Source organism: Lentzea sp. NPDC058450 (assembly GCF_042721395.1).
Classification (GTDB): Bacteria; Actinomycetota; Actinomycetes; order Mycobacteriales; family Pseudonocardiaceae; genus Lentzea.
Genome location: NZ_JBHXLO010000021.1, coordinates 115,343 through 162,790, shown reverse-complemented (window position 1 = coordinate 162,790; position 47,448 = coordinate 115,343). Strand labels below are relative to the sequence as shown.

The following is a 47,448-nucleotide window of genomic DNA, read 5'->3' as shown; positions in this document are numbered from 1 at the left end:
CCCCACGCCCTCGTACTGGTTGTACGGGGGCGTGGGGGCGGTGCCGCGAGGCACCCTGCTGAGCGTGGATTACCTCGCCAACGTTCCGAGACGCGCCACTAGAGCTGCCTGATCGGTTCACCCGCGAGGAACGCGTGGATGTTCTCCACGGCCTCGGTGAAGTAGGTGCGGTAGTTGGCCGCTGTTACGTAGCCGACGTGCGGGGTGGCGAGGACGTTGGGCAACGCGCGCAGGGCGTCGGTCAGCGGGAGCGGCTCCACCTCGAAGACGTCCAGGCCCGCGCCGGCGATGCGGCCCGCCCGCAACACCTCCACGAGCGCGGCCGGGTCGACGATCGCCGCGCGGGAGGTGTTGACCAGGAACGACGTGGGCTTCAGGCAGGCCAGCGCGGCCGCGTCGACCAGGCCTCGGGTGCGGTCGCTCAGCACGACGTGGATGGACGCGAAGTCGCTCTGCGCCAGCAGGTCGTGCAGGCCGGAGGCGAGCCGGACGCCCTCGGGTTCGACCCGGTCGGCGGTCAGGTTCTGGCTCCACGCCACCACGTCCATGCCGAACGCCTTGCCGACGCGGGCGACGGCGCGGCCGATGTGGCCGAAGCCGAGCAGGCCCAGGGTGCGGCCGGCCAGGTCGGCGCCGACTGTGCTCTGCCACGGGCCGCCGGCGTGGAAGGCCGCGTTCTCGACGGCGACGTGGCGGGCGAGGCCGAGGAGCAACGCCCAGGTCAGCTCGGCCGGCGGGGTCTTGGCGCTGCCGGTGCCGCAGACCGTGACGCCGTGCGCGCGAGCGGCGTCGAGGTCGATCGCGGCGTTGCGCATGCCGCTCGTGATCAGCAGCCGGAGCTCGGGCAGCCGGGCGAACAGGGCCGCGTCGAAGGGGGTGCGTTCGCGCATGATCACGACACACTCGGCGTCGGCCAGCACCGGAGCCGGATCGGCCAGGTGCTCGCGTTGCACCGTCACGTCGAGCCCTGCCCAGTCGGCGTTGGCGAGCGCCACGCCCTGGTAGTCGTCGAGCACCACACACCGCATGGCCTGATCATGTCAGAGTAGGCGCATGGGAGCCTTCCACCTGGCACAGGCCAACATCTCGACCGGGCGGTGGGCGTTCGACCACTGGAGGATGCGCGGGTTCGCGAGCCGGGTCGACGCGATCAACGACCTGGCGGTCGAGGCTCCCGGGTTCGTGTGGCGGCCCACGTCGGAGCGGATGATGAACGACCTGCTGCGGCTTGGGCGCGACCCGATGCGGGAGGCCTACAACCTGAGCGTGTGGGAGTCCGTGGAGTCGTTGTGGGCGTTCGCGTTCGGCGGCATCCACCTGGAAGCGGTCAAGCGCACCAAGCAGTGGTTCGAGCCGGGAAGCGCGTTCGACGTGCTGTGGTGGATCCCCGCCGGGCACCGGCCGACGACCGAGGAGGGCCTGGCGAAGCTGGCCCTGGTCAAGGCGGAGGGCCCGACGCCGGAGGGGTTCACCTTCCGGCGCCGGTTCCCCTGTCCTAGCAGTTAGGTCGCGTCGCTCGGCCGGCGAAGCGGTCGCCGAGCCAGTTCATCGCGTTCGTGCCCCACGCGCTGACGGCGGTGACGTGCCCGAGCAACGGCAGCGGCGTCCACTGCACGTCGGCGCCGAGCGCACACCACTGCGAGCGCAGCTTCTGCCCGACGGCGTAAGGAATCAGCTCGTCGAGCGTGCCGTGGTAGAGGTAGACGGGTGCGGCGGGCTTGACCGAGCCGAGCGTGTTCTCCTTCAAACGCTGCTGCCACAACGGGTTCTGGATGACGTCCGGCGTGGTCGTGAGCGAGTTGAGCCGCGTGAACGGTGCCACCAGGGCGATCTCGGCGACGCAGGCCGCACGGATCTGGTCGATCACCTGCTTGCCGCGTGCGTTCAGCACGGTCGAGAGCGGCAGTTCCGGGTAGGCGGCGGCATAACCGGCGGCGGCCGCGAACACCAGACCCGAGCCCGCGTTGCCGTCGTTGAACTTCGCGACCGCGTTCAGGTCTGCCGGCACTCCCCCGGCCGCCACGCCGACGACGTTCAGCGAAGGTGCGTAAGCCTTCCACCGCTCCGCCGCGGCCGACGCCGCCTGACCTCCTTGCGAGTAGCCGAAAACGCCGACCGGCGCGTCCGCGGACAGACCGGGGATGCCGGCCGCTGCCCGTGCCACGTCGAGCAGCGCGCGTCCCTCCGAACGGGACACCGCGTAGGTGTGATCCCCAGGCGTGCCAAGGCCTTCGTAGTCGGTCACGGCGACCGCCCAGCCCTTGAGCATCGCCTGTGCGAGGAACGCGATCTCGACCTCGGTGCCGCCCTGCAGCTGCCGCGACGGCGCGCACTGGTCGCCCATGCCCTGCGTGCCCATCGCGTACGCCACGATCGGGCGCGGCCCGTTGGTCCACGGCAGCGGCGACACGAGCACCATGCCCGACACGACGGTGCTGCCGCCCGTCGCGGTCGTCGAGCGGTACCGGATGTCGTACGCCTTCACCGGCGCCGGGAGCAGTCTGAGCGGCTCCGGGTGCCACGCCACCTCCCTGCTGCTGACCAGCTCCCCCGGCGCGGCGGCGGAAGCGGGCGTGACCAGGGTGAATAACAGCAGGACGGCGGCGAGCACGGCTCGGAGCTGCATCGTTGGACCCCTTTGTGGTAACCGGCGTTACCGAAATGTAGGGCTGAACGCAGCAGCGAAGCAATAGGCTGTTCGGCTTGATGGATTCACGACCGGGTGGCGCGCGAAATTCGCGTGCCACCCGGAGAACCGCCCCGTTAGCGTTCTGCGGCATGGCAGATCGACCTCGGGTGTCCCTCGACCGCTCCGGCGGCTTGCACCTCGACGACGTGTCCGTGCGCGACGTGTCCCTCGTCCACGCGGAGATGCTGACCAAGCGGCGGCTCTGGATGAGCTGCTACCTGGAAGGCACTGGCGTCGAGGGCGACCGTGTCACGTTCATGATCACCGCGAGCGGCAACCGCCTCGTCTTCGAGGTCGACGAACGCCCTGAGGGCACCGTCTCGGTCGAAGGATGACTCAGGCAATTCCCTGGGCGAACGCGAACACCCGGTCCGGGTCGTACTTCCGCGCCACCTCGCGCAGTCTGGTCAGCGACGAGCCGTAGTAGGCCTGCGCCCAGTCCGGCATCTGCGGGTCGATGTAGTTCACGTAGCCGTTGGCGCCGAACATCTTCCCGAGCTCGTCGCGCGCCACGCCCATGGCTCGCCGCGCGTTCGCCTCGCCTGCGGCCAGCGTGCACTCCACCTGGATGCTCGCCAGCGCCGTGCGGTGCGGGAACGCCGTGGCAGGCCCGCGGGCGACCGCGCCGCCCAGGGCGTCGATCATGTTGTACGAGTTGGGCGTGTTCTTGAAGATGTCGGCGAGCTTCTGCGGGTCGGTGATCGGCCTGGTCAGCATCCGCGACGTCGCCACGTAGCTGCCGCGTGACTGCGAGCCGCCGCCTCCGTTCCACGACGGCTTGCACGAGCCGTCGTTCACCCGGCACCACGCGAACCGCTCCATTGCGGAGAGGAACGACTGCTCGGTCTCGCGCCGCGACGTCGGCTGCGACCCGACACGGCGCACCAGGTCGTCGAGCAGCGGTTTGAGCTGGGTGGGCGTGCCGACGAAACAGCCGCCAACCTCGACGTACGGGTTCGCGCCGCTGCCGACGCCGACGGTCGAGGTGAGCGGATCCGGTGCCTTGCCCTGCCAGTCCGGCCACGCGCTGAGCAACGACGCCAGCGCCGCCGAGGGGAACTGGAGCGTGAACGTCGTGAGGTTGCGCGCGGGTTCGGTGCGGAACACGAACGACGTCACGATCCCGAAGTTGCCACCCCCACCGCCGCGCAACGCCCAGAACAGGTCCGCGTTCTCACTCGCCGACACCGTGCGCAGAACCCCGTCCGGCGTCACGACCCGCGCGCTGACCAGCCGGTCGCAGGTGAGCCCGAACGCCCGCGCGGTCACCCCGATGCCGCCGCCCAGCGTGAGGCCCGAGATGCCGACGGTCGCGCACGTGCCGGCCGGCATCATCCGGCCGGCGTTGGCCAACGCGATGTAGAGGTCCATCAGCAGCACGCCCGCGCCGACCTCGGCCGTGCCGTCGGCGCGCACGTCGATCCTGTTGAGCCCGCGCACGTCCACGACCAGGGCACCGTCCGCCGTGGAGTAGCCCGGGTAGCTGTGCCCACCGCACCGGGCGGTGATGCGGGTCCGGTCGGCGCGCGCGATCTCGATGCACCGCTGGACGTCCGCCGGCGACACGACGCGGGCGATCGCACTCGGACGTTGGGCGTCGTAGTGCGTGAAGTACCCGAGCTTGGCGTCTCTGTAGGCGGCGTCGCCGGGCCTGATCAGCTGGACGTCCATTGTGGACTTGCCGGCCAACGCCGACACGGCTCCGAGCGCGGCTGTTTGCAGAAGTGCCCTGCGACGCAACATCCCACGAACGTAGGAGTCGGACAAACCAGGGCACAACGGAAGAACAGACCGGGACGAATCCCGGCTACGGATTCACAGCCAGGAACAGGAACGCCGCGAGCAGAACCAGGTGAACGCCACCCTGCAGACGCGTCGCACGGCCCGGCACGACCGTCAGCACGCTGACCAGAACGGTGAGCAGCAGCAGGATCATCTGCGTCGACCCGAGGCCCAGCATCAGCGGCCCGTCCAGCCAGATCGTGGCCAGCGCGATCGTCGGGATGGTCAGGCCGATGGAGGCGATCGCCGACCCGTAGCCGAGGTTGATGCTGGTCTGGATGCGGTCGCGCAACGCGGCCCGCGCGGCGGCGATGGTCTCCGGCAGCAGCACCAGCAGGGCGATGACGACGCCGACGAACGACTGGGGGAACCCGGCCGCACGCACGCCCGCCTCGATCGCGGGCGACTCGATCTTGGCCAGGCCGACCACCGCGATCAGCGCGACGAGCAGGAACCCGAGCGAGATCAGCGCGGCCCTGCCGGTCGGGGCGTCGGCGTGTTCGTCGGCCTCGATCACGCCGTCCTCGTCCACGGGCAGGAAGAAGTCGCGGTGCCGGACGGTCTGGGTGAAGACGAACATCGCGTACAGGCCCAGCGAAGCGAGCGCCGCGAAGGCGAGCTGGGCTCCGGAGAACTCCGGGCCGGGCGTCGAGGTGGTGAACGTCGGCAGCACCAGGGTGAGGGTGGCGAGCGTGATCACGGTGGCGAGTGCGCCGCCGCTGCCTTCCGCGTTGAACAGGATCGTGTGGTGCTTCAACGCGCCGAGCAGCAGCGAGATGCCGATGATGCCGTTCGTGGTGATCATGACCGCGGCGAACACGGTGTCGCGCGCGAGAGAAGAAGCCTCTGGGCCGCCGGACACCATCAACGTCACGATCAGGGCGACCTCGATGATCGTCACCGCTACCGCGAGGACGAGGGAGCCGAACGGCTCGCCGACCCGCAGCGCGACCACCTCCGCGTGGTGCACGGCGGCGAGCACCGTCGCGGCGAGGACCACGGCGACGAGCGCGACGAGCACGCCCCCGAGGTCACGGCCCCAGAAGATGGCGAGCAGGACCATGCCGAGCACGGGGGTGATGGTCGTCCAGTGGAGCAGCGGGAAGCGCGGGGCGGCGGCCATGATCACACCTTCGCATACCGGACTGGCCTTCCGCCATTCGGCGCAGCAGTGGTTTCGGGCGCAAGAAAATGTGGTGCGGAGCGCCCCTGCCGCGCCCCGCACCACATTTCTATTTGGTGCCTCGTCCGATCCGTCAGAAATCGAAGATGGCACCCGAGTGCGCCAGCATGACGCACGAGTTCGGGTAGGTGTGCACCTCGTTCACGGGCTGCCCGCGCCAGAAGCCGAACATCGCGACCTCGACGGGGGCGTAGTGGAACGTGCACGCCCGGTCGTCCGCCTGCATGGTCGCCAGCTGCGTGCCGGCGGAGGCGAGCGTCGCGCAGGCGAGGGCCCTGCGCGGGTGCTGGTCACCTCGTCCGCAGGTCAGGACGGCGGCCTTGAAGGCGTTGTCGTCGAACTCGGAGTACTGGGCGGTGAGCACGAGCGCAGTGGTCCCCGATGCGGCGGGGGCGGCCTGCGCGGTGCCGGCGAAGGCGAAAAGCGACACGAACAGAGCAACGAACGCACAAATGCGGCCGGACATGAAAGCGGTCCTCCTGAGACCTCACAAAAACGGGCCGGTTCTCGGCCGCCGCAGATGTTGCCACCCGGAATCGCCACCGCGAAAGGGGCCAGGAAACGTTCACCGATCACATTTGCGCACCCCTCCGAAAGTATGATTGGGCCAAACGGATGTGTCGCTCGACACGTTCACCGAGACACAGCCGCCGACGGACTGTTACGGGTTGCTGACAGAGCACCGCGTCAAACGACGTATTATCCGATTCATGTCCAAGACCTCCAGACGCGTCGTGTTCGGCGTGCTGCTGATCGTCACACTCGTGGTTTCCACCGGCGGCGCGCTGGGTTACCTGGGCAGATTGACGCTCGTGTTCGACCGCCATCCGGGAAAGCCGCTCGTGATCTACGAAGAAGTGCCCGGACCGAAGGACGGGCCGAACTGCGCCATCGACGCGCGCTACTTCGACGAGAAGCCGGAGGGCCTGCGCCCCGAGGTGCTCCAGGCGTGGCTGAAGCTCCGCCAGAAGGCCTCTGAGCAGGGCGTTACCCTCTGCCTGAACGACGGCAAGCGCAGCCGCGCGCAGCAGCAGGCGGAGTTCGACGAGGCGGTCAAGAAGTTCGGGACCGAAGAATTGGCGTCGAAGTACGTGCTGAACCCGCCGGACCGGTCGATGCACGTGATCGGAGTCGCCGTCGACATTCAGCCGATCGAATCCGCGCAATGGGTCGAGAAAAACGGCAACACCCTCGGCTGGTGCCGCCGTTACGAAAACGAGCAGTGGCATTTCGAGTACAACGTCGACTACCCCAGGACGGGTTGTCCCGCCCTCATCCCCAGTGCGACGGGCAGCTGAGCCCTCGCGCAAAGGTCTAGACGCCTGACGTGCGGGCGAGGTTGCCCGGACGTAATCTGACAAGCCCAGTTACCAGATCGGAGCGCCCCCGGTGGCCCGTGCCTACGGCGGAATCTCACCCGAGCAGCGCAGGGCGGAACGCCGGGCGAAGCTGCTGCAGGCGGGCCTCCAGCTGTTCACGAGCGCCGGGTTCACCACCACCAAGATCTCCGAGCTGTGCACCGAGGCGGGCGTGTCCACGCGCAACTTCTACGAGGAGTTCGCCTCCAAGGAAGAGCTGCTGCGCGAGTTGCACGACCTGATCAACGCGACGGCGTTCACCGAGGTCCGCACGGCGATGGCCGAGCTGGCGGCCGCCGACGTCGGCACCCGGATCACGACGCTGCTGGAGGTCTTCGTCCGCAGCGTCACCGCCGACCCCCGCGCGCCCCGCCTCAACTACGTCGAGGCGGTGGGCGTGAACGCGGAGATCGAGCGGCAGCACGTGCGCTGGGTGAACACCTGGGCGGAGTTCATCGAGTCGGAGGCGCTGCGAGCGGCGTCCGCGGGTGTGGCTCCCCCGCGCTCGTACCGGCTGACGGCGATCGCACTCGTCGGCGCGATCACGGGCCTGCTGCGCGAGTGGCAGGCCCACGAACCGCCGCTGGCCATCGACGAGATCGCCGCCGAGATCCGCGAGCTCATGCTCGCGGCGATCACGCGGAGCTAGCGTCCGAGCGACGCCAGCAGCTCGCGCAGGATTCCCAGCTCGCCGGGCGTGAGGTCCGCACTGGTCCGCGCCAGCAGCACCAGCAGGTGGTTCGCCGCCTCCGCCAGTTCCGACGACGCCCCGGACGTCACCAGGATCGACGCCAGCACGGCCTCGCGGGTCCGCGCGGACAGCCCCTCCATGCCGGGCTCGGACGGGTTCGCGATCAGCAGGATCGTGGTGCCGACGGTGGCCGCGTGCACGGTCTGCACGGCGTCGTCGACCGGCATCCGCAGCAGCCCGGCCTCGCCGATGCGCGCCACGATCCGGCGCAGGATCTCCTGCCCGAGCGCCATGGACGGGTGCGGGTCGCGTCGGCCGCCGTACATCAGGCCGTAGATCGCGGGGTTGCGCGTGCCGAACTCGACGTGGCCGTCCCAGCCCCGGCGCAGGTCCTCGACGGGGTCGGCGGACGGCTCGCGGTCCTGCTTCTCGGCGAGGTAGCGGGCGAACCCGGCGGCGGCGACGGCGTCGAGCAGGCCGAACTTGTCGCCGAAGTAGTGGTAGACGGTCGGCGGCGTGACCCCGGCCGCCGCGCACACGTCACGGATCGATGCGTCCACACCCAGCTCGGTCGCCGCGGCGAGGATGCGGTCCCGGACCTGGGAGTGCTCGCTCATCAGGCCGAACTATCGCATTGTAACCCCGTTATACCGATGGTTGTCAGCGTTACAGAGCGCGTGTTAGCGTCGATTCGGACATCACGCTATCAACGATAACCACCGGGAGATAAGCCATGAGGCGCGTCCTCGCCGCCACGGTCGCCGCAGCGCTCGCGTTCCCCGCCGCCGCCCACGCCCACCCGGACCACCCCGTGGCCCCGCCCACGCCGGTCGTGAACCCCGTCTACGGCGCGGGCTGGCAGTTACGGGCCCCGATCGCCGGCGGCCCGCGCCAGGAGCACAGCGTCGCGGCGCTCGGCCGGCACGTGTACGTCATCGGCGGCATCCGCCCGGAGGGCGCCGGCGTCACCACGGTCGCGGACGTCGAGGTCTACGACACGCGCGCCGACAAGTGGCACAGGGCCGCCCCGCTGCCGGTGCCGATGAACCACCCCAACGCCGTCGCGGTCGGCGGCCGGATCTACGTCCTCGGTGGACTGTCCGGCGGCGCGTCCTGGCAGGCGCTGCCGGACAGCTTCGTCTACAACCCCGTCACGGACCGCTGGACGAAGCTCCCGGACATGCCGAAGGGCTTCGAACGGGGCAGCGCGGCGATGGGCGTCCTCGGCACGCGGGTCTACCTCGCGGGCGGCATGCGCACCCTCACGCCCGGCCCCGGCGGCCTCCAGGACACGGTCGCCGACGTGCACACCTACGACGTCGTGACGCGCCGCTGGGCCACCCTGCCGTCGCTGCCGGAGGCCAGGGACCACGTCGGCGGCGCGGTCGTCGGCGGCACCTTCTACGTCGTGGGCGGCCGCGACCGGGGCCAGGTCAACGTCCGCGACACCGTCTACGCGTTCAGCCGGGGCAGGTGGACCGAAAGGGCACCGATGCCGACCCCGAGGGGCGGGATCGCGTCCGCCGTCGTCGGCTCGAAGATCTACACCTTCGGCGGCGAGGGCAAGGTCGTCGACGGCGTGAACACGGTGTTCTCCGAGACCGAGGCCTACGACACCCGCGCGAACCGCTGGGAGGTGCTCGCGCCCATGCCGATCCCCCGCCACGGCACGGCGGCGATCGGCGTCGCGGACACGATCTACATCCCCGGCGGCGGCAACCGCGGTGGCGGCGCCCCCATGGACGTCAACGACGCCTACAAGCCGCGATGAACCACTGACGCACCGCTGTCCGTAATCCCCCGTGTGAGCCGTTTCGCCGTTCTCGTGCTGCTCGTGTGCCTGGGTGCCTGCTCCGCACCGCCGGAGGAGGAGACCGCCTCACCGGCCGAACTGGAGGCCGCTGCCGGTCCGGTCGTGGGGCCCACCCAGGTGTTGCCGGGAGACATCGCGAAACTGCAGGTCGAGGAGTCGCCCGCGGTCGGTGCCGTCGTCGCCGACCGCGAGCGCTACACGCTCTACTTCACCGTCCAGGACGGACCGTCCAAGCCGACCTGTCTCGAACCGGACTGCACCCTCGTGTGGCCGCCGTTGCTCGCGGCAGGCGGCAAGATCGAGGCGCCGGGACTCGACCAGGCGTTGCTCGGCACGACGAAGCGCCCGGACGGACTGGAGCAGGTGACCATCGCGGGCAAGCCGGTGTACCGCTACGTGGACGACGAGCAGGCGGGCGACACGACGGGCCACGGCGTGGACGAGAAGTGGTTCGCGATCTCACCGACTGGGACAAAAGCGACGAAGTAGCAGGCCGAATTTTCGGCGTCCCGCGCAACAGCGCGCAGTGACGCCGAGGCCACACACTGGAACCGGCAGCCCCGAAGGGTTGCCGGTTTGTCGCGTTCGGGTTACTCAACCGATTCGTTTGTACCGGAAATCCTGAAACCGGTTCCGCGCGGAACCGGTTTCAGGTATCTACTGTGAGAGCGCTCCCATAGACGCTGCCGCCGCACGAGCCCTCTCGGAGACCACATGGATCGCGACAAGGTGCCCTACCTCGACGCCACGCTGCCCACCGCAGAGCGGGTCGCCGACCTCCTCGGCCGCATGACGCTGGCCGAGAAGGTAGGCCAGATGATGCAGCTGGACTCGAGGGAGGACCTGGACGACCACGTGCTGCGCAAGCACGTCGGGTCGATCCTGCACACCTCGCCGGAACGAGTGCTGCGCGCGCAAGACCTCACCACGCAGACACGCCTGCGCGTGCCGTTGCTGATCGCCGAGGACTGCATCCACGGCCACTCGTTCTACGAGGGCTCGACGATCTTCCCGACCCAGCTCGGCATGGCCGCGTCCTGGGACCCGCGGCTGGTCGAGCAGGTCGCCCGCGTCACCGCCGTCGAGGCCGCCGCGACCGGCGTGCACTGGACGTTCTCGCCGGTCCTGTGCATCTCCCGGGACCTGCGCTGGGGTCGCGTGGACGAGACGTTCGGCGAGGACCCGGTGCTGATCGGGGAGCTCGCGGCCGCGATGGTGCGCGGCTACCAGGGCGACGGCCTGGCCGACGAGACGGCGATCCTCGCGACCGCGAAGCACTTCGCCGGGTACTCGGAGACCCAGGGCGGGCGGGACGCGAGCGAGGCGGACCTGTCGCGGCGCAAGCTGCGGTCGTGGTTCCTGCCGCCGTTCGAGAAGGTCGCCCGCGAGGGCTGCGCGACGTTCATGCTCGGCTACCAGACCACCGACGGCGTGCCGATCACGGTCAACTCGTGGCTGCTCGACGAGGTGCTGCGCGGTGAGTGGGGGTACAAGGGCACCCTGATCACCGACTGGGACAACGTCGGCCGCATGGTCTGGGAGCAGAAGCTGCAGCCCGACTACATGCACGCCGCCGCGGCCGCCGTGAAGGCCGGCAACGACATGATCATGACGACCCCGCAGTTCTTCGACGGCGCGTTGCAGGCCGTCGAGGAGGGGCTGCTCGCCGAGTCCGACCTGGACCGCGCGGTCACCCGCATCCTGACGCTCAAGTTCGACCTGGGGCTGTTCGAGAACCCGCGCAGGCCCGACGCCGAACGCCAGCGCGTCATGATCAACCACGACGACCACGTGGCGCTGAACCTGCAGGTCGCGCGCCGGTCGCTGGTGCTGCTGCGCAACGACGGCGTGCTGCCGTTCGCGCAGGCCAAGGGCAAGATCGCGGTCGTCGGCCCGCTCGCGGACGACGCGCAGACGCAGCTCGGCGACTGGGCCGGCTCGTCCGGTCAGGCCGACTGGCTGCCCAACGGCCACCCACGCGAGATGATCACGACCGTCCTCGACGGACTGCGCGAGCTCTCCTCGGGCGAGGTCACCTACGCCCGCGGCGCCGACATCCTGACGCTGGAGCCGGACCCCGAGGGCGACACGTTCCCCGACGGCCAGCCGCGCCCGAAGATCGTGCAGGCCTGCGCGCCGGACGCCCAGCTGATCGCCGAGGCGGTCGCGGCGGCCGACGACGCGGACTACGTGGTCGCGGTCGTCGGTGACCAGATCGAACTGGTCGGCGAGGGCCGGTCCACCGCCACGCTCGACCTGATCGGCGGCCAGATCGCGCTGCTCGACGCGCTGGCCGAGACCGGCAAGCCGCTGATCGTGGTGCTGCTCGCGTCGAAGCCGCTGGTGCTGCCGCCGTCCGCGCTGAACGCCGCCGCGCTGCTGTGGGTGGCGAACCCCGGCATGCAGGGCGGCCGGGCGATCGCGGAGGTGCTGCACGGGCTGGTCGAGCCGAGCGGCCGCCTGCCGATCTCGTTCGCGGCGCACGCCGGCCAGCAGCCGACGTACTACAACCAGATCCGCGGCCAGCACGGCACGCGGTACGCCGACCTGACGCAGGAGCCGGCGTTCGCGTTCGGCCAGGGCCTGTCGTACACCACGGTCGAGTACGGCGACCTGCACGTGGAGACGGCAGTGCTGCGGCCGGACGAGACGGTCAAGGCGTCGATCGCGCTCACCAACACCGGGTCGCGGCCCTCCCGCGAGACCGTGCAGGTCTACGTGAGCGACGCCGTCACGTCGGTGAGCTGGGCGGACAAGGAGCTCAAGACGTTCACGCAGGTCGACGTGGCGCCGGGCGAGACCGTGAAGGTCGACCTCGAACTGCCGGTGTCGGACTGCACGATCGTCGACGCCGCCGGGGTGCGGGTGGTCGAGCCCGGCGAGTTCGTCCTGCTCGTGGGACCGAGCTCGAAGGACCTGCGCCGGGCCGAGTTCACCGTAAAGCCGCTGCCTTGAAGGGGCCGGGCGTGATCGTGAGGTAGCGGGGAGGGATCTCCACCGCCTTCGTGATCGCCTTCCGGACCGCCGGGACGAGGTCCGCGTCGACCAGTGCGACAGCGGGCCTGCCCGGTGGGTCGATCAGCATGCTCGCGCCGCGTGCGCCTGCCTGCAGCGCGGCCTCGACCACCGCGTCCTGCTCCGGATCGGGGCGTTGGGCGCGGTGGTAGGCCGTGAGCTCCGCCCCGAGGTCCTGCGACCCCGGGGTGTGCGGCTGTTCGGTCTGCGGTGCGTCACGGCGGATGCGGGTGTCGATGACCAGCAGCCGTTGACCGGGCAGGTCGAGCGGTTCCGGGGCAGGCTGGTCGATCTCGTCGAGCGCGAGTTCGATCGCCGCGTTGAGCGCCTCGCTCGCGGACAGCCCGCTCCCCTGCGGCAGGTCCACGCTGCACATCAACGTGGCACCGCCCCTCGCTCGCACACCCCGCGCCCAGGCCGGCACGTCGTCGGACGGCAGCACGGCGCGTTCGGCGGGCCGGTTCACCGACACCAGTTCGAGGACGCCGTCGTCCCGTCGTTCGCCCGAGACGATCGCGCCCCACCTGGCGTGCACCCTCACCGCGCCGCCCAGCAGGTTCAGCACTCCTGGCGCGTACCAGACGCCCTGGGCGGGCCTGCCGAACGTGCGCCGGAACGCGTGCGGGACGAGCCTCAGCTCCGGCGCGATCTCCGGCCGGTCCGCGATGTCCGTCATGACTTCTGGGCCAGCAGCCGGTAGGCGTTGCCGTTGCCGGTGCGGGCGGCCACGAACCGGTTCACGGTCTGGTCCAGCGCCAGCGCGACGAAGAACGCCGGGATGCCGAACGTCCACACCAGGAAGCTGCGGGTCCGGCGCAGCCGCACCTTCTCCGGTCGCCACGGCGCGGGCGTGCGCGGCGCCTTGTCGCCGAGCCACAGCAGCAACGCGAGCGTGAAGTCGTTGCAGAGGTGGGCTTCCTTGCGTTCGGTGGCCACGGTGGTGAGGCCGCGGTCGGCGAGCGCGTGCTGCAGGTTGCCGATCGGCATCATGTGCTGGTGCTGCGGCTGGAACCACGGCATCCAGTACTGGCCGAACAACCGGCCGAGCCGCCACTCCGGGTCGGGCAGCTCGATCAGCAGGTACCCGCCCTGCGGCAGCACGTCCGCCGCGATGTCGAGCTCCTCCCACGGATCGCGCACGTGCTCCAGGTAGTGGTGCATGCTGATCACGTCGTAGCGGCCCTTGAGCTCGGCCGCGAACTCCTGGAAGCTGCCCCGGTAGGACTGCTCGATCCGCCCGAGCCGCGCCGCCTCGTCGATCGCCGCGCCCTGGTCGAGGCCGTCGAACTTGGTGTGCGGCAGGACTTCCTTGGCGCCCAGGCAGAAGTGCGCGTGCCCGGAGCCGACGTCCAGCCACCGTTCGGGCTTGGTGAACGGCTCGACCATGCGCGCCCGGCCGTAGTACGGGTCGGTCTTGCCGGAGAACACCGCCTCCGCCGACGTCTCGCCGAGGCCGTCGTAGAAGTCGCGGTAGTAGAAGCCGAGGCCTTCGCCGGTGAGGCGCGGGTTCTGCCAGACGTGTCCACATCGGACACAGCGGTCCATCGTGAACTTCCCGGGTTTGCGCTGCACCAGGTCGCTCGCGGTGACCCAGCGGCGCAGGTCCGTGCTGCCGCAGGACGGGCAGTTGTCGCGCGGCGCCTCGTGGAAGTTCTTGTCGCGGTTCTCCTCGTACCAGGGCGCGGCGGCCTTGAGGTGCTCGGCCTGGCGCTTCTCGGCGGTGGACTTCTTGCCGCCGGACGTCTTGAACCACAGGTACGGCGTGCGCAGGACGCGCGGCACCCAGAGATCACGCGGCTGGAGCGGCGTGCCGGCGAACACCAGGATCGGGTGCGCCCAGTACGCGGCGAGCGCGACGAGTCCCCACTGCCAGTTCGTGATCAGCGCGCCGACGACGGTCGCGTACCCGATGACCGAGCCCGCGATCCACAGCGACGGCCGCTTCCCGAGCCGCCGCAGCATCGCCGCGCGGTACCCGAGGTCGTACGGCCCGGCCTTCAGCCCCGGCGCGACGGCGATGTCGACCTTCGCGTGCACGTGGTCCTTGACCCGCCGCACGAACGCCACGAACTCCGTGGGGTCGTCGGCGTTGATCTCCTCCACGTACTTGTCCCGCACCAGCACGGCCTGCGCCGCGCTGATCCCGCGCGCCCACTGGTCGTCGCGGTACTTGCCGGAGTCGACCGCGCCGAGCAGGTCGAGCGCCGCCACCGTCGGCAGATCACGCGGCACGAGGTCCACGAGGTCGTCGTCGGTCTCCCAGGACCCCTCGGGATGGACCCCGGTGGCGGTGAGAAGCGCGTGCTCACCCGCGCCCTGGGTGAGCACGCGCAGCTTGGACGCGCGGGACCGCAGGCGCAGGACGTCCAGCAGGACGACCAGCACGACAACCACGCTGAGGATCACCCGGCCACCACCTTTTCGAGTCGGTCAGCTGCGGCTGCCGCGCCGCCCGCCGCCAGGAACGAGTCGCGCACTGCTCCGGCGGCGGCCGCGTACTCCGGCTCGTCCAGCACGGATTCCAGCGCGCTGCGGATGTCTGCTGCTCTCGCCCGCGAGTACGTGAGCCGGACGCCCGCGCCGGCCTCGACGACCTGCGCGGCGACCGTGGGCTGGTCGTCCCGGATGGGGGCCACGACCAGCGGGAGTCCGTGGGCCAGCGCCTCGCACACCGTGTTGTGGCCGCCGTGCGTGACGACGGCGTCGAGGTGCGGCATGAGCGCGAGCTGCGGGACGGACGGGAGGATCAGGACGTTGGCCGGTGCGGGCCGCGGCTCGGCGACCATGACCGCCCGCACGGGCAGACTGTCCAAGGCTTCGAGGGTCTGGCCGAGGAATCGTTCACCGGCGGGGCCGTTGAGGGTGCCGAGGGAGACGAGAACACATCGCTGCCCCGCAGCACCCAGCCGCTCCGCCTCGCTGCCGGATGTCCCCACCCCAGCCGGTGCGCCGACCAGCCAGTCCCACTGGAAACCCACCCGCTCCACCCGGTGCGCGAGCGCCGGTCCGACGAAGGCCACCTCGTCCCCGAACTCCCCCGCCACCAACGCCTTCGAGCTGTACACCAGCACCAGCCGGTCGGAGAACCGGACGTCCCCACCCGCGAAGTCGTGCAGCAGGTCCCGCACCCAGGCGTCGACCTTCGGCATCGTCCGAAGTGGATTCACCAGCTCCGCCGACGTGCTCGCCGACGTCACCCACGGAATCCCGGCCTCGCCCGCCACCACCGGTCCGGCCAGTGCCTGCTGGTCCGCGACGAGCACGTCCGGTGCGAACGCCCGCACCGCCGCCTCGACGCCGGGGACCATCGAGTGCCCGAGCGGGATCAGGAACTCCTCCCAGAAGAACTTGAGCACCGCCATCCCGCGCAACGCGAGCCACCGCTCCCGCTTCGCGCGGATGTCGGCCTCCAGTGCGTCGTCGATCGCCGGGAAGATCCTCGCGTTGTCCGGTAAGAGCTTCTTCAACGTGCCGGGGTGCCCGACCCACGCGACCTCGTGCCCGCGCGCGAGCAGTTCGCCGCCCACGGAGGCGGTCGGGTTGACGTGGCCGGTCAGCGGCGGCACCACGAACAGGAACCGGCTCATGACGGCAGCCAGTCGAAGAGCACGTCGAGCAGTTCGGGGGTGGCCTCGCGGAGCACCGTGTGGCCCAGCCCGGACACGATGTGCAGGCGGCACGACGGGATGCGTTCGCGGAGTTCGGCGGCGGCCCCGATCAGCTCGGACTCCGCGCCGTAGACCCCGAGCACCGGGCAGCGCACCTCGGTCAGGTCGAGCTTGGCGCCGGACCCGAGGTCGTCGATCAGTGTGGTGCCGTTGAGCAACGCGTTGGCGTTCACCGCGAGCTTCGCGATCTTGCGCTGACCGAGGGCCATCAACTGGTCCTGCGTGCGGTCGAACTCCAGCCCGAGCGCGGCGACCGTCAACGTGTTGGTGATGTCCTCGAACCAGGCATCGCCGACCACTCCCCCGACCGCCGACTCGACCAGCACGACGCCGCCGACCCGGTCGGGCGCCTGGACGGCCGCGTGCATCGCGACGACCCCGCCGTAGCTGTTGCCCAGCAGGTAGACGGGCTCGGTCACGCCGATCTCGTCCAGCACGGCGACCAGGTCCAGGGCGCTTTCCTCTGGTGTGTAACCGGAAGGCGGGCGTTCGGACAGGCCGTGGCCGCGCAGGTCGAACAGCACCGTGCCGAACCCGGCCTGGGCCAGCGGCGCGGCGAGCGTGTAGTAGAAGCTCGACAGGTTGTCCATCACCAGGCCGTGGACGAACACGACCGTGGGGCCTTCGGAAGGCCCGAGCCGCTGCACGTGGAACCGCAGCCCTCGGGCGTGGACGTCAGACACGGGCCGTGATGTGGTCGACGAGCCGGCCGACGGACATCGCCATGATCTCGTCGATGTCCATGTCCGCCAGGAAGGCCACGAGATCGACGCCGTAGTGGGCGTTGAGCTTGTCCGCCAGCGCGACGAACTCGATCGACTCCAGGCCCAGGTCGTCGCTGAACGTGGTGTCGCGGGTGATCTCCACGCCCAGCAGGAAGTCGGGGCCGACCACCTCGGTGATCAGCTTCGCGACCTGCTGCAGCACCTCGTCCATCAGATCTCCGTTCGCACGCGGGCCGCGGCGTGCCCTCGTTCACTGGTGACTTCGACGCGCGGGACGGCGAAGGCCCCGCGCACCCGTTCGTCGGCGGTCACGGTCAGTTCCGCCGGGTGGACCGGGCCCGCGCCCCGGCCCCACAGCCAGGTGCGCACCGCGTCCTTCACCGCGATCGCGCGCAGCAGCCAGTCGCGTTGGGCGGGCACGTCCAGGTCCCCGTAGTGCGCCCGCTCCGCCGAGTTCAGGTAGCGGCGCATGATCAGGTCGCGGGTGGCGCTGTCGGACCAGTTCTCGGTCACCCGCAGCCACTCACCGTCCTGAACGGACAGCATTTCGGTGCCTGGCTTGAGCTTGACCTGCCAGATCCGGTCGTCCGTGGTGAACCGGCGGGTGGTCCAGCCGGTGATCCGGCACCACAGCACGCCGTTCACGGTCAGTTCGAGGTCGCCGACCATGGTCTGGTCGGTCAGCTCGCGGATCCACGCGGTGCAGTGCACGTCGCCGGTCGGGGCGGGGCCGTGGAAGGTGACCCGCTCGATCCCGGTCGGCAGCACCGTCTGGTCGACCGTGTGGCAGACCTGCATCCAGTGGCCGATCAGCTGCCCGGCGCTGTCCAGCAACGCTCCGGGCGCGGGCAGCGGGGTCAGCACACCCGCGATCCCGTTGTCCGCCAGGCAGTCGATCTTCGTGACGCCCGCGAACGCCGGTCCGTGGAACATCCAGTTGTCCCGGTACAGCTCACCGGCCGACACCGGTGCCTCGCGGACGCCTTCGAGCTGCCTGCCGACGCGTTCGGGAGTCTGCGGGGACATCAGCACGACGCCCTCGGCGTAGTCGCCGACCTTCACGAAGACCCGGTCCTGGCCTTCCGCGCGCGCCGAGATCTTCACCGTCGTCGCGGGCAGCGCGGTGAGCCAGCGCTTGGCCCTGACCTGTGCGAACCCGTGCACCGTGCCACCGGTCAGCCGGCGTGCGGCGTCCGCGAACACCTCCAGCAGGCCGGTCGCGGGCACGATCGGGAACCCGTCGGCGAGGTCCGGCCAGCCGGGCGCCTGCGGGAACACCGAGTGGTCGACGAGCTCCGGCATGGTCCGCAGCGAGAACTCGCGGGTGAACCCTGCCTCGCTCGGCCGGAGGGCGCCCGCGACCTCGCGTGCCACGGCGTTGGTGTGTGCGAGGAGCTTGTTGACCGCCGCGGACATCGGGCTGTCGTCGGCGACCGGCACGGGTTCGGGTCGGGTGAGCAGCGGGTCGACCTTGATCTTCTGCGTGCCGAGCCGGAGCTTGACCTTGTGCGCCGTGCCGCGCTTGAGCCCGAACGCCCACAACGCCTCCGGTGCGATGTCGGCGTTCACGGCGATGTGCGGCTTGTCGTTCAGGGTGTCGCCGATGAAGCCCGGCAGGCTGCCCTGTCCGATCTGGACGAACGCGCGGAAGCCGTTGCCGTGCAGCCGTTCCAGCAGCGGCCGGAACCGGACGGGCTCGACCAGGTGCCGCAGCACGAGTTCGCGGACGTCCTCGGCGGCCATCGGTTCCAGCGAGTTGGCCGACCACACCGGGATGTCCGACGTGCGCACCGGCAGCGCGTCGAGCATCTCCTTGGCCCGTCCCAGGTAGGGCGCGAGCGCCGGGGTGTGGAAGCCGGTGCGGAACGGCATCAGCTGTGCCATCACGCCGTTGGCCTTCAGCGTGACCAGCACTTCTTCGAGCCGGTCGATGGGCCCGCAGATCACGGACTGGTGCGGGCAGTTGTCGTGGCTGATCGTGACGCCGTCGACGAGGTGCTGCTCGGCGGTGTCGGCCGAGCACCCCAGTGCGGCGTAGGCGATGTCGACCACGGCGACCGCGCCGGGTCCGAGCGCGGCGACGAAGCGGTCGATGGTCGGGTAGATGCCGCCGACGACCATCGCGGTCCACTCGCCCATGCTGTGCCCGGCGAGCGCTCCCGGCGTGATGCCGAGCGCCATGAGTTCGCGGGCCTGGGCGCGGCCGTCCTGCAACAGCCCGACCGCGTGGTCCACGACCTCGCCGGTGAACTCGCGCTCGAAGCCGGGGAACACGAACGCGACCTGGTCGGTGCCGGTCAGCAACGGCTGCGGGCTGAACCAGATGTCGTGCCGGCCGGGCCAGGCCTTGCCCTGCTGGAGGACGCGTTCGGCGAGCTTGAGCTTGCGGTCGTCCGGGTTGCCGATGGCGAGCCGGAACGCCCGGTCGGCGTTGGAGGTCCGGCGCTCTGCCAGTGCTTTGGCCAGTTCGTCGGCGGTGTCGGCGGCGAACGTCAGGACGGGCTTGCGCGGCTTGGCGATGGTGTGACCGTCGAGGACCGCGTGGGCGTTGATCCCGCCGAACCCGAACGCGTTGACGACCGCGCGATGCCGTCCGGTCCACTCGCGAGCACTCGTCACGGGCGTGAACCTGGTGCCGGTCAAGCTGCCGTGCGGGTTCTCGACGTGCAGGGTCGGCGGGAGCGTGTTGTGGTGCAGGGCGAGCGCGGCCTTGATCAGCCCGGCCATCCCGGCGGCGGGCATGGCGTGGCCGATCATCGACTTGACCGTGCCGATGCCGATCTCGTCGCCCTGCTCGCCGAACGCGGCGATCATCGTCCGGAGCTCGGCGGCGTCACCGGCGGGCGTGGCGGTGCCGTGCGCCTCGATCAACCCCGGTGGCTTCTCGCGGGGGTCGAGCCCGGCGCTGGCCCAGGCCCGTTGCACGGCGAGGAGTTGGCCTTCGGGGTTCGGCGTCATCATGCTGGTCGCACGGCCGTCGCTCGCGGACCCGATGCCGCGGATGACCGCGTAGACCCGTTCGTCGCCGACGTCCTCCAGCCGCTTCAGCACGACCATGCCGACGCCCTCGGACAGCAGCGTGCCGTCGGCGTCCGCGTCGAACGGCCGGATGCGCTCGGTCGGGCTCAACGCCCTGAGCTGGGTGAACACGCTCCACAACGTCGGGTGGTGGCAGACGTGGACGGCGCCCGCGAGCATGGCGTCCGCGCGGCCCTCCTGGAGCTCGCGGACCGCGTGCTCGACGGCGACCAGCCCGGACGCGCAGGCCGCGTCGACGGTGTAGGCGGTGCCCTTGAGGTCGAACCGGTTGGCGATGCGCGACGCGGCGAGGTTCGGCACGAGCCCGATCGACGCCTCGGGCTGCTCCGGCCCGAGGCGCTCGCGCATGGCCTGCCGGACCGAGTCGAGCTCGCTGCCGGAGAGGTTCGGGAACAGGTCCCGCACCACGGAGATCACTTCGTCGGCGAGCCGGACCCGCTGGTCGAGCCGCGCGCACCCCGGCGTGAGGTAGCCGCCGCGCCCGACGACCACGCCGACCCGGTCCCTCGACGGCAGGATCGCCTCCCCGCCCGCGTCCGCGATGGCCTCGGCGGCCGTGGCGAGGGCGAGCAGCTGGTCGGGCTCCGCGCCGTCCACTGTGGACGGCATGATGCCGAACCGCGTCGGGTCGAACTCGGCGAGGTCGTCGACGAACCCGCCGCGCTGACAGTAGAACCGGTCGCCGGAGCGGCTGTCCTGGTCGTAATAGGTGGCCGGGTCCCAGCGGCCGGCCGGGATCTGCCCGATCGCGTCGACGCCGCCGGCGATGTTGCGCCAGAAGGTAGTCGCGTCCGGGGCACCGGGGAAGACGGCGCCGATCCCGACGATCGCTATGCCTCCCATCGGTAGACCACCTGCACGTCCTGGCCGTTCGCGATCTCGTTCAGCAGCGCGTCGACGCCCTGCGCCGGTTCGATGAGCGGGATGCCCCGGCGTGCGTACTCGTCGGCGAGCCCGACGGCCATGCCCGCGCCGGCCCAGGGACCCCAGTCGACGGCGACGACGCGCCGTTGGGTGCCCCAGAAGCGGGCCATCCGGTCGAGCGCGTCGTTGGCGGCCGAGTAGTCGGCCTGGCCGCGGTTGCCGAACACCCCGCTGACGCTGCCGAACAGCACCAGGAAGCCGTCGCCGAAAGCCTTGGCGCCGTTGACCTTCGTCGCCCAGACGCGGTCGAACGACTCCTGCGTCTTGGCCTCGATCAGCTTGTCGTCCAGCACGCCCGCGCCATGGACGACGCCGTCGAGCCGTCCGAACCTCGCCGTGATGTCGTCGACGACCCGGCGGACGGCGTCGGCGTCGGTGACGTCGCACTCGTGGTAACGGACGCTGGACGCCTTGGCGCGCAACCGTTCCATGGTCTGACGGACCTCGCGTTCGGCGAGGACCTTGCGCGCCTTGGCCGGAACGTCGGCCTTCTCCCCCAGCTCGAACAACGCCTTCACCAGCTCGGGCTCGGTGGTGGCATGGCTCAGCCGGTGGTCCTCGGCGGCGATCGGCGTGCGACCGATCAGCTCGACGTGGCACCCGGTCCGTTCGGCGAGCGCGGTGGCGGCCAGCGCCGTGATGCCCCGCGCGCCACCGGTCAGCAGCACGACGCTGTCGGCGTCGAGGGCGAGAGTTCCCCGTGGCAGTGCGGTCTCGATCGCGTCGATGACCTGGCGGCGACCCGCCTGGTACCCGACGACGGCCGGGCCGGGCCCGATCTCGGCGAGCAGCGCGGTGGCGATGTCGCGGTGGCTCTCCTTGGGGTTGACGTCGACCGAGCGCACGACGAGGTCCGGGTACTCCAGCGCGGCCGTGCGGATCAGGCCGTGCAGGCCGATGTCCGCGGGCAGCTCGTCGGGCTGGTGGTCGAAGCCGAACGTGCCGCCGCCGGTGGTCACCACGACGAGCGCGACGCCGTTCGTCACGCACGCCTTGACCTCGCTGAACGCCTCCGGCAGCTGAGCGCGCAGCCGGACGACGACGTCGACGCCGGTCAGGTCGGCCGGGAACGCGGGTTCGATGCGCGGGACGGCCTCGTGGCGTTCGAGGAGGTCCGCGAGCTCGAGGCCGATGCCGTTGTCGTCGATGATCAGCACGGACTTGCCGGTGAGGTCGGCGGGGTGTGCGGGTTCGGCGGCCACGACCTGGGGAACCAGCCGCACCAACCGACCGGCGGAAGCCGGCACGACGACCGGGGCCGCCTTGATCGCGACGGGCGAGGCAGCGGCCGGGAGCGCGGGCGTCTCCCCGAACCAGGCGACGATGCCGTCGATCGTCTTCAGCTGCGCCAGCTCGTCGACATCGCCCGGCGCCCCCAGTTCCTGGGCCAGCTCGCCCACGATCTCGGCGCGCTTGATGGAGTCGATCGACAGGTCGGCTTCCAGGTCCAGGCCCGGCTGCAACATCTCGACCGGGTAGCCCGTCCGCGTGCTGATCGTCCGCAGCACCACGGCCCGCACGTCCTTGCCCGGTGCGGCGATCGGGGCAGCTGCTCCGAACCAGCCGACGATCCCCTCGATGGTCTTGAGCTGTGCCAGTTCGTCGACCTCGCCTGCCGCACCCAGCTCGGCCACCAGCTCGCCGACGATCTCGGTCCGCTTGATCGAGTCGATCGACAGGTCCGCTTCCAGGTCCAGGCCCGGCTGCAGCATCTCGACCGGGTAGCCGGTGCGCGCGCTGATCGTCCGCAGCACGACCGCGCCGACGTCCTCTGCCGGCTTGGCCACGGGTTCCGCGACCACCACGGGCTGCTGGTCGATCACCTGCCTCGGCGCGGGAACCGCCGCGGGTTCGGTGCCGAGGTAGCTCAGCAGGACGTCGCGCTGGGCGCTGACCGCGTCCCGCATGCCGTCCAGGAACTTCTCGATGATCTCGTCGCGTCCCAGCCCGGACCCCACCTTCAGGGTCGGGAACTCGGTCGCGGGCCGCAGCCCGCCGGGCAGTGCGTTGCCGTTCGCGTCCCGCACGAGACCTCCATCGACGTACCAGCCCGGCCGTGGCGGCACGACCGTGGCGGGTTCGGCCCTGTCCTCGAACAGCGGCGCGGTGTCCACCTCGACACCGGCGACCGCGAGTGCGGCGAGCGTGCGCAGGAACGTCACGTGGTCGTCGCAGCGCAACGCCTGGTGCGGCCGGTCGCCGAGGGTCCTGCCGACCAGCGACGTGAGCACGCCACCGGGTCCGGCCTCGACGAAGATCCGCGCGCCCGCCTCGTACATCGACTCGATCTGGTCCACGAACCGGACGCGGCCCGCGAGCTGCGCGGACAGTCCTTCGCGGACGTTCCCGTGCGGCTCGGCGGACACGTTCGACCACACGGGGAACTGCGGCTCGCCGGTCTCGACTTCGGCGAGGCGGGTGGCGAACCGGTCACGTGCGCCGGCCATCAGCGGGCTGTGGAACGCGGCGGCGACCGGGATGTTCTTGACGGTCAGCCCGGCCTCGCGGAGCGCCTCGACCGCGCGGTGCACGGCCTTGGTCGGGCCGGAGATCACGACCTGGTCGGGCGAGTTGTGGTTGGCGACCACGACGTCGCCGGGCAGCAACGCTTCCACGGTGTCGACGGTGGCCGTGACGGCCGCCATCGTGCCGGGGTCGTCTCCAACGGCCTCCAGCATCGCCTCGGCGCGTGCGGTGCTGAGCGCCAGCAGTTCGTCGGGCTGGAACACACCGGCTGCCGACAACGCCACCAGCTCGCCGTAGCTGTGTCCGCCGGCCAGGTCCGGTCGCACGCCGGCGGAGTCGAGCAGCGAGGTGACCATGAGCCCGGCGATGCCGAGCGTCGGCTGGGCGTTGCGGGTGTCGGTGATCTCGGCGCGTTGCCGGGCCACGTCCTCGGCGGTCAGCGCGGCCGGCGGGTACATCACCCGCTCGTACCGGGCGTCGAGGAAGTCCTGCAGGCGCGGGAAAGCCGTCACGAGGTCGAGCAGCATGCCCGGCCGTTGGCTGCCCTGACCGGGGTACAGGAACGCGACCTGCGGCCGTTCGCCGGTCCTGAGCGACACGACGTCCGACTCACGCCAGGCCTCGACGTCATCGAGCGCCCTGAGCAGGGTGGCGTGATCGCTGACCACGAACGCCGCCTGGACGGTTCCGGCGCCGCACGCCGCCGCCAGCGACCGCAACGGCGTACGCTCGTCGGCCAGAGCCCTGAGGCGCGCCGCTTCCCGTTGTGCGGCAGCCTGATCGTCGCCACGGATGAGGAACAGCTCGGCGGGCCACGCGGTCAGGCCGTGCCGGGGTTCGTCGGCACCGGTGTAGCCCGCGATGACGGTGTGGAAGTTCGTGCCGCCGAACCCGAACGCGCTGACACCCGCGATCCGCTTGGCGCTCGCCCAGGTTCGGTGGCCGAACGTGAACGGGCTGGTGGCCGCGTCCCAGAAGGCGTTGGGCTGCTTCACGTGCAGCGTGCCGGGCCGGATGCCGGTGTGCACGGCCAGCGCCGCCTTGATCACGCCCGCGAGTCCCGCCGCGCACTTCGTGTGCCCGATCTGCGACTTGACCGAGCCGATCGTGCAGGTGCCGGGTTCGACGTCGCCGAACATCTCGGTCAGCGCGGCGAGTTCCGTCCTGTCGCCGACGACGGTGCCGGTGCCGTGCGCCTCGACCAGGCCGACGTCGGTGACCGGCAGCCCGGCCGACGCGTAGGCCCTGGTCAGCGCGCGCTGCTGGCCTTCAGGACGAGGCGCGGTGAGGCCTCGCGAGCGGCCGTCGCTCGACGCGCCGATGCCCTTGATGACCGCGTACACCCGGTCGCCGTCGCGTTCGGCGTCGGCGAGGCGCTTCAGCACGACCGCCGCGACGCCCTCACCGAGTGCGATGCCGTCCGCCGCGGAGTCGAACGTGGCGCAACGCCCCTTGGCGGACAGGGCCTTGACCGACGCGAACATCTCGTAGTCGTGCGCGCTGTTGTGCAGGTCGACCGCGCCGCACACGACCATGTCGCTGGTGCCGCCGACGAGTTCCTTGCAGGCCACGTCGAGCGCGGCGAGGCTGGACGCGCAGGCTGCGTCGACGGTGTAGTTCGCGCCGCCGAGGTCGAGCCGGTTCGCGACGCGGCCCGCGATGACGTTGCCGAGCACGCCGGGGAACGAGTCCTCGGTCAGCGCCGGCAGGTGGTCGTCCAGGCCCCGGATTCCCAGTGCGGGCAAGGCGGTGCGGACCGTGTAGGCGTTGGCGAGGTCGGCACCCGCTTCCGCGCCGAAGATCACCGACGTGCGTTCGCGGTCGAACACGCGCGTGGCGTACCCGGCGTCGTCGAGCGCCCTGGCGGAGACTTCGAGCGCGAGCAGCTGGGCCGGTTCGATCGAGGTCAGCGAGGCGGGCGGAATCCCGTACGCCAGCGGGTCGAACGCCGTGCGCGGAATGAACCCGCCCCAGCGGAACGGGCTGCCGTAGCGTTCGGGTGACCAGCGGTCCGGCGGGATCTCGGTGATGGAGTCGGTGCCCGCCAGCACGTTCGCCCAGAACTCGGCGACGTCGCGCGCGCCCGGCATGATCGCGGCCATGCCGACGATGGCGACGTCGAGCGGCTGGGTCTCTTCGACTTCTCGTTCGGTCACGGGGAGCACGCCGGACGTGATGTCCTCGTGCAGCCGGGCGATCGTGGTGCGTTCGTGGCGCAGGGTGGCGACCTGGCCGATCATGAACATGCCCTCGCGGCGCTGCTCGTCCTCGCCGACCTCCTTGAGCACGCCGTTCTCGCGCACGAGGCCGCGGCTCGCGAGCCGGAGCCTGCCGAGGTTGAGCTGCTCGAGCTGTTCCCAGCTCTCCTGCTTGGAGAGGCCCTTGAGCTCTTGGCGTGCCTGCTCGAACGTGTCAACGTAGGACGTCTGGGCGCAGCGGACGGCGTGGCCGGGCGAGGTCTCCAGCAGTGCGGTGTCCTCGCATTCGAGGGCGACCTGCTGGAAGACCGGCTGGATCGCGCCGTGCGTGACGGCTTCCTCGGTGAACAGGTACGCGGTGCCGACGAGCACGCCGACCGCAACGCCGTTCGCCGCGATCGGCGCGGTCATGGCGTCGATCATCGCGGCCGAGCGGGCGTCGTGGATGCCGCCCGCGAAGAGCGCTGTCACGCCCTTCTCGCGGCCTTTCAGCACGTCGATCTGCTGCTGCCACAACGTGAAGCTGGTGCGCGGACCGGTGTGCCCGCCGCACTCCGAGCCCTCGAAGACGAACTTGCGCGCGCCCTCGTCGAGGAACCGGCGCAGCAGCGCGGGCGACGGCACGTGCAGGAACGCCTCGATGCCGGCGTCCTCCAGCTCGCGTGCCTGCGCGGGGGTTCCGCCGGCGACGATCGCGTACCGGGGCTTGACCGCCAGCACAGCGGCCATCTGCCGCGCCCTGAGTTCGGCCGGCGCGAAGCCGAGCAACCCGACGCCCCACGGCCGTTCGCCGAGGCGGGCCGCGGTCTGGTCGAGTAGTGCGCGGACCGCGTCGCCCTCCATCAACGCGAGCGCGAGGAACGGCAGCGCGCCGCCCTCCGCGACCGCCGCGGCGAACGCGGGCTGGTCGCTGACGCGCGTCATCGGGCCCTGCGCGATGGGGTAACGCAGACCCGGCACCCGGTCGCAGAACGGTCCGGCCGGCCGGATGGACCGCCGCTCACCCGCGAGGGTGAGATTCTCGGTCACACCTCGCTGAATGGCCCCTACCACGCCTCCGACGGTCCCAAACGAGGTACGGTAAGAATCAGCAAAGGAACCTTCTTGACCAATTTCGAGCGTGTTTTGACGAACATGCACGCGTAACCCGTCGTTCACGACGGTGTCGGCGCCGTCCATCATCCGGACCGCGTTGACAATTTCGCCGGAAATATGTTTTCGGGCCTCCGCCACGAGCGCGAGCTGCCCTTCCAGCACCACCCCGCTGGCACCGCCGGCGAGGGCCGCCGCGGCGGTGTCAGGCCCGATCGACCCGGCCACCCAGACCGGCAGATCGGTCAGCGCGAGCACCTGCTGGAGCAACACGAACGCGGGCGAACCACCCACTCGGCCGCCCGACTCGGCACCCTTCGCGATCAACCCGTGCGCACCGGACTCGATCGCCGCAACGGCCTCCGCCACCGAGGTGACCACCGCCAGAACGCGGCGTTCACCCAGTTCAGCGAGGTTCGCCGGGTAGCGCGCGAGATCGACCACGACGGTGTCGACGGCGTCCGGCAGAGGCACCTTCACCGGCCCGTGCAGCCGCACCCCGAACTTCCGCGAGTGGCGTGCGGTGACGCGCGCAAGATCGGCGGCGGCGCCGGGCCCGAGGTCGAGCACACCGAGTGCGCCCGCCCGTTCGGCGGCGACCACGAGGGCCGGGTTGGGGGTGCTGAAAGGGCTCAGGCACAGCACCCGATCTCGATCCGACAGCATGTTCACTGCGCTCACTTCCTCACCCTGCAGGGGTGGGGAGAAAGGAATTCAGCTAGGCTTCCTACTGACCGGTACGGTTACAGCGCGCTCACCGTACGCACAAACCGGAGGCGGCGTCGAGGGGGGTAGTGAAACTTTCTCACATACGTAACCTGACGAATGGAACCAGATGGCGGGGCGCCTTACTCCGGTTCGCGGATAGCGCGATGTGCTATGGCCCGGACAGCGATTCCACGGCGTCCAGACGGGCAGACACGGCCCGTTCACATGATCGATTTCCGTGAAGTCGTTCAGCCGCAGCGTTCCCCGACGAGCAGCCCGAGCGCGTGCCGGGTGGTGCCGGCGACGAACGGATTGCTGTCCGCCCGGCGCGCCGACGCGAGCACGGACAGCTCCATCGCCCAGCCCGCCGCGCACACCTGGGTGGCGGGGGTCGGTACAACGGACGGGCACCTCACGGTCGTGCGGATGTACAGGCCGGCCTGTCGAGGCAGAGCGGCCTCACCGGCGGCCCGAAGCTTGCAACAGCGCGCCCAGCCCCGTGGTTCCGGCAGGTGCGACGCGTACCTGTCCACACCTCGGAGCCCGTTCAGCCAGGATCGATCCGCGTCAGCCGTCCCAGCCGGGGCAGAGCTGGTCGAGCGTGCGGGTGGCGATGTCCGCGAGGAACTTGTTGGTGTCGCGGTAGTACGGCAGCGCGAGCACGGCGAGGTGCAGCGCCCAGCCGGCAGACCGCGCCCAGGTGGCGTCGTCGAACTCGGTGAGCTCGCGCCGGAACCGGGCACGACCGCGTTCGTCCAGGTAGAGCCAGGCGGTCATGAGGTTGGCCGCCGGGTCGCCGATGCCCGCGCTGCCCCAGTCGATCACGCCGGTCAGCTCGCCCTCGCGGAACAGCAGGTTGCCGACGTGCAGGTCGGCGTGCAGCCAGCGGCCGGGCCCGTCCCAGCGCGGGGCCCGCAAGGCCTCTTCCCAGACGGCGGTGAGCCGAGGACTTCCGCCGAGCGCGGCGATGTTGACGCGGACCAGTTCGTCGTCGCCGGCCTCGACGGGACGGCCCCGGTTCGGGGTCCACTCCAGGCCGGTGGCGTCCATCCCGTGCAGCGACCGGACCACCTCGGCGAGTGCGAGCGGTGTGCCGTCGCTGACGTCCTCGATCGGCGCGAGCTCGCCTTCGATCCAGCGCACCACCGACCACTGGTACGGGTAGCGGTCGTCCGCCAGGCCGAGTGCGACGGGTTCCGGTACCGCGACCGGCACGTGCGGTGCCACCAGCGGGACGATCGCCGCTTCCTTGGCCGCCTCGTTCCAGGCCCACTCACGGCGGGGCAGGCGCACCGTCAGCTCGTCGCCCAGCCGGAACAGCGAGTGGCTCGTGCCGCCGTGCTTCACCTCGCGCAACGGCAGACCGTGCCAGTGCGGGAACTGCATGCGGAGCAATGAGTCCACAAGGGACACGTCGATGGCGATCTCGCCGTCCTGCATCGATCAGCTCCCCCAGAGGCTCGGTGCCCCTGGCATGCAACACGGGTTGCGCCGGTCGGCGCAACCCGTTTACGCATGCGGTCAGGAGGCCAGCGACTCCACGTGCGCCACGACGGACTCGACCGGCGGCAGGGCGAGCATCTCCTGACGAGCGCGCCGCACCTCCTGCCTGATCGCCGCGGACGAGAGCACGGCCTGGCAGGTGTCGTGCACGGCGGCGGCACTCGTGGCCGGGACCGTCTTGCCCAGGCTCAGCTTCTCCAGCTGGTCGGCGTTGAAGGGCTGGTCGCCGAACTGGGGCAGCACCGCCATCGGCGTGCCGGCGATCATCGCCTCGCGGATGCTGTTGTACCCGCCGTGCGTGATGAACAGGTCGGCGCACTGCAGCAGCAGCGGCTGCGCCATCTGGTCCACCACGTGCACGTTGGGCCCGAACTCGACGCCGTCCGTGGGCAGGCCGCCGGTGGCCAGCACGGCGTAGCAGTCCAGTTCGGACAGTCCGGTCGCGAGTGACTGCAGCAGGACCTTGAACGGGTCGACGTCCGAAGGCGGCCCGTACTGGGCGAACTCCCACAGCGCCTTCAGCACGGTTCCCATGGCAGCGACCACGAGCGGCTTGTCGGTCGGCAGATCGGCGATCTCCCGGGACAGGACCTCGTCCCGGGCGACGATGGCCGGCTGCCGGTACCGGATCGCGGGCGGCAGGTCGAAAGCCGAGAACGCGTACCGCTCGGGCACCGAGTCGAACCGCCCGTACCGGTACAGCGCGCCGGGATCGAACTTGGGCGTGAGCCCCAGCTCCTCCCTGCGCTCGTTCAAAGGTTCGACGAGGCGCTCGATGTCGATCAGCGGCGTGGTGCCGGACGGCCCCGAGATGTGCGGCAGCCCGAGCTCCTCCGCGACCAGGGTGATGGCGACCTCCGCCGAGTCCCTGACAACGATGTCCGGTGAGAACTCCTTGGCCAGAGCCAGGAGCAGCCGATAGGTCGGGGTGATGTGCGGCCCGCCGGCCATCACCAGCATCTCGTCGAACACCGTCATCGCGGGCGGCGGGCGCTCGGGCAACCCGGACTCCGCGGCCTCGCGGGCGCGCTTCTCCGCTCCGGCCGCGATCACGGACATGATCGACTCGGACATCTCGGGCAGCACCGCTTCGACGCGCACCGCCTCGGTGGCGTAGACCGGCGCCAACGACGGCGGCAGCACGACCAGCACCTCGTGGCCTGCCTCGGCGATGGCACGAACCAGCGGGAGCATGTCCCGCGCGTGGCCCTGCGATCCGGTGATGCTGGTGAGGACTCGCATCGCGAACCCAGCCTCTCTGGAGATCGGAACGGGAACCGTTCACTTCATCGGGAACTTGACCTGCCCGGACACGATCGGGTTCACGTAGTTGGTGCTGCTGATCTGCATCTTGCGCATGGCGAGCCCGGTGATGACCTCGAACACCGCCCGCCGCGCGTTCAACGCGGTGGAGTAGCCCGGGTCGATGTTGGGCGCCACCTCGACGACGTCCATGCCGATCACGTTGGTCTCGTGCGCCAGCCTGCGCAGCGCGGGGAAGAGCTCACGCGTGGTCAGCCCGGCGGGCTCCGGGGTGCCGGTGCCCGGCGCGTGGCTGGGGTCGAGGACGTCGATGTCGAGCGACAGGTACACGTTGGGCACGTGCGCCACGTCGGCGATGAGCTTGTCGACCACCGCGTTCATGCCGATCCGTTCGATCTCGGCCATGAAGTGGGACTTCATGCCCTGCCGCCGCATCCAGTTGAACTGCTTGTCGTCGGGCGCGGAGTGGGCGCGCAGACCGCACTGGATGATGTTCGTGCCGGGGATCTGCTCGTCCGCGATCAGCCGGTAGATCGGCGTCGTGTGGCTGACCGTGTTGCCGTAGACCTCGGCGTGGCAGTCGGGATGCGCGTCGAAGTGCACGACCGCGACCGAACCGGGTCCGTGGACCTCGTTGAGCGCCGCGACGCTCGGCCACAGCAGCGTGTGGTCGCCGCCGAGCAGGATCGGCGTCGCGCCCACCGAGGCGATCTCCGTGACCATCTCCTTGATGGGCGCCATGGAGTTGGGGTGACTGAAGGGGTCCACGGCGGCGTCGCCGTAGTCGACGACCCGCAGCTGCTGGAACGGGTGCACCCTGGTGGAGGCGTGCACGAGGTCCTCGTAGTTGTTGAACAGGTACCGCTCCTCGGAGCGGATGGCGCGCGGGCCGAAGGCGGCGCCGCGGTGACCGACGGACTGGTCGAGCGGAACACCCATGATCGCGACGTCGACCTCACCGGCCCGCAGGTCCTCCTGCGTCAGGCAGACCGGCACACCCATGAAGGTCGCTATGCCCGAGTACGCGGGCTGGGCGAAGTTCCGGCGAAGGTCGATCGGTCCTGGTGTCCGTTGCGGGTTGATGGACGGGTGGATCCGGTGCGGCCAGCTCTCGTCGATCACGGTAGTGCCTCAGCTCTTTTTCGCGGGTTTCAGTGCTGTCTTCGGTGTCACAGCGGTCACTCCGAAGTTCTTGGTGGTGCAGTGGAGTCGGTGGAAGAGGTTGTCGGCCCCGGTGAACCAGAGCTCGGACACGCCTTCCCGTTGCAGCGCCGACACGACGTCCGGCCAGTTGATCGGCTGGTCGAACGTGTCGAGCAGCATCGTGCGCATGTCGTCGGCGGAGGTGACCAGGGCGCCGTCCTGGTCGGCGATCACGGGGATCCGCGGCGCCGCGACCTCGTAGCGGGAGAACACCTCGTCCTCCGCCTTGCGCCGCAGGTCGCCGAACGCCCTGGCGTGCACCGGCGGCCGCATCGAGTACATGGAGTACCCGCCGGCGGCCCGGATGCGCGACTTGAAGTCGTCCAAAAAGGACTCACGAACGGACACGAAGTAGAAGTCCGAGTCGAGGAAACCGGAGATCTCGTGCCACTCCCCGCGTGCCTCCATCTCCGCGAGGATCTCCATCGTCCGTTCCTTCGGGGCGCGGACGAAGGACTGGGTGACGACGTCGGAGTACTGGGTGGAGAAGAACTCCTCCTCGCACCGGGCCAGTTCCGCGGTCAGCCGCACGACGTCGGCGAACGGCAGCGACCCGACGAACGCGGTGGCCGCCTTCTGGCCGAAGCTCGGGCCGACGCACAGGTCCGGTGACAGACCGAGCACGTCGACGGCCCGGTCCGCCAGGGCCACCGAGTTGATCAGGAACGCGATCTGGGTCGCCTCCGAGTACTCGTCGTCGGCGCCGCGAAAGCGTTCCAGCACCGAGTACCCCAACGCCTCGTCGGCGGCGGCCAGCCGCCGACGGGCGTAGCGGTCGAGCACCATGTACCTGCCGACGTCGGCGAAGCTGGACGGCCCCATGCCAGGAAACACGATGGCGGTACGACCCCGTTCGGTCTCGGTCGCGGTGCTCTGCTCGTCCTCCACGGTGTTCCCCTACCTCCCCTGGCTGCCCAGTGGTTCTCGCGAGTCGGTTGTGCTGACTGACTTCTGCCGCTCAGACGGTCAGGCGCGCGGCCTCTTCCTCGAGGGTCTCCTCCAGCGCGACGCCCTCGACGCTGTCCAGCGCCATCTGCTCCATGACCAGGCGGTCGGGCTTCCCGTTGGCGTTGAGCGGGAACCGGTCGAGCACCTGCACGCGGTTCGGCCACTCGTAGGCCGGGAGCACCTTGCAGAGCAGCTCGCGCCAGAACCGCGGTGCGCGCTTGAGCGAGTCCTCCACGAAGAACACCAGCTGACAGCCGCGACGGGCGTCGGGAACGGAGACGACCTTGGCCGAACAGCCCTTCTCGGCCACCGTGCGCTCGATGATCTCCGGGTAGAGCGTGTACCCCATGCGGGTCACGGCGAACTTCCTGCCGAACACCGACAGGTTGCCGTGCTCGTCCAGGCTGCCGAAGTCGCCGGTCTGGTACCACGTCTCCTTGTGCGGGATGAGCGTGCCGTCCTCGGCGAGGTAGCCCTCCATCACGTCCGGGGTGTAGACGAGCACCTCGCCGATCTCGCCGGCGGGCACCTCGTTGCCGTCGTCGTCGACGACCTTGAGCGCCAGGCCGTCCATGGCCTTGCCGCAGACGAAGGGGTTCTCGATCGTGGCGAACGAGACGTTGCCCATCTCGGTGCTGCCGTAGCTGTCGAGCAACGGCTTGCCGAACCTCGCGACGTAGTCCTGGCTCAGCGAGGGGTCGAGCGGCGCGGCACCGCTGCAGAACATGCGCACCGTGATGAGGTTGAGCCCGGCGTCCTGGCGCTTCTCGACGATGTTGAGCATGCTGCGGTACGTCGAGGGGGTGGCGTCCACGACGGTGACCCCGGTCTGGCCGGCCATCACCAGCGAGCGGTCGATCCGGCGGTAGGGCGCGATCACGAGGGAGCAGCGCTCCTGCCACGCGATCAGCACCATGGACAGGCCGTACTGGTGCGAGAACGGCAGCAACGGCATCAGCACGTCACCCTCGCGGTGCCCGACCTGGACCGCGTTGCGGCGGAGGTTCTCGAGGAACTTGCCGCCGGACTTCACGATCCCCTTGGCGGTGCCGGTCGAGCCGGACGACCACATCAGCAGCCCGTCCGGGCGCTCGCACCACTCGGTGAAGTCGAGCTTGTCGCGCAACGGGATGCGGCTGGCGGCGGCCACCAGCAGCTCGTAGACGTAGATCTTGGCCTGGTCGTGCCCCAGAGGCGCGTCCTCGTCGACGATGCACATCTTGACGCCCGCCTGGTCGGCGATCCGCCGCGTCTGCTCGGCGCGCTGCTGGCTGTCGACCATCACGATGGACGCGCCGGTGTGCATCAGCGCGAGCAGGGTGATGACCCAGCCGGCCGAGTTGCCCGCCTTCAGCATCACGCGGCAGCCGTGGCCGATGCCGTTCTCACCCAGCACGTCGGCCACGCGCAGAGCGTTCTGTTCGATCTCGGAATAGGTCTGCACAGAGTCGGACGAGAAGAGTTTCGCTGTCATCAGCGCCACTCCTCCTTCCTCTTGCTCGACGGGCTGCGGAGAAGCGCGAGTTCTTCTTCCGTTGGAGAACACGCCGCTTGGCAGCAAAGATTTGGTTCTGAAGCACTGCGGTCCCGCGAGCTGAACATCCGCGCCGCTGGATCCTTATCGAAACAATAGTATTGTTCCCGGTACGACAGGGGAACCCCTACCCAATATGGGTAAACCCCTAGAGAAGACCCCTAGGACGCGCCATAAATGTGGCGGGCGCGTCCACCAGTCGATCCAGGAGAAGATCGGTCACGCGGTCCTGGTGGGTGCTCAGGTAGAAATGCCCACCGGGGTACACCTGGAGTTCGAACGCACTGGTGGTGTGTTCCGACCAGGCCCTGGCCTCTTCGATCGTGGCCTTGGGGTCGCTGTCGCCGACCAGCACGCTCACCGGGCACAACACCTTCGCACCGGGGCTGCAGCGGTACGTCTCCACAGCTTTGTAGTCGGCCCTCACGACCGGTATGACCAGGCGCAACAGGTCTTCGTTGCCGAGCAGCCGGGAGTCGGTGCCGCTCAGCGTCTGCAGCTCCTCGACGATCGCGTTGTCGTCCCGCAGGTGCACCTGGTCGTCGCGGTACCGCGACGGGGCGCGCCGGCCGGAGGCGAACAGGGCGACCGGGGGACGTCCTTGCTGCTCAAGCCTGCGCGCCACCTCGAAGGCGACCGTGGAGCCCATGCTGTGCCCGAAGAGCGCGAGCGGTTTTTCGTCGGACCACGGCAGGAGCGCCTCGACGATGAGATCTGCCAATTCTGTGACGGATTCGACGCACGGCTCGTTCCGGCGGTCCTGGCGGCCCGGGTATTGGACCGCCAGCACCTCCACCTCGGGCGTCAACGATTCCGACACCGGGTAGTAGAAGCTCGCCGATCCTCCCGCGTGCGGCAGGCACACCAACCGGACATTCGCATCCGGGCTGGGGTGAAATCGACGGATCCACTGGGAGGTGTCCACAGCTGCTGCCGGTAGCATGGCAGATTGTTCCTCTCGAGACGTCACCGGGAGTGCGCATACCTCCAGGCACAACGCAGGGTGTCAGTAAATTGAAAGATCTATTTCCCGTCACGCGCCACGGATTGTGAAATTCGTCATCGCCGTTGCTCGGACAACCACGTGTGCACGGCCGCCGCGGTGGTGGCCGAGTGCTCGCCCATCATCGAGAAGTGCGTGCCCGGGGTGTCCAGGACGGCGTGCTCGAAGTCCCAGCTGGACCGCCAGTCGCTGCCGGGCTCGGTGCCGGGCAGCGGTTCCGAGGCCCGCACCAGGAGCGTCGGCGTGCTGATGGCCGTCGGCCGCCAGCCCGCGTAGATCCGGCAGTACGCGCCCATCGCGGTCAGTCGCTGGTCGTCGAGCACCTCGGCCTCGCCGGGTGCGGGGATTCCTCCTTCTGCGGCGTCTTCGCCCCCGACGAACTCGGGGTGCACGCGGGCCAGGGACTCCCGGTCGTGCCGGAAGATGTCCATCAGCACGAGTGCGTCGGCGGGCTTGCCGATGCTCTCCAGGTGCGCGGCCACGCCGTGCGCCAGCGTGCCGCCCGAGGAGTGGCCGACGAGCACGAACGGCTCGCCCTCCGCCTGCTCGAGCACGGCCTCGGCCTGCGCCCGGACGATCGCGTCGATGGACGCGGGCACCAGCTCCCCCGCGAGGAAGCCGGGAGTCGAGACCACCGAGACGTCCCGCTCGTCGCGCAGCGCGTGCGCGAACCGGGCGTAGACCTGGGGGCCGGAGTTGGCGAGGATCGGCGGGAAGCAGATCAGGCCGGGCTTGCCCTCGCCCTTCGCCATCTTGATGCGGTGCAACGGCTCCGGCAGGTCCTCGGGGCCGGCGAACGACGGCCGGAACGCCGACATCGCCATCAGCAGACCCATGAAGTCCTCGCCGCGACCGGTCTCGCCGGCCTGCCTGGACAGCAGGCCGAGAGTGCCGAGCTGGGCGGCGGCAGCGGCGTTGGTGGCGGGCACCCCGATCTCACGGGTGAGGTGCTCGGCGACCAGCGCGGGCGTCGGGTGGTCGAACAGCAGGGTCGGCGGCAACCGCAGCCCGGTGACCTCGTTCAGCACGTTGCGCAGCTCGACCGAGGTGAGCGAGTCGAAGCCCAGCTCCAGGAACTGCTGGTCCGGCTCGACCTTCCTCGTGCCGTAGCCCAGCACGGCGGCGGTGTGCGTGAGGACCGCGTCCAGCACCGCCGTCGCCCGGTCCTCGGTGGACAGACTGCGCAGGTCGAGCTTGGCGCTCGCCACGGCCGCGCGCTTCGTCGTGGTGCGGACCAGGCCGCGCAGCAGGGCGGGCAGTCCCGCACCGGCGCCGCGCAGACCGGCGGTGTCGAGCTTCATCGGCACGACCACCGCCTCCGGGCCGCGCACCGCGCGGTCGAACAGCGCCAGGCCCTCGGCCTCCCCGAGTGCCGCCACCCCGGAGCGCTGGAGGCGGCCCTGGTCGGCGGTCATGCCGCCGAGGTCGTCCCACAGGCCCCAGGCCAGCGACAGACCCGCCTGACCACGTGCCCGGCGCTGCTGCGCGACGGCGTCGAGGTAGGCGTTGGCGGCCGCGTAGTTGCCCTGGCCGGGCGTGCCGAACGTGCCCGCGGCCGAGGAGAACACCACGAACGCGTCCAGGTCGCCCGCGAGCTCGTGCAGGTTGCGCACGGCGTCGACCTTGGGACGCAGGACCTGGTCGATCTGGTCGGCGGTCATCTTGCCGATGGTGGCGTCGGCCAGCACACCGGCGGTGTGCACGACGGCGCGCACCGGGTGGTCGGCCAGCAGCGCGGCGACCGCGGCACGGTCGGCCACGTCGCACGCCACGATCTCGACGCCGGCGCCCAGCTCGGTCAGCTCGGTCCGCAGTTCTTCGGCACCGGGCGCGTCCGCGCCACGCCTGCTGGCCAGCACCAGGTTCCGCACGCCGTGCTCGGTGACGAGGTGGCGGGCGAACACCGCGCCGAGGCCACCGGAGGCACCGGTGATCAGCACGGGTCCGGTGCCGAGGCCCGCCTGGTCGTCCACTTCGGACACCGTGCGGGTGAGCCGGGGCGCGAAGGCCTGGCCGTCGCGGACCGCGACGTCCGGCTCGTCCGCGCCGAGCACGAGCTCCGCGCCCTCGGCCAGGTCCACCAGCACGAACCGGCCCGGGTACTCGGCCTGAGCGGACTTGACCAGACCGCGCACGGCGGCGCCGGCCAGGTCCGTCACGTCGTCGCCGGGCTTGACCGCGACCGCGCCGCGCGTCACGAACGCCACCAGGGCGTCGGAGTCGGCGTGCTCCCGCACCTTCGCGAGCGCGGTGTGCACGGCCTCGGACACCGTGCCGCCGATCTCGACCACCTCGACCTCGGTGGCAGCGGCCGGGACCGGCACCCACTCGACGTGGAAGAGCGAGTCGGTGGCGACAGGGGCGAGTGCGAGCGGGCGCAGCACCAGCGAGTCGACGGACGCGACCGGCGCACCGGTCGTGTCGGCGACCAGCAGCGACACCGCGTCCTGGCCGGCACCGGCCATCCGCACCCGCAGCTCGCGTGCGCCGACCGCGTGCAGGCGGACGCCGGTGAACGAGAACGGCAGGCGCGCGCCGTCGACGAAGTCGCCGGCCTTGATGGTGTGCAGGGCGGCGTCGAGCAACGCCGGGTGCACGCCGAACGCGGTGGTGTCGGCGTCCACGGCGACCTCGGCGAACACCTCGTCGCCGCGTCGCCAGGCGGACTTCAGGCCCTGGAACACCAGGCCGTACTCGAGGCCCAGCGCGGCGAAGTCGTCGTAGATCCCGTCCACGGACACCTCTTCGGCACCGGCGGGCGGCCAGGCGGTGAGGTCCTCGCGGGCCTCGTCGGTCGCCTTGGCCAGGACGCCGGTCGCGTGGCGGGTCCACGGGCCGTCCTCGGCGGTCCGCGAGTAGACGGTCACCGCACGGCGGTCGTCCTCCTCCTCGCCGACCATGACCCGCAGCGCCACGCCGCGGTGCCCGGAGAGCACCAGCGGCGCTTCGAGGGTCAGTTCCTCCAGCACGTCACCGGCACCGGCCTGCAACGCCATCTCGACGAACGCCGTGCCGGGCAGCAGCACCACGCCGCCGACGGCGTGGTCGGCGAGCCACGGGTGGGTGTGCAGGCCGATCCGGCCGCTGAACAGCAATGCAGCGGAGTCCGGCAGCGAGACCTCGGCGCCGAGCAGCGGGTGGTTGCCCGCCCCCAGGCCGAGTCCGGCCGCGGTGCCGTCGTCGGCGCCCGCCGGGGCCTCCAGCCAGTACCGCTCGCGCTGGAACGCGTACGTCGGCAGGCCGGTCACGCTCGCACCGGCGAAGAACGCGGCCCAGTCGATCCGGACGCCACGGGTGTGCAGCGCCGCGACCGCGGTGGTGAGGCCGAGGACCTCGGACCGGTCCTTGCGCAGGGCCGGGATCACCGGCGCGTCGGCCATGGCGGCCAGCACGCCGTCCGGGCCCAGCTCCAGGAACGTCCGCACACCCTCGTCGCCGAGGGTCTGCATCGCGTCGGCGAAGCGAACCGTGCCACGCACGTGCCGCACCCAGTACTCCGGGTCCGTCACCTCGCCCAGCATGGAGATCTTGGGCTCGTTGAACGTCAGTTCCGAGACCACCGCGCGGAAGTCGTCGAGCATCGGGTCCATGAGCGGCGAGTGGAACGCGTGCGAGACGTTGAGGCGCTTGGACTTGCGGTCCGGGAACTGCGCGACGACCTGCTCGACGGCGGCCTCGTCACCGGCGACGACAACGGCGTTCGGCCCGTTGATCGCGGCCAGTGAGACCACATCGGACAGATGAAGCGTGACCTCGTCCTCGGTGGCCTGCAACGCGACCATCGCACCACCCTCGGGCAGCGCCTGCATCAGACGGGCCCGAGCGTTGACCAGCGTGGCCGCGTCCTCCAGCGACAGGACACCGGAGACGTGGGCGGCCGCGATCTCACCGATGGAGTGGCCGGTGAGGAAGTCCGGACGGATGCCCCACGACTCGACCAGGCGGTACAGCGCCACTTCCAGGGCGAAGATCGCGGGCTGGGTGAACTCGGTGCGGTCGAGTTCCTCGTCCCGCACGTCGACCAACGCGGCGACCTCGTCGAACGCCTTGGCGTAAGCGGGGAACGCCTCGTACAGCTCGCGCCCCATGCCGGCCCGCTGGCTGCCCTGACCGGTGAACAGGAACGCCAACCGGCCACCGACCGCAGTCGCGGACGCCGGGTTCTCCAGTGCTGCCAGCAGTTCGGCGCGGTCACTCGCGACGACGGCGGCGCGGTGGTCGAGCAGCGACCGGGTCGTGGCGAGCGAGAAGGCCACGTCGGCCGGGTTCGCGTCGGGGTGGGCGGTCAGGTGGTCGCGGAGCTTGCCGGCCTGGGCCGCGAGCGCCTCGGGGGTCTTGCCGGACAGCACGAACGGCAGCGTCGTCCACTCCCCCGGCTCCTCGGCGACCTCGGGGGCCTGCTCCAGCACGACGTGCGCGTTGGTGCCGCTGATGCCGAACGAGGACACCGCCGAGCGGCGGGTGCGGCCCGTCTCGGGCCACGGGGTCGTCTCGGTCACGAGCGAGACCGCGCCGGACGTCCAGTCGATGTGCGGGGACGGCGCGTCGACGTGCAGCGTCTTCGGCAGCACGCCGTGCCGCATGGCCATGACCATCTTGATGACGCCCGCGACACCGGCGGCGGCCTGGGTGTGGCCCAGGTTGGACTTGACCGCGCCGAGCAGCACCGGCGTGGACCGGTTCTGGCCGTAGGTCTCCAGGATGGCCTGGGCCTCGATCGGGTCGCCGAGCTTGGTACCGGTGCCGTGCGCCTCGACCGCGTCGACGTCCGAAGTGGACAGACCGGCGTTCGCCAGCGCCTGGCGGATCACCCGCTGCTGCGAGGGACCGTTGGGAGCGGTGAGGCCGTTGGAGGCGCCGTCCTGGTTGACCGCCGTGCCCTTGAGGACGGCGAGCACCGGGTGGCCGTGGCGGCGGGCGTCGGACAGGCGCTCGATGACGAGCATGCCCGCGCCCTCGCCCCAGCTCGACCCGTCGGCGGCGGCCGCGAACGGCTTGCAGCGCGAGTCGGGCGCCATCGCGCCCTGGGTGCTGAATTCGACGAACACGCCGGGCGTGGCCATCACCGTGACGCCACCGGCCAGGGCCAGGTCGCACTCGCCGCTGCGCAGGGCCTGCGCCGCGAGGTGCAGCGCGACCAGAGAGGAGGAGCACGCGGTGTCGACGGTGACCGCCGGGCCTTCGAGCCCGAGGGTGTAGGCGATCCGGCCGGAGGCGACGCTGCCCGCGGTGCCGGTGCCGAAGTAGCCGCCGACCTCGGCCGGCAGCGCGGCGAGCTGCGTGCCGTAGTCGTGGTACATCATGCCGGCGAACACGCCGGTCAGGCTGCCGCGCAACGACGACGGGTCGATGCCCGCCCGTTCCACGGCCTCCCAGGAGGTCTCCATCAGCAGGCGCTGCTGGGGGTCCATGGCGAGGGCTTCGCGCGGGTTGATGCCGAAGAACGCCGGGTCGAACTCGCTGGCGTCGTAGATGAACCCGCCCTCGGCGGCGTTCGAGGCCTCGGTGAGGTAGTCGATGTTCCAGCCGCGGTCCGGCGGGAACCCGCCGATCGCGTCACCGCCGCCCGCGAGCAGTTCCCACAGGTCCTCGGGAGTCTTGACGCCGCCGGGGAACCGGCAGGCCATCGCGACGATGGCGATCTGGTCGTCGTCGGCGGAGGTCGCCGCCTTGACGACGGCCGCTCCCCCGCCCGCGCCGACGATCTTGTCGCGCAGGTGCTCGGCGAGCACGTCCGCGGTCGGGTAGTCGAAGACCAGGGTGGCGGGCAGCTTGAGGCCGGTGGCGGCGTTGATCCGGTTGCGCAGCTCGACGGCCGTCAGCGAGTCGAAACCCAGCTCCCGGAACGCCTTCGACGAGTCGAGCGACTCCGTCGAGGAGAACCCGAGCACCGCGGAGACGTGCGTGCCGATCAGCGTGACGAGGGTCCGGATCTGCTCGTTCTGCGGCAGCGCGGACAGCTGCTGGGCCAGTGACGACGCGGCGGCCTGGTCGGCCGCGGAGGCGGTCCGTCGGCCCGGCGCACGGGTGAAGCCGCGCAGCAGGGGCGGCACCGAGGCACCCGCGCCGCGCAGTCCGGCGGTGTCCAGGTGCATCGGCACGAGGACCGGCTCGGTGGCGGCCAGGGTCGCGTCGAACAGGGCCAGACCCTCCGAAGAGGACAGACCGGCGCCCACGCGGCCGCGGTCGGTGTCGGCCATCTCGCCGGTCATCTCGCTGGCCTGCTCCCACAGGCCCCAGGCCAGGGACAGCGCGGGCAGACCGGCGTCCCTGCGCTGGACGGCGACCGCGTCCAGGAAGGCGTTGGCGGCGGCGTAGTTCGCCTGGCCCGCGTTGCCGAACGTGCCGGCCGCGGAGGAGAACAGGACGAACGCGTCCAGCTCGCCGGTCAGCTCGTGCAGGTTCAGCACCGCGTCGACCTTGGGCCGCAGCACCAGGTCGAGGCGCTCCTGGGTGAGCGCGGTCAGCACGCCGTCGTCGAGGACACCGGCGGTGTGCACGACGGCGGTCACCGGGTGCTCGGCCAGCAGTGCGGCCAGCGCGTCGCGGTCGGCGGCGTCGCAGGCCGCGATCGTGACCTGTGCGCCGAGCCCGGCGAGCTCGTCGCGCAGGTCGGTGGCGCCGGGGGCGTCGAGGCCGCGCCTGCTGGTCAGCACCAGGTCCCGCACGCCGTGCGCGGTGACGAGGTGGCGGGCCAGCAACGCGCCCAGCACGCCGGTGGCGCCGGTGACGAGCACCTTGCCGTCCGGGCGGAACGCCGGTTCGTCCGAAGTGGACACCGCGGCACGGGTCAGCCGGGGAACGCGGACGACGCCCTCGCGGATCGCCAGCTCGGGTTCGCCGGTGGCGATGGCGGCGGCCAGCACGGCCGTCGACGCGGGGGTGCCGTCGGTGTCGACGAGGACGAAGCGGTCCGGGTTCTCGGTCTGGGCGGAGCGGATCAGGCCCCACACGGCGGCACCGGACAGGTCGGTGATCTCGCCGACCGGAACCGCGCCGGAGGTGAGGAAGACCAGGCGGGACTCGCCGTTGAGCGAGGCCTGCGCACGTTCCAAGCCGGAGTGGACGGCCGCGCGGACGCTGTCAGCGCTCTGTGCGGAGGCTTCGAGGGTGACCACCTCGACGTCGGGCACGTCGGCGAGCACGCTCTGGTCGGCGTCGACCGGCAGGACCTGCCAGTCGACCCGGAACAGCGACCTACCCGTCCCGGTGGTGGCCTGCTGCTGCGAGATGGGCCGCAGCACCAGTTCGTCGGCCGAGGCGACCGGCTGACCGGTCTCGTCGGCGACGGTGATCGCCACCGAACCCGAGCCGACAGAGGAGATCTTCACCCGGAGCGCGGCGGCGCCGGCGGCATCCAGCCGGACCCCGGTCCAGGAGAACGGCAGCCACGGCGTGGTGGTGACGTCCAGGAACTTGCCGAGGCCGACAGCGTGCAGCGCGGCGTCCAGCAGCGCGGGGTGCAGGCCGAAGCCCGCCACCTTCACGCTCTCGGGCAGCGCGACCTCGGCGTACACGTCGTCGCCGCTGCTCCACGCGGCACGCACGCCGCGGAACGCCGGGCCGTAGCCCAGGCCGATGGCGGCGAGACCGTCGTAGAGGCCGGAGACGTCGATGGCCTCGGCACCGGAGGGCGGCCACTCGGTGAGGCCCGCGGCGGGTGCGCCGCCGTCGGCGACCAGGGTGCCGGTGGCGTGGCGGGTCCACGGTTCGTCGTCGTCCGCGTGCTCGACGCGGGAGAACACCGAGACGGCGCGCACGCCGGTCTCGTCGGCCTCGTCGAGCGCCACGCGGATCACGACGGCCTCGTGCTCGCCGAGCACCAGCGGGGCTTCCAGGGTGAGCTCGTCCATCACGCCGCAGCCGACCTGGTCGCCGGCGCGGATGGCGAGCTCGACGAACGCGGTGCCGGGCAGCAGGACCGCGTCGTTGACGCGGTGGTCGGTGAGCCACGGGTGGGTGCGCTGGGAGAGGCGGCCGGTGAACAGGTAGCCGCCGGACTCCGGCAGCGTGACGGCGGCGCCGAGCAGCGCGTGGTCGGTGACCGCGAGGCCGACCGACGCCACGTCGCCGTAGCCGGAGCCGCCGGTGTCGAGCCAGAACGACTGGCGCTGGAACGCGTAGGTGGGCAGCTCGACCGCGCGGGCGCCGTGCCCGGCGAACACCGCCTCCCAGTCGAGGGGCAGGCCGCGGACGTGGGCCTGGGCCAGCGAGGTCAGCAGCCGGGGCAGGCCGCCCTCGTCGCGGCGCAGCGAGCCGAGCACGACGGCCTCGGTGCCCGTGTCGTCGACGATGTCCTGCACGGACATGGTGAGCACCGGGTGCGGGCTCATCTCCAGGAAGAACCGGTGGCCCTTCTCGACCAGCAGCCGCACGCCCTGCTCGAACTCGACGGTCTCGCGCAGGTTCGTGTACCAGTACTCGGCGTCGAGCGCGGTGCCTTCGACCGGCAGGCCGGTGACGGTGGAGTAGAACGGGATCTCGGCCTTGACGGGCTTGACCGGGGCGAGGAGCTTCGCCAGCTCGTCGCGGATGATCTCGACGTGCGCGGAGTGCGAGGCGTAGTCCACCGCGATGCGGCGGGCGCGGACCTCGTCGGCTTCGCAGGAGGCCAGCAGCTCGTCCAACGCGGCGTTGTCGCCGGACACCACGGTGGCGCGCGGGCCGTTGACCGTGGCGACGGAGAGCTTGCCCTCCCAGCGGGTCAGGCGTTCGCGGACCTGAGCGACCGGCAGCGAGACCGACACCATGCCACCGAGCCCGGACAACGCGCCGAGCGCCTGGCTGCGCAACGCGACCACGCGAGCCGCGTCGTCCAACGTCAGCGCTCCGGCGACGCACGCGGCGGCGATCTCACCCTGCGAGCTGCCGACGACGGCGGCGGGCGTGACGCCCAGCGAACGCCAGACCTGGGCCAGCGACACCATCACGGCCCACAGCGCGGGCTGCACGACGTCGACGCGGTCGAAGCCCGGCGCGCCGGGAGCCTCGCGCAGCACGTCGATCAGCGACCAGTCCACGTAGGACGACAGCGCCTGCTCGCACTCGGCCATCCGGGTGCGGAACACCTCGTTGGTGTCCAACAGGTCCAGCGCCATGCCGACCCACTGCGAACCCTGACCGGGGAACACGAACGCGACCTTGCCGCGCACGTCCGCGACGCCCTCGACGACGTCGGCCGTGACCTCGGAGTCGATCAGCGCGTCCAGCGCGAAGTCAGATTTCTGAGTACCGAGCAGCACCGCGCGGTGCGGGAAGCGGGAGCGGGTGGTGGCGAGCGAGTAGCCGATGTCGGCGGCGGACGCGTCCGTGGCGGTCAGGTGCTCGCGCAGCTGGGCGGCCTGGGCGCGCAGCGCGGTCTCGCCGTGGGCGGACAGCACCCAGGGCAGCACCTGCTCGACGCCGGCAGGCCGGGAGTCCTCTTCGGACTCCGGGGCCTGCTCGATGATCGTGTGGGCGTTGGTGCCGCTGAACCCGAACGACGACACGGCGGCACGGCGCGGTTCGCCGGTCTCCGGCCAGGCGCGCTGCTCGGTCAGCAGCTCGACCGCGCCCACCGACCAGTCGATGTGCGGGGACGGCTCGTCCACGTGCAGGGTCTTCGGCATCACGCCGTGGCGGATCGCCATGACCATCTTGATGATGCCCGCGACGCCGGCGGCGGCCTGGGTGTGGCCGATGTTCGACTTGATCGACCCGAGCCGCAGCGGTTCCGCGCGGTCCTGGCCGTAGGTGCCGAGCAGCGCTTGGGCCTCGATCGGGTCGCCGAGCCTGGTGCCGGTGCCGTGCGCCTCCACCAGGTCGACCTGGCGGGTCGACAGGCCGGCGTCGGTCAGCGCCTGCGTGATGACGCGGCGCTGCGAGGCTCCGTTGGGCGCGGTGAGGCCGTTCGAGGCGCCGTCCTGGTTGATCGCGCTGCCGCGGATGACCGCGAGCACGTTGTGGCCCAGGCGTTGCGCGTCGGACAGCCGCTCCACGAGCAGCATGCCGACGCCCTCGCCCCAGCCGGTGCCGTCGGCCGACGCCGCGAACGCCTTGCAGCGGCCGTCGGACGCGAGCCCCTTCTGACGGGAGAACTCGAGGAACGTGCCGGGCGTGGCCATCACCGTGACGCCACCGGCGAGCGCGAGCGTGCACTCGCCCTTGCGCAGCGCCTGGATCGCCCAGTGCAGCGCGACGAGCGACGACGAGCACGCGGTGTCGATCGTGACGGCCGGGCCCTCCAGGCCGAGCGTGTACGCGACCCGGCCGGAGACGACGCTGCCGGACGTGCCGGTGCTCAGGTAGCCGCCGACCTCCTCGGGCACCTCGGTCAGCCCGGTCGCGTAGTCGTGGTACATCACGCCGGCGTAGACACCGGTCTTGCTGCCCTTGACCGCGGCCGGGTCGATCCCCGCGCGTTCGAACGCCTCCCAGGACGCCTCCAGCAGCAGCCGCTGCTGCGGGTCCATCGCCAGCGCCTCGCGGGGAGAGATCCCGAAGAACGCCGGGTCGAACTCGCTGGCGTCGTAGAGGAACCCGCCCTTCGCGACGTAGCTCTGGCCGGTCGCCTCGGGGTCGTCGCCGAACAGGCCGTCGATGTCCCAGCCGCGGTCGGTCGGCAGCGGCGCGATCGCGTCGCGCTCACCGGCGACCAGGTCCCACAGGTCCTCCGGGCTGCTGACCCCGCCGGGGTAGCGGCAGGCCATGCCGATGACGGCGATGGGCTCCCGGTCCGCGTCCTCGACCTCCTTGAGGCGCCGCTTGACCTGGCGCAGATCCGCCGTGGCGCGCTTGAGGTAGTCGCGGAGCTTTTCCTCGTTGTCGTTCGTCACGTCAGCTCCTGGTCGAGCAGGTCGAAGAGTTCGTCGTCGCTGGCCGCGTCGAGGTCCGCGTCGGACTCCGGCGCCGCCAGTCCGGCGAGCACGGCTTGCAGCCGTTCGGTGATTCGTGCACGGGCGGTCTCGTCCTTGCCGAGCTCGATCAGCTCGGCCGCGAGCCGGTCCAGGTCGCCGAGCGCCAGTGGCGCCCCGGCGGGTGTGTCGGGCTTGACCTCGTCGCGCAGCTGGTCGACCAGCGCGGCCGGGGTCGGGTAGTCGAACACCAGCGTGGCGGGCAGTTTCAGGCCCGTCGCGGCGTTCAGGCTGTTGCGCAGCTCGACCGCGCTGAGCGAGTCGAAGCCGAGGTCCTGGAACGCGCGGTGCTCGTCGACCGAGTCAGGACCGGGCAGGCCCAGCGCCTTGGCGACGTGCGAGCGCACGACGTCGAGCAGCAGCTGGTCGCGGTCGCCGTCGGAGAGCCCGGCGATCCGCTTGCTGAGCGGTTCCTCGGTGACGGCGGCCTCCGCGCGCCGCGCCTTGCCGCGGACGAGTCCGCTGAGCAGGGCGGGCACCCGGTCGCCGACCGCCGAGGTGTCGAGGTGCATCGGCACGACCGCGGCGTCCGCGCCGGCGAGCGCGGTGTCGAAGAGCGCCACACCCTCCTCTTCGGACAGTGCGGTGCCGAGCCGGGCTGCGTCGGCGGTCATGCCGCCGGTGTCCTCCCAGAGGCCCCAGCCGAGCGACAGCGCGGGCTTGCCCTGGTCGCGGCGGTGCTGGGCGAGTGCGTCGAGGAACGAGTTGGCGGCGGCGTAGTTGGCCTGGCCCGGGTTGCCGAACGTGCCGGCGGCGGACGAGAACAGGACGAACGCGTCCAGGTCGCCGGTCAGCTCGTGCAGGTTCCAGGCCGCGTCCACCTTGGGCCGCAACACCTTCGCCAGCCGCTCCGGGGTGAGCGAGGTCAGCACGCCGTCGTCCAGCACGCCCGCAGCGTGCACCACGGCGGTAACCGGGTGCTCATTCAGCAGGCCTGCCAACGCCTCCCGGTCGGCCACGTCGCACGCGGCGATCTCGACCGTCGCGCCCAGACCGCGCAGTTCGTCGCGCAGCTCGGGCGCACCGGGGGCGTCCAGACCGCGCCTGCTGGTGAGCAGGAGGCCGGTGACGCCGTACTCGGTGATCAGGTGCTTGGCGAACAACGCGCCGAGCGCGCCCGTCGCACCGGTCAGCAGGACCGTGCCGCCCTCGCGGAACTCCGGCTTCGCGGCCTCGGCGGCCCGCACCCGTGCCAGCCTCGGCACGTGCAGGGCGCCCTCGCGGATCGCGATCCGCGGCTCACCGGTGGCGAGCGCGGCGGCCAGTGCGCGCGGCGAGTCCTCGTGGTCGTCCAGTTCCACCTGCACGAACCGGTCGGGGTTCTCGGCCTGGGCCGAGCGGATCAGGCCGTGCACGGCGGCACCGGCCACGTCTCCCCTGGTCACCACGACCAGGCGGGCGTCGCGGTCCTGGGCGACCCACTCCTGGGCCAGGCCGAGGAATCGTTCGACACCTGCCCTCGTCGCGTCCGCGTACCCGTCGCCGACCGCCAGGTCCGCCACCGCGGAGACGAGCACCGCGTCCACCTGGCCGATCTCGGCGAGGGTGGCGTGCACCGGGAGGTCCAGCAGGTGGCCGAGCTTGAGGTCGTCCGGGCCGAGCACCGCCCAGGTGGCCGCGTTGGCGGCCGGGCTGGTGGTCGGCGTCCAGTCGACCCGGTAGAGCGAGCGGGTGAAGCCGCCACCGCCGAGCTGGTCGGTCGCGAGCGGCCGCAGCACGAGCGACTCGACCGAGGCGACCGGAGCGCCGGT

28 protein-coding genes and 1 pseudogene (1 of these 29 running past the window's edge) are annotated in these 47,448 nt (G+C 70.9%); 7 read left to right on the top strand and 22 right to left on the bottom strand.

What is annotated here, in order from left to right:
• Positions 1-98: 98 nt before the first annotated feature.
• Positions 99-1,028, bottom strand: coding sequence for a D-2-hydroxyacid dehydrogenase family protein (locus ACFWNN_RS28935; protein ID WP_382443086.1), 930 nt, complete (start codon positions 1,026-1,028; stop codon positions 99-101).
• Between the two features lie 25 nt (positions 1,029-1,053).
• Between ACFWNN_RS28935 and ACFWNN_RS28930 the strand changes: the two genes are divergently transcribed.
• Positions 1,054-1,506, top strand: a complete 453-nt coding sequence (locus tag ACFWNN_RS28930; protein WP_382443085.1) for a DUF3291 domain-containing protein — start codon at positions 1,054-1,056, stop codon at positions 1,504-1,506.
• Here the strand turns inward: ACFWNN_RS28930 and ACFWNN_RS28925 are convergent.
• The gene (locus tag ACFWNN_RS28925; RefSeq protein WP_382443084.1) at positions 1,496-2,626 is read right to left on the bottom strand and encodes a lipase family protein; all 1,131 of its coding nucleotides are present in this window, start codon (positions 2,624-2,626) and stop codon (positions 1,496-1,498) included. The two genes, ACFWNN_RS28930 and ACFWNN_RS28925, sit on opposite strands and share 11 nt — an antisense overlap.
• A gap of 152 nt (positions 2,627-2,778) precedes the next feature.
• On the opposite strand from ACFWNN_RS28925, the gene ACFWNN_RS28920 reads away from it, so the two are divergent.
• Positions 2,779-3,024 carry a hypothetical protein gene (locus ACFWNN_RS28920; protein ID WP_382443083.1) on the top strand — a complete coding sequence of 82 codons (246 nt, stop codon included), beginning with the start codon at positions 2,779-2,781 and terminating at the stop codon, positions 3,022-3,024.
• 1 nt (position 3,025) lies between these two features.
• Here the strand turns inward: ACFWNN_RS28920 and ACFWNN_RS28915 are convergent, their stop codons facing one another.
• The 3 genes from ACFWNN_RS28915 to ACFWNN_RS28905 all read right to left on the bottom strand — a co-directional run bounded on the left by ACFWNN_RS28915 (position 3,026) and on the right by ACFWNN_RS28905 (position 6,084).
• Complete coding sequence (locus ACFWNN_RS28915; protein WP_382443082.1) at positions 3,026-4,432, bottom strand: FAD-binding oxidoreductase; 1,407 nt, start codon at positions 4,430-4,432, stop codon at positions 3,026-3,028.
• A 64-nt stretch (positions 4,433-4,496) separates the two neighbouring features.
• Positions 4,497-5,594: a calcium:proton antiporter gene (locus tag ACFWNN_RS28910; RefSeq protein WP_382443081.1), complete on the bottom strand. Its 1,098-nt coding sequence runs from the start codon at positions 5,592-5,594 to the stop codon at positions 4,497-4,499.
• 133 nt (positions 5,595-5,727) lie between these two features.
• Positions 5,728-6,084 (bottom strand): SSI family serine proteinase inhibitor, encoded by a 357-nt coding sequence (locus ACFWNN_RS28905; protein ID WP_382443080.1) that lies wholly within the window; start codon positions 6,082-6,084, stop codon positions 5,728-5,730.
• Between the two features lie 280 nt (positions 6,085-6,364).
• Here ACFWNN_RS28905 and ACFWNN_RS28900 point away from each other — a divergent pair, with 280 nt between their 5' ends.
• Positions 6,365-6,952 (top strand): D-alanyl-D-alanine carboxypeptidase family protein, encoded by a 588-nt coding sequence (locus ACFWNN_RS28900; protein ID WP_382443079.1) that lies wholly within the window; start codon positions 6,365-6,367, stop codon positions 6,950-6,952.
• 91 nt (positions 6,953-7,043) lie between these two features.
• Positions 7,044-7,661, top strand: coding sequence for a TetR/AcrR family transcriptional regulator (locus ACFWNN_RS28895; protein WP_382443078.1), 618 nt, complete (start codon positions 7,044-7,046; stop codon positions 7,659-7,661).
• On the opposite strand, the gene ACFWNN_RS28890 is transcribed toward ACFWNN_RS28895, so the two are convergent.
• Entirely contained in the window at positions 7,658-8,320 is a 663-nt protein-coding gene (locus ACFWNN_RS28890) for a TetR/AcrR family transcriptional regulator (RefSeq protein WP_382443077.1), read from the bottom strand. The two genes, ACFWNN_RS28895 and ACFWNN_RS28890, sit on opposite strands and share 4 nt — an antisense overlap.
• 116 nt (positions 8,321-8,436) lie before the next feature.
• On the opposite strand from ACFWNN_RS28890, the gene ACFWNN_RS28885 reads away from it, so the two are divergent.
• The 3 genes from ACFWNN_RS28885 (at position 8,437) to ACFWNN_RS28875 (ending at position 12,471) form a co-directional block, all read left to right on the top strand.
• Positions 8,437-9,474, top strand: coding sequence for a Kelch repeat-containing protein (locus tag ACFWNN_RS28885; RefSeq protein ID WP_382443076.1), 1,038 nt, complete (start codon positions 8,437-8,439; stop codon positions 9,472-9,474).
• A 33-nt stretch (positions 9,475-9,507) separates the two neighbouring features.
• Entirely contained in the window at positions 9,508-10,005 is a 498-nt protein-coding gene (locus tag ACFWNN_RS28880; RefSeq protein ID WP_382443075.1) for a hypothetical protein, read from the top strand.
• Between the two features lie 225 nt (positions 10,006-10,230).
• Entirely contained in the window at positions 10,231-12,471 is a 2,241-nt protein-coding gene (locus ACFWNN_RS28875) for a glycoside hydrolase family 3 N-terminal domain-containing protein (RefSeq protein WP_382443074.1), read from the top strand.
• On the opposite strand, the gene ACFWNN_RS28870 is transcribed toward ACFWNN_RS28875, so the two are convergent.
• The 16 genes and pseudogenes from ACFWNN_RS28870 to ACFWNN_RS28795 form a co-directional block, all read right to left on the bottom strand.
• Positions 12,449-13,207: a hypothetical protein gene (locus tag ACFWNN_RS28870; protein ID WP_382443073.1), complete on the bottom strand. Its 759-nt coding sequence runs from the start codon at positions 13,205-13,207 to the stop codon at positions 12,449-12,451. The genes ACFWNN_RS28875 and ACFWNN_RS28870 overlap by 23 nt on opposite strands.
• Positions 13,204-14,937, bottom strand: coding sequence for a class I SAM-dependent methyltransferase (locus ACFWNN_RS28865; protein WP_382443072.1), 1,734 nt, complete (start codon positions 14,935-14,937; stop codon positions 13,204-13,206). The genes ACFWNN_RS28870 and ACFWNN_RS28865 overlap by 4 nt, the downstream gene beginning before the upstream one ends.
• A complete protein-coding gene (locus tag ACFWNN_RS28860; protein ID WP_382443071.1) occupies positions 14,934-16,118 on the bottom strand; it encodes a glycosyltransferase in 1,185 nt (394 codons plus the stop codon). The genes ACFWNN_RS28865 and ACFWNN_RS28860 overlap by 4 nt, the downstream gene beginning before the upstream one ends.
• Positions 16,115-16,882 (bottom strand): alpha/beta fold hydrolase, encoded by a 768-nt coding sequence (locus tag ACFWNN_RS28855; protein ID WP_382443070.1) that lies wholly within the window; start codon positions 16,880-16,882, stop codon positions 16,115-16,117. The genes ACFWNN_RS28860 and ACFWNN_RS28855 overlap by 4 nt, the downstream gene beginning before the upstream one ends.
• Entirely contained in the window at positions 16,875-17,135 is a 261-nt protein-coding gene (locus ACFWNN_RS28850) for an acyl carrier protein (RefSeq protein ID WP_036014077.1), read from the bottom strand. Before ACFWNN_RS28850 ends, ACFWNN_RS28855 begins: the two co-directional genes overlap by 8 nt.
• A complete protein-coding gene (locus ACFWNN_RS28845) occupies positions 17,135-20,806 on the bottom strand; it encodes a beta-ketoacyl synthase N-terminal-like domain-containing protein (protein WP_382443069.1) in 3,672 nt (1,223 codons plus the stop codon). The genes ACFWNN_RS28850 and ACFWNN_RS28845 overlap by 1 nt, the downstream gene beginning before the upstream one ends.
• The gene (locus ACFWNN_RS28840; protein WP_382443068.1) at positions 20,794-27,324 is read right to left on the bottom strand and encodes an SDR family NAD(P)-dependent oxidoreductase; all 6,531 of its coding nucleotides are present in this window, start codon (positions 27,322-27,324) and stop codon (positions 20,794-20,796) included. The genes ACFWNN_RS28845 and ACFWNN_RS28840 overlap by 13 nt, the downstream gene beginning before the upstream one ends.
• Positions 27,325-27,599: 275 nt before the next feature.
• A complete protein-coding gene (locus tag ACFWNN_RS28835) occupies positions 27,600-27,884 on the bottom strand; it encodes a hypothetical protein (RefSeq protein WP_382443067.1) in 285 nt (94 codons plus the stop codon).
• 34 nt (positions 27,885-27,918) lie between these two features.
• Entirely contained in the window at positions 27,919-28,791 is an 873-nt protein-coding gene (locus ACFWNN_RS28830) for an aminoglycoside phosphotransferase family protein (RefSeq protein ID WP_382443066.1), read from the bottom strand.
• An 81-nt stretch (positions 28,792-28,872) separates the two neighbouring features.
• Entirely contained in the window at positions 28,873-30,096 is a 1,224-nt protein-coding gene (locus ACFWNN_RS28825; protein WP_382443065.1) for a glycosyltransferase, read from the bottom strand.
• A gap of 39 nt (positions 30,097-30,135) precedes the next feature.
• Positions 30,136-31,239, bottom strand: coding sequence for an agmatinase family protein (locus ACFWNN_RS28820; protein ID WP_382443064.1), 1,104 nt, complete (start codon positions 31,237-31,239; stop codon positions 30,136-30,138).
• A gap of 9 nt (positions 31,240-31,248) precedes the next feature.
• Positions 31,249-32,208, bottom strand: a complete 960-nt coding sequence (locus ACFWNN_RS28815; protein WP_382443063.1) for an ACP S-malonyltransferase — start codon at positions 32,206-32,208, stop codon at positions 31,249-31,251.
• Positions 32,209-32,278: 70 nt separating this feature from the next.
• Positions 32,279-33,742: a class I adenylate-forming enzyme family protein gene (locus ACFWNN_RS28810; protein ID WP_382443062.1), complete on the bottom strand. Its 1,464-nt coding sequence runs from the start codon at positions 33,740-33,742 to the stop codon at positions 32,279-32,281.
• A gap of 208 nt (positions 33,743-33,950) precedes the next feature.
• Entirely contained in the window at positions 33,951-34,745 is a 795-nt protein-coding gene (locus tag ACFWNN_RS28805; RefSeq protein ID WP_382443061.1) for a thioesterase II family protein, read from the bottom strand.
• Positions 34,746-34,861: 116 nt separating this feature from the next.
• Positions 34,862-45,583, bottom strand: a pseudogene (locus ACFWNN_RS28800) (SDR family NAD(P)-dependent oxidoreductase); the annotation flags it as partial.
• A gap of 32 nt (positions 45,584-45,615) precedes the next feature.
• A protein-coding gene (locus ACFWNN_RS28795) for an SDR family NAD(P)-dependent oxidoreductase (RefSeq protein WP_382443060.1) crosses the window boundary here: on the bottom strand, positions 45,616-47,448 show its end. 13,077 nt of this gene lie beyond the right edge of the window; 1,833 of the gene's 14,910 nt are visible here — the last part of the coding sequence; its start codon lies beyond the right edge, outside the window — the gene reads right to left on this strand; its stop codon occupies positions 45,616-45,618.

What these genes read in the sequence shown, in the direction of transcription:
- ACFWNN_RS28935 (WP_382443086.1), bottom strand. Translation starts at nt 1,028, where the DNA reads ATGCGGTGTGTGGTGCTCGACGACTACCAGGGCGTGGCGCTCGCCAAC.
- ACFWNN_RS28930 (WP_382443085.1), top strand. Translation starts at nt 1,054, where the DNA reads ATGGGAGCCTTCCACCTGGCACAGGCCAACATCTCGACCGGGCGGTGG.
- ACFWNN_RS28925 (WP_382443084.1), bottom strand. Translation starts at nt 2,626, where the DNA reads ATGCAGCTCCGAGCCGTGCTCGCCGCCGTCCTGCTGTTATTCACCCTG.
- ACFWNN_RS28920 (WP_382443083.1), top strand. Translation starts at nt 2,779, where the DNA reads ATGGCAGATCGACCTCGGGTGTCCCTCGACCGCTCCGGCGGCTTGCAC.
- ACFWNN_RS28915 (WP_382443082.1), bottom strand. Translation starts at nt 4,432, where the DNA reads ATGTTGCGTCGCAGGGCACTTCTGCAAACAGCCGCGCTCGGAGCCGTG.
- ACFWNN_RS28910 (WP_382443081.1), bottom strand. Translation starts at nt 5,594, where the DNA reads ATGGCCGCCGCCCCGCGCTTCCCGCTGCTCCACTGGACGACCATCACC.
- ACFWNN_RS28900 (WP_382443079.1), top strand. Translation starts at nt 6,365, where the DNA reads ATGTCCAAGACCTCCAGACGCGTCGTGTTCGGCGTGCTGCTGATCGTC.
- ACFWNN_RS28890 (WP_382443077.1), bottom strand. Translation starts at nt 8,320, where the DNA reads ATGAGCGAGCACTCCCAGGTCCGGGACCGCATCCTCGCCGCGGCGACC.
- ACFWNN_RS28885 (WP_382443076.1), top strand. Translation starts at nt 8,437, where the DNA reads ATGAGGCGCGTCCTCGCCGCCACGGTCGCCGCAGCGCTCGCGTTCCCC.
- ACFWNN_RS28875 (WP_382443074.1), top strand. Translation starts at nt 10,231, where the DNA reads ATGGATCGCGACAAGGTGCCCTACCTCGACGCCACGCTGCCCACCGCA.
- ACFWNN_RS28870 (WP_382443073.1), bottom strand. Translation starts at nt 13,207, where the DNA reads ATGACGGACATCGCGGACCGGCCGGAGATCGCGCCGGAGCTGAGGCTC.
- ACFWNN_RS28860 (WP_382443071.1), bottom strand. Translation starts at nt 16,118, where the DNA reads ATGAGCCGGTTCCTGTTCGTGGTGCCGCCGCTGACCGGCCACGTCAAC.
- ACFWNN_RS28850 (WP_036014077.1), bottom strand. Translation starts at nt 17,135, where the DNA reads ATGGACGAGGTGCTGCAGCAGGTCGCGAAGCTGATCACCGAGGTGGTC.
- ACFWNN_RS28845 (WP_382443069.1), bottom strand. Translation starts at nt 20,806, where the DNA reads ATGGGAGGCATAGCGATCGTCGGGATCGGCGCCGTCTTCCCCGGTGCC.
- ACFWNN_RS28830 (WP_382443066.1), bottom strand. Translation starts at nt 28,791, where the DNA reads ATGCAGGACGGCGAGATCGCCATCGACGTGTCCCTTGTGGACTCATTG.
- ACFWNN_RS28825 (WP_382443065.1), bottom strand. Translation starts at nt 30,096, where the DNA reads ATGCGAGTCCTCACCAGCATCACCGGATCGCAGGGCCACGCGCGGGAC.
- ACFWNN_RS28810 (WP_382443062.1), bottom strand. Translation starts at nt 33,742, where the DNA reads ATGACAGCGAAACTCTTCTCGTCCGACTCTGTGCAGACCTATTCCGAG.
- ACFWNN_RS28805 (WP_382443061.1), bottom strand. Translation starts at nt 34,745, where the DNA reads ATGCTACCGGCAGCAGCTGTGGACACCTCCCAGTGGATCCGTCGATTT.